Source organism: Aeromonas sp. S41-2, from assembly GCF_027705845.1.
GTDB classification, from domain to species: Bacteria; Pseudomonadota; Gammaproteobacteria; order Enterobacterales; family Aeromonadaceae; genus Aeromonas; species Aeromonas hydrophila.
This window is the reverse complement of sequence record NZ_JAPDCG010000014.1, coordinates 1-57671: the sequence shown is the minus strand read 5'-3', so window position 1 is coordinate 57671 and position 57671 is coordinate 1. Positions and strand designations below refer to the sequence as shown.

The 57671-nt window shown below is 61.2% G+C and carries 48 protein-coding genes and 2 tRNA genes (1 of these 50 running past the window's edge); 21 read left to right on the top strand and 29 right to left on the bottom strand.

From position 1 onward, the window contains the following. From OKC44_RS20775 to OKC44_RS20765, 3 genes are all read left to right on the top strand, one after another. On the top strand, positions 1 to 1982 hold the 3' portion of the coding sequence (locus OKC44_RS20775; RefSeq protein WP_236766453.1) for an immune inhibitor A domain-containing protein. The gene continues 232 nt to the left of window position 1, outside the view; 1982 of the gene's 2214 nt are visible here — the last part of the coding sequence; its start codon lies off the left edge, out of view; it ends in the stop codon at positions 1980 to 1982. 186 nt (positions 1983 to 2168) lie between these two features. Further along, positions 2169 to 2244 (top strand) — tRNA-Phe (locus tag OKC44_RS20770). 4 nt (positions 2245 to 2248) lie between these two features. Then, a tRNA-Asn gene (locus tag OKC44_RS20765) sits at positions 2249 to 2324 on the top strand. Between the two features lie 43 nt (positions 2325 to 2367). Here OKC44_RS20765 and OKC44_RS20760 read toward each other — a convergent pair. Further along, positions 2368 to 2502, bottom strand: a complete 135-nt coding sequence (locus OKC44_RS20760; RefSeq protein ID WP_011707223.1) for a hypothetical protein — start codon at positions 2500 to 2502, stop codon at positions 2368 to 2370. Between the two features lie 225 nt (positions 2503 to 2727). On the opposite strand from OKC44_RS20760, the gene OKC44_RS20755 reads away from it, so the two are divergent. After that, on the top strand, positions 2728 to 4005 hold the full coding sequence (locus OKC44_RS20755; RefSeq protein WP_270814872.1) for an alpha/beta hydrolase: 1278 nt from the start codon (positions 2728 to 2730) through the stop codon (positions 4003 to 4005). A 99-nt stretch (positions 4006 to 4104) separates the two neighbouring features. After that, positions 4105 to 7665, top strand: coding sequence for an ATP-binding cassette domain-containing protein (locus OKC44_RS20750; RefSeq protein ID WP_270814870.1), 3561 nt, complete (start codon positions 4105 to 4107; stop codon positions 7663 to 7665). A gap of 55 nt (positions 7666 to 7720) precedes the next feature. Here OKC44_RS20750 and OKC44_RS20745 read toward each other — a convergent pair whose 3' ends face one another. From OKC44_RS20745 to trmB, 5 genes are all read right to left on the bottom strand, one after another. Next, entirely contained in the window at positions 7721 to 7930 is a 210-nt protein-coding gene (locus tag OKC44_RS20745) for a YgdI/YgdR family lipoprotein (protein WP_016351843.1), read from the bottom strand. A gap of 204 nt (positions 7931 to 8134) precedes the next feature. Further along, positions 8135 to 9427, bottom strand: coding sequence for a sulfurtransferase (locus OKC44_RS20740; protein ID WP_043119369.1), 1293 nt, complete (start codon positions 9425 to 9427; stop codon positions 8135 to 8137). 28 nt (positions 9428 to 9455) lie between these two features. After that, positions 9456 to 10376 (bottom strand): glutaminase B, encoded by a 921-nt coding sequence (gene glsB, locus OKC44_RS20735; RefSeq protein ID WP_029299132.1) that lies wholly within the window; start codon positions 10374 to 10376, stop codon positions 9456 to 9458. Positions 10377 to 10500: 124 nt separating this feature from the next. Beyond that, on the bottom strand, positions 10501 to 10833 hold the full coding sequence (locus tag OKC44_RS20730) for a YggL family protein (protein ID WP_011707230.1): 333 nt from the start codon (positions 10831 to 10833) through the stop codon (positions 10501 to 10503). Between the two features lie 14 nt (positions 10834 to 10847). Beyond that, entirely contained in the window at positions 10848 to 11561 is a 714-nt protein-coding gene (trmB, locus tag OKC44_RS20725; protein WP_017410916.1) for a tRNA (guanosine(46)-N7)-methyltransferase TrmB, read from the bottom strand. Between the two features lie 347 nt (positions 11562 to 11908). Here trmB and OKC44_RS20720 point away from each other — a divergent pair, with 347 nt between their 5' ends. Both OKC44_RS20720 and OKC44_RS20715 read left to right on the top strand, forming a co-directional pair. After that, complete coding sequence (locus OKC44_RS20720; RefSeq protein ID WP_270814867.1) at positions 11909 to 12976, top strand: M28 family metallopeptidase; 1068 nt, start codon at positions 11909 to 11911, stop codon at positions 12974 to 12976. 182 nt (positions 12977 to 13158) lie between these two features. After that, a complete protein-coding gene (locus OKC44_RS20715; RefSeq protein WP_270814865.1) occupies positions 13159 to 14340 on the top strand; it encodes an aminotransferase-like domain-containing protein in 1182 nt (393 codons plus the stop codon). Between the two features lie 65 nt (positions 14341 to 14405). On the opposite strand, the gene OKC44_RS20710 is transcribed toward OKC44_RS20715, so the two are convergent. Further along, positions 14406 to 15938, bottom strand: a complete 1533-nt coding sequence (locus OKC44_RS20710) for an EAL domain-containing protein (RefSeq protein ID WP_029299126.1) — start codon at positions 15936 to 15938, stop codon at positions 14406 to 14408. A gap of 302 nt (positions 15939 to 16240) precedes the next feature. Between OKC44_RS20710 and OKC44_RS20705 the strand changes: the two genes are divergently transcribed. Next, on the top strand, positions 16241 to 17146 hold the full coding sequence (locus tag OKC44_RS20705; protein ID WP_270814862.1) for a TIGR01777 family oxidoreductase: 906 nt from the start codon (positions 16241 to 16243) through the stop codon (positions 17144 to 17146). A 93-nt stretch (positions 17147 to 17239) separates the two neighbouring features. On the opposite strand, the gene OKC44_RS20700 is transcribed toward OKC44_RS20705, so the two are convergent. Further along, positions 17240 to 19687 carry an ABC transporter permease gene (locus tag OKC44_RS20700; RefSeq protein WP_270814860.1) on the bottom strand — a complete coding sequence of 816 codons (2448 nt, stop codon included), beginning with the start codon at positions 19685 to 19687 and terminating at the stop codon, positions 17240 to 17242. A gap of 88 nt (positions 19688 to 19775) precedes the next feature. Next, a complete protein-coding gene (locus tag OKC44_RS20695) occupies positions 19776 to 20501 on the bottom strand; it encodes an ABC transporter ATP-binding protein (protein WP_045789088.1) in 726 nt (241 codons plus the stop codon). On the opposite strand from OKC44_RS20695, the gene OKC44_RS20690 reads away from it, so the two are divergent. Further along, positions 20500 to 21099: an arylesterase gene (locus OKC44_RS20690; RefSeq protein WP_011707238.1), complete on the top strand. Its 600-nt coding sequence runs from the start codon at positions 20500 to 20502 to the stop codon at positions 21097 to 21099. The genes OKC44_RS20695 and OKC44_RS20690 overlap by 2 nt on opposite strands. 83 nt (positions 21100 to 21182) lie before the next feature. Here the strand turns inward: OKC44_RS20690 and OKC44_RS20685 are convergent, their stop codons facing one another. From OKC44_RS20685 to trhA, 4 genes are all read right to left on the bottom strand, one after another. Next, complete coding sequence (locus OKC44_RS20685; RefSeq protein WP_017410908.1) at positions 21183 to 22127, bottom strand: chemotaxis protein CheV; 945 nt, start codon at positions 22125 to 22127, stop codon at positions 21183 to 21185. A gap of 294 nt (positions 22128 to 22421) precedes the next feature. After that, on the bottom strand, positions 22422 to 29990 hold the full coding sequence (locus tag OKC44_RS20680) for a retention module-containing protein (RefSeq protein ID WP_270814857.1): 7569 nt from the start codon (positions 29988 to 29990) through the stop codon (positions 22422 to 22424). 228 nt (positions 29991 to 30218) lie between these two features. Beyond that, positions 30219 to 31880, bottom strand: a complete 1662-nt coding sequence (locus tag OKC44_RS20675; RefSeq protein WP_011707241.1) for a putative transporter — start codon at positions 31878 to 31880, stop codon at positions 30219 to 30221. A 118-nt stretch (positions 31881 to 31998) separates the two neighbouring features. Then, positions 31999 to 32634, bottom strand: coding sequence for a PAQR family membrane homeostasis protein TrhA (gene trhA, locus OKC44_RS20670; protein ID WP_016351856.1), 636 nt, complete (start codon positions 32632 to 32634; stop codon positions 31999 to 32001). 224 nt (positions 32635 to 32858) lie between these two features. Here trhA and OKC44_RS20665 point away from each other — a divergent pair, with 224 nt between their 5' ends. The 3 genes from OKC44_RS20665 to OKC44_RS20655 all read left to right on the top strand — a co-directional run bounded on the left by OKC44_RS20665 (position 32859) and on the right by OKC44_RS20655 (position 35342). Then, positions 32859 to 34364, top strand: a complete 1506-nt coding sequence (locus OKC44_RS20665; protein WP_270814854.1) for an aminotransferase class I/II-fold pyridoxal phosphate-dependent enzyme — start codon at positions 32859 to 32861, stop codon at positions 34362 to 34364. 104 nt (positions 34365 to 34468) lie between these two features. Further along, a complete protein-coding gene (locus tag OKC44_RS20660; protein ID WP_024946223.1) occupies positions 34469 to 35020 on the top strand; it encodes a septation protein A in 552 nt (183 codons plus the stop codon). A gap of 25 nt (positions 35021 to 35045) precedes the next feature. Continuing rightward, on the top strand, positions 35046 to 35342 hold the full coding sequence (locus OKC44_RS20655) for a YciI family protein (protein WP_005309589.1): 297 nt from the start codon (positions 35046 to 35048) through the stop codon (positions 35340 to 35342). A gap of 80 nt (positions 35343 to 35422) precedes the next feature. On the opposite strand, the gene cysQ is transcribed toward OKC44_RS20655, so the two are convergent. Beyond that, positions 35423 to 36193 (bottom strand): 3'(2'),5'-bisphosphate nucleotidase CysQ, encoded by a 771-nt coding sequence (gene cysQ, locus OKC44_RS20650; protein ID WP_270814852.1) that lies wholly within the window; start codon positions 36191 to 36193, stop codon positions 35423 to 35425. Between the two features lie 168 nt (positions 36194 to 36361). Here cysQ and OKC44_RS20645 point away from each other — a divergent pair, with 168 nt between their 5' ends. The 3 genes from OKC44_RS20645 (at position 36362) to OKC44_RS20635 (ending at position 39299) form a co-directional block, all read left to right on the top strand. After that, the gene (locus OKC44_RS20645; RefSeq protein WP_270814850.1) at positions 36362 to 36682 is read left to right on the top strand and encodes a ComEA family DNA-binding protein; all 321 of its coding nucleotides are present in this window, start codon (positions 36362 to 36364) and stop codon (positions 36680 to 36682) included. A gap of 94 nt (positions 36683 to 36776) precedes the next feature. After that, positions 36777 to 37688 (top strand): UTP--glucose-1-phosphate uridylyltransferase GalU, encoded by a 912-nt coding sequence (gene galU, locus OKC44_RS20640; protein WP_017410998.1) that lies wholly within the window; start codon positions 36777 to 36779, stop codon positions 37686 to 37688. A gap of 213 nt (positions 37689 to 37901) precedes the next feature. Continuing rightward, positions 37902 to 39299 carry a peptide MFS transporter gene (locus tag OKC44_RS20635; protein ID WP_011707249.1) on the top strand — a complete coding sequence of 466 codons (1398 nt, stop codon included), beginning with the start codon at positions 37902 to 37904 and terminating at the stop codon, positions 39297 to 39299. Between the two features lie 74 nt (positions 39300 to 39373). On the opposite strand, the gene OKC44_RS20630 is transcribed toward OKC44_RS20635, so the two are convergent. Continuing rightward, positions 39374 to 40345 carry a response regulator gene (locus OKC44_RS20630; RefSeq protein WP_270814849.1) on the bottom strand — a complete coding sequence of 324 codons (972 nt, stop codon included), beginning with the start codon at positions 40343 to 40345 and terminating at the stop codon, positions 39374 to 39376. A gap of 340 nt (positions 40346 to 40685) precedes the next feature. On the opposite strand from OKC44_RS20630, the gene OKC44_RS20625 reads away from it, so the two are divergent. The 3 genes from OKC44_RS20625 (at position 40686) to OKC44_RS20615 (ending at position 43052) form a co-directional block, all read left to right on the top strand. Further along, entirely contained in the window at positions 40686 to 41363 is a 678-nt protein-coding gene (locus OKC44_RS20625; protein ID WP_201976579.1) for a DnaT-like ssDNA-binding domain-containing protein, read from the top strand. 69 nt (positions 41364 to 41432) lie between these two features. Then, positions 41433 to 42287, top strand: a complete 855-nt coding sequence (locus OKC44_RS20620) for a DnaA ATPase domain-containing protein (RefSeq protein WP_011707253.1) — start codon at positions 41433 to 41435, stop codon at positions 42285 to 42287. Between the two features lie 129 nt (positions 42288 to 42416). Next, a complete protein-coding gene (locus OKC44_RS20615) occupies positions 42417 to 43052 on the top strand; it encodes an SDR family oxidoreductase (protein ID WP_270814843.1) in 636 nt (211 codons plus the stop codon). 110 nt (positions 43053 to 43162) lie between these two features. Here OKC44_RS20615 and OKC44_RS20610 read toward each other — a convergent pair whose 3' ends face one another. The 4 genes from OKC44_RS20610 to OKC44_RS20595 form a co-directional block, all read right to left on the bottom strand. Further along, the gene (locus tag OKC44_RS20610; protein WP_060389816.1) at positions 43163 to 44359 is read right to left on the bottom strand and encodes an ABC transporter permease; all 1197 of its coding nucleotides are present in this window, start codon (positions 44357 to 44359) and stop codon (positions 43163 to 43165) included. Between the two features lie 103 nt (positions 44360 to 44462). After that, entirely contained in the window at positions 44463 to 45599 is a 1137-nt protein-coding gene (locus OKC44_RS20605) for an ABC transporter permease (protein ID WP_270814841.1), read from the bottom strand. Further along, positions 45599 to 46603: an HlyD family secretion protein gene (locus OKC44_RS20600; RefSeq protein ID WP_017410991.1), complete on the bottom strand. Its 1005-nt coding sequence runs from the start codon at positions 46601 to 46603 to the stop codon at positions 45599 to 45601. Before OKC44_RS20600 ends, OKC44_RS20605 begins: the two co-directional genes overlap by 1 nt. 73 nt (positions 46604 to 46676) lie before the next feature. Further along, the gene (locus tag OKC44_RS20595) at positions 46677 to 48083 is read right to left on the bottom strand and encodes a TolC family protein (protein WP_016351868.1); all 1407 of its coding nucleotides are present in this window, start codon (positions 48081 to 48083) and stop codon (positions 46677 to 46679) included. A gap of 290 nt (positions 48084 to 48373) precedes the next feature. On the opposite strand from OKC44_RS20595, the gene dusB reads away from it, so the two are divergent. The 3 genes from dusB to OKC44_RS22215 all read left to right on the top strand — a co-directional run bounded on the left by dusB (position 48374) and on the right by OKC44_RS22215 (position 50014). Continuing rightward, entirely contained in the window at positions 48374 to 49339 is a 966-nt protein-coding gene (gene dusB / locus OKC44_RS20590) for a tRNA dihydrouridine synthase DusB (protein WP_011707259.1), read from the top strand. A gap of 25 nt (positions 49340 to 49364) precedes the next feature. Continuing rightward, a complete protein-coding gene (gene fis / locus OKC44_RS20585; protein ID WP_005309538.1) occupies positions 49365 to 49661 on the top strand; it encodes a DNA-binding transcriptional regulator Fis in 297 nt (98 codons plus the stop codon). A 161-nt stretch (positions 49662 to 49822) separates the two neighbouring features. Then, positions 49823 to 50014: a superinfection immunity protein gene (locus OKC44_RS22215; protein WP_376887746.1), complete on the top strand. Its 192-nt coding sequence runs from the start codon at positions 49823 to 49825 to the stop codon at positions 50012 to 50014. A 45-nt stretch (positions 50015 to 50059) separates the two neighbouring features. Here OKC44_RS22215 and OKC44_RS20580 read toward each other — a convergent pair whose 3' ends face one another. The 10 genes from OKC44_RS20580 to OKC44_RS20535 form a co-directional block, all read right to left on the bottom strand. Beyond that, on the bottom strand, positions 50060 to 50365 hold the full coding sequence (locus OKC44_RS20580) for a hypothetical protein (protein ID WP_270814840.1): 306 nt from the start codon (positions 50363 to 50365) through the stop codon (positions 50060 to 50062). Positions 50366 to 50406: 41 nt separating this feature from the next. Further along, positions 50407 to 51030: a hypothetical protein gene (locus tag OKC44_RS20575; protein ID WP_270814839.1), complete on the bottom strand. Its 624-nt coding sequence runs from the start codon at positions 51028 to 51030 to the stop codon at positions 50407 to 50409. Between the two features lie 98 nt (positions 51031 to 51128). Then, entirely contained in the window at positions 51129 to 51341 is a 213-nt protein-coding gene (locus tag OKC44_RS20570) for a hypothetical protein (protein WP_270814837.1), read from the bottom strand. A gap of 88 nt (positions 51342 to 51429) precedes the next feature. Then, entirely contained in the window at positions 51430 to 51870 is a 441-nt protein-coding gene (locus tag OKC44_RS20565) for a hypothetical protein (protein ID WP_270814835.1), read from the bottom strand. Between the two features lie 5 nt (positions 51871 to 51875). Next, complete coding sequence (locus tag OKC44_RS20560; protein WP_227273062.1) at positions 51876 to 52013, bottom strand: hypothetical protein; 138 nt, start codon at positions 52011 to 52013, stop codon at positions 51876 to 51878. A 944-nt stretch (positions 52014 to 52957) separates the two neighbouring features. Beyond that, positions 52958 to 54280 carry a VapE domain-containing protein gene (locus OKC44_RS20555; RefSeq protein ID WP_270814833.1) on the bottom strand — a complete coding sequence of 441 codons (1323 nt, stop codon included), beginning with the start codon at positions 54278 to 54280 and terminating at the stop codon, positions 52958 to 52960. Continuing rightward, the gene (locus OKC44_RS20550) at positions 54277 to 54621 is read right to left on the bottom strand and encodes a hypothetical protein (protein WP_270814832.1); all 345 of its coding nucleotides are present in this window, start codon (positions 54619 to 54621) and stop codon (positions 54277 to 54279) included. The genes OKC44_RS20555 and OKC44_RS20550 overlap by 4 nt, the downstream gene beginning before the upstream one ends. 146 nt (positions 54622 to 54767) lie before the next feature. After that, entirely contained in the window at positions 54768 to 54935 is a 168-nt protein-coding gene (locus OKC44_RS20545; protein ID WP_270814831.1) for a helix-turn-helix transcriptional regulator, read from the bottom strand. Positions 54936 to 55172: 237 nt separating this feature from the next. Continuing rightward, on the bottom strand, positions 55173 to 56567 hold the full coding sequence (locus OKC44_RS20540; RefSeq protein ID WP_270814829.1) for a tyrosine-type recombinase/integrase: 1395 nt from the start codon (positions 56565 to 56567) through the stop codon (positions 55173 to 55175). A gap of 109 nt (positions 56568 to 56676) precedes the next feature. Next, positions 56677 to 57309, bottom strand: coding sequence for a LysE family translocator (locus tag OKC44_RS20535; RefSeq protein ID WP_270814828.1), 633 nt, complete (start codon positions 57307 to 57309; stop codon positions 56677 to 56679). Positions 57310 to 57671 lie beyond the last annotated feature (362 nt).

The window sequence follows — 57671 nt, the reverse complement described above, 5'->3', positions numbered from 1 at the left end:
ACGGCACCGCCCGTCCCGGCGATCGGGTGCCCACCCTGCTGCTCAAGGCCATCGAGCGGGAACACTACCAAGGCCAGATGCGCAAGGACAAGATCCTCGCCATCCTGGTGGACTTCCCCGACTACCCGAAGAACAGCGTGCGCCCCGAGCTCACCAAGATGTACTACCCGGATTACACCCCGGCGCACTACAACGATCTGCTGTTCTCGTCCAAGGGCTATGCCGGCCCGAACGGCGAGCGGTTCATCTCCATGCGCCAGTTCTACGAGCAGCAGTCCGGCCAGAGCTACAGCGTGCGCGGTCAGGTGGCGGGCTGGTATACCGCCGACAAGAACGCGGCCTACTACGGCGCCAACGCCACCCCGAACACCATCCGGGAGCTGGTGAAGGAGGCGCTGATCCAGGTAGCGAACGACCCTGCCATCGATCTGGCGCAGTTTGACCAGGAGGATCGCTACGATCTCAACGGCAACGGCAACCGCAACGAGCCGGACGGACTCATCGACCACCTGATGATCTTCCACTCCAGCGTCGGCGAGGAGGCCGGTGGCGGCGATCTCGGCGAAGACGCCATCTGGGCCCATCGCTGGAATCTGGGCGCCCCCTACCCCATCCCCGGCACCAGCAGCCCGAGCCAGAACTTCGGCGGCCAGTTTGCCGCCTACGACTACACCATCCAGCCCATCGATGCGGCGGCGGGGGTCTGTGCCCACGAATATGGCCACGATCTGGGGCTGCCGGACGAGTACGACACCAAGTACACCGGCAAGGGGGAACCGGTGGCGACCTGGTCCATCATGTCCTCCGGCTCCTGGGCCGGGGTCATCGGTGGCACCGAGCCGACCGGATTCTCCGCCTGGGCCAAGGAGTTCCTGCAGGCCTCCCTCGGTGGCAACTGGCTGCACGGCAGCAACGTGCAGCTCGCCGATCTCAGCCCCCGCGGCAACGTCTACATGCTGGATCAGGCCAACGACAAGGGGCGCAACGACGACGTGGTGCGCATCAACCTGCCGGCCAAGCAGATCCCGCTCAACCCGCCCTACGCTGGCCAGTACCAATACCACGGCGGCAAGGGCAACAACCTCGACAATCGCATGAGCCTCAAGCTGGATCTGAGCGGCAAACAGAGCGCCAGCCTCGGCTTCAAGGCCTGGTATCAGATTGAAGAGGGGTACGACTACGCCAGGGTGCTGGTCAATGGCCAGCCCATCGCGGGCAACCTGACCACCAGCGACGATCCCAACGGGGTGGGCTTCGGGATCGGCATCACTGGCAACTCCAACGGTTGGATCGATGCCGAGTTCGATCTCACCCCCTGGGCCGGTCAGCAGGTCACCCTCACTCTGCAATACCAGAGCGATGGCGGCGTGGCCGAAAACGGGTTGTTCGTGGACGAGCTGCAGATCCTCGCCGATGGCGACACCCTGCTGAGCGACGGGGCCGAGGGCAGCTCTGCCTTCACCCTGGCCGGCTTTGTGAAGAGCAACGGCAACGAGGCCAAGGATCACTACTACCTGGCCGAGTGGCGCAACCACGCCGGGGTGGACAAGGGGCTGGCCCACATCAACGTGGCCGATCAGCTGATGCGCTACGAACCGGGCATGCTGCTCTGGTACGTGGACAACAGCCAGGCCAACAACTGGGTGGGCGTCCACCCGGGTGAGGGCTTCCTCGGGGTGGTGGATGCGGATCAGCGCACCCTCAAGTGGAGCGACGGCGCCGTGGCCGGCACCCGCTACCAGATCCACGACGCCACCTTCAGCCTGGGCTTTCAGCAGCCGCTCAACCTGAAACACCCGAGCGGCTCCCTGCTGCGCGACTTCTGGATCACCCCGAACCGGGTGTTCAAGGATTCCCGCAGCTACCAGAGCAAGGAGATCCCGGATGCCGGTCGTCTGCTGCCCGAATACGGGCTCAAGATCAGCGTCACCGGCCAGGCCCGTGACATGAGCACCGGGCGGATCATCGTCAGCCGCCACTGAGGAGTACCACAGTTGTGACCAGGGGGCCTCAGGCCCCCTTTTTTATCTGCTGACCTGCCGCCCAGGATGAAAACGGGCCAAACCGCCCAACAAACGCCCTGATTGCTCACTTGTCGAGCGAACAGTCCGACTATCTGCGCCCTGCGGTTGACACATCCGTTCAGAAAGGGTTTAATGCGCGCCGTTGCCCAGATAGCTCAGTCGGTAGAGCAGGGGATTGAAAATCCCCGTGTCGGCGGTTCGATTCCGTCTCTGGGCACCACAATTCCTCCTTAGTTCAGTCGGTAGAACGGCGGACTGTTAATCCGTATGTCACTGGTTCAAGTCCAGTAGGAGGAGCCAAATTTGAAAAGCCCGCTCATCGAGCGGGCTTTTTTCATTTCGGTCAGCTGCCGTTGCAGGTTGCCAGCAGCAGGGTCGCTCCGCAGGTGGCACTGAACAGCAGCAAGCCGGTCTGCAGCACACCCTCCGGGTTTACCCGTTTCTCTTTTTTGCGAAATCGTATCCACTTAGGCTTCATCAAGCCCACCTCGTCCTGTTACGACCCCTGCCCCGTCGGCAGGCGAGCCATCTTTGTGCAGCCGCCCGGCGCCGTCAACTCCCTTGCCGACAATAAATTCATCACGCAGCCACCGTCCGTTTTCCCTTCGTGACAATGTTAACAATTTGGAAAACCGGCGTGACCCGTTCCCACGCCGGGGCTATGATGAGGCCGACGATTTTCCTACCCTCAGGGAGACCCCAGATGAGCAGCCCGTTGCGTTATGTGCTGGATGGCATCCATTGCGAGCCCCGCTTCTTCACCGTGCCCCTCGACCACCAGCGACCGGATGACGAGGAGACCCTCACCCTGTTCGGCCGCACCCTCTGTCGCCAGGACCGGCTGCACGACGATCTGCCCTGGCTGCTGTTCCTGCAGGGCGGGCCCGGCTTTGGTGCCCCGCGTCCGACCGCCGACAGCGGCTGGATCAAGCGGGCCCTGCAGGAGTTTCGGGTGCTGCTGCTCGATCAGCGCGGCACCGGCCACTCCAGCCCCATCAGCGCCGAGGCGCTGGCCCAGCTCACCGCCCCACAGCAGGCGGAGTACCTCGGCCATTTTCGCGCCGACAGCATAGTGCGCGACACCGAGTACATTCGCGAGGTGCTTAGCCCGGGGCGCCCCTGGAGCCTGCTCGGCCAGAGCTTCGGTGGTTTTTGCAGCCTCACCTACCTCTCCCTGTTCCCGGACAGTCTGCACGAGGTCTACCTCACCGGCGGGGTGGCCCCCATCGGCCGCCGTGCCGACGAGGTCTACCGCGCCACCTACCAGCGGGTGGCGGACAAGAACCGCGCCTTCTTCGCCCGTTTCCCCCACGCCCAGGCCATCGCCAACCGGCTGGCCAACCACCTGCACAGCCATGAGGTGCGCCTGCCCAACGGCCAGCGCCTGACGGTGGAGCAGTTGCAGCAGCAGGGGCTGGATCTGGGGGCCAGCGGCGCCTTCGAGGAGCTCTACTATCTGCTGGAAGACGCCTTCATCGGCGAGCGGCTCAACCCCGCCTTCCTCTACCAAGTGCAGGCGATGCAGCCGTTCAACACCAACCCGGTGTTCGCCATCCTGCACGAGTCCATCTATTGCGAAGAAAGCGCCAGCAACTGGGCGGCCGAGCGGGTAAGAAGCGAATACCCGGCCCTGGCCTGGGCACCGGGCAAGGATTTCGCCTTCACCGGCGAGATGATCTTCCCCTGGATGTTCGAGCAGTTCCGCGAGCTCATCCCGCTGAAGGAGGCCGCTCACCTGCTGGCCCAGAAAGCGGACTGGGGCCCCCTCTACGACCCGGCGCAGCTGGCCCGCAACACCGTGCCGGTGGCCTGCGCCGTCTACGCCGAGGACATGTACGTGGAGTTCGACTACTGCCGCGACACCCTCAAGGGGCTTGGCAACAGCCGCGCCTGGATCACCAACGAATACGAACACAACGGCCTGCGGGTCGATGGTGAGCAGATCCTGGATCGGCTCATCCGCATGAATCGGGATCGCTGATCCCGCCGGGCTCGCACCCGCAGCAAGACGACAATATCGAGGGCGACCCATGAGTCGCCCCGCCCCTCTGGAAGCAGCACAAAATAATAAGGACACCCATTGGATCATCCGGAAATCTCGGCCGGCTGGCTGAGCCGCCTCTTCTATCACTGGACCGGCCCGCTGCAGCGCAAGGGGCTGAGCGAGCCCCAGGTCAACCTCGACGATCTCTATCCTCTGCTGCCGGAAGACAGGCGCGATGGCCGTGCCGACGCCTTCCTCGCACTCACCGCCGCCCAGCCGGTGCGCCCCTGGCCCATCACCGCCTTCATCTGGCGCCATTACCGCGGGCGCATTGGCCTGCTCACCCTGCTGCAAATGCTCGGCATGCTGGCGACCCTGGCCAGCCCCTGGCTGCTCAACCACAGCATGACCCAGCTCGGTGCCGGCGCCCCCACCGAGCAAAAATTGCTGCTGGCGTTCGCCCTGTTTGCCTCGGTACTCGCCTCCGGCATGCTGGCGGAGCACTCGCTGCAGCTGGCACTCAAGATGCACGTGCCCATCCGCCGCCTGCTGGCCGAGTCCCTGCTCGCCAAGGTGATGAAGCTGGGTGGCAAGAGCTTCGACGACCGGGCCGGTGGCCGGGTGCAGAACCTCATCAACCGGGACGTGTGGGACATTACCTGGATTCTTGCGGACCCCGCCATGCCGCTCACCATGCTGCTGCAGCTGCTCGGCACCATCGCCCTGCTGGTGTGGCAGGTGGGCAGCGCCGGCCTGGTCGGCTTCGCCGTGCTCACTCTGCTGCTGCTCATCTCCACCCGGGTGGTGCGCCGCATGAACCAGCAGGAGCAGCAGCTCAAGCGTCAGCAGGACGAGCGCAACGGCATCCTGGCGGAGTACATCAAGAAGCTGCGGCTGGTGCGCCAGAACGGGCTCGGCGCCTTCTTCACCCGGGCCGCCGGCCACAAGCGCCAGCAGGAGCTGGGGGTGCTGGGGCGGGTGCTCAGGCTCGATGCCATCAACGAGAGCCTGATGCTGAGCACCCCGCTGCTGGTGACCCTGGCCACCTTCACCACCTATCTGGTCTCGGGCAGAGAGCTCACCCTGCCCCAGGTGTTCACCACCATCGCCCTGTTCACCGTGCTGCGCATCCCCATGATGCGGCTGCCCTACCTCATCCGCACCCTGATCAACTTCAACACCGGCTTCAACCGGCTGTGCGAGTTCCTCAACAGCCCCGAGCAGCACCGGGATCTCACCGACCCCAGCTTGCCGGTGGGCGGCCTGCGGCTCGACAACGTCACCGCCCTGCACCAGCAAAAACCGGTGCTGGAGGGGATCAGCCTGCACATCGAGCCGGGGGAACTGGTGGGGATCACCGGAGCTACCGGGGCGGGCAAGAGCTGCCTGCTGCACCTCATCGCCGGTTTCGACAACGGCTTCGAGGGCAGCATCCGTCGCCACGGCCGGGTCGCCCATCTGGGCCACAAGCCCTGGCTGATGAACGACACCGTCCGCAACAACATCCTGTTCGGTCAGCCCTGGCATGGCGAGCGCTATCGCTGGGTACTGGGGGCCTGTGCGCTGGGCGCCGACCTCACCCTGCTCAGCCACGGCGACCAGACCCTGGTGGGCGAGCTCGGCACCCGCCTCTCCGGCGGCCAGCAACAGCGGGTAGCGCTGGCTCGCGCCCTTTACGCCCAGGCCGACATCCTGCTGCTGGACAACCCGCTCTCGGCACTCGACCCCATCGTCTCGGCCCAGGTGCTGGAGCAGGGGCTCGCCTTCAAGCCAGGGCCGACCCGGCTGCTGGTGAGCCACGATCCGGACGTGCTGGCCCACTGCGATCGGGTGATCCGCATCGAGCAGGGCCGACTGGTGGAGCTCGATGCCCACCAGCTGGCGGATCTCATCCAGCATCCCCGCCCCACCCCGCCGGTGCCGCCTCAGGAGGCGGAGCAGTTCAGCGAGGAGAAGGTGGTGGAGGGCAAGGTGGATTGGGGGCTGTTCGGCTTCATGTGGCAGCGTCTGGCCGCCCCCGGCGCCATCCTGCTCGCCCTGTTGCTCACCCTGGGCCAGGAGGGGCTGCGCATCGCCTCGGATCTCTGGCTCGGCGGCAAGGCCGGGGTGACCGGAGTGAGCGAGCTGCTCGGCATCTATGTGCTGCTGGGGGCAGGCTCTCTCACCTGCATCATGGTGGTGCGGGTCATCAACTACAAACTCGGCCTCAAGCTGGCCTGGACCCTGTTCGACGGCATGCTGGGGCGCATCAGCCGTGCCCCCATGGCCTTCTTCGACAAGGTGCCGCAGGGGCGTATCCTCAACCGCTTCGATCGGGATCTGGGGGAAGCTCAGGAGATCCTGCTGTCGATGCTGATGGGGCTGTTCGGCATGCTGGTGTCGGTGGCGCTGCAGGTGGTGGTGATCGGCGTCAACATGCCGCTGTTGCTGCTCATCGCCCCCCTGGTAGGCTGGGCCCTCTACGTGCTGCAGCGCCGCTACCGGGCGGTGCAGCTCAAGCTGCGGCGACAGGCATCGGTGCTGCGCTCGCCGCTCTACATCAGCATCAGCGAGACCATCCGTGGCGCCCCCGCCCTGCGCCTGGCCGGGGCCGAGCGCTTCGCGCTGGATCAGGTGCTGCTGCACTATGACAACAACCTGCGCAGCTGGTACACCACCACCTCCATCAACCGCTGGCTCGGCATGCACCAGACCCTGCTCTCCGCCGCCCTGGTGGGCGCCGTGGCGCTGATGGTGGCCTTTGGCAACAGCTCGCTGCTGGGGGCCGTGGCCATCACCTACGCCTTTACCGCCTCCGCCATGCTCAACTCCCTCATCCGCACCTTCGCCGAGGTGGAGCAGGTGATGAACGCGGTGGAGCGGGTGCGCGAATACAGTGAAATAGAGAGCGAGCGTCAGGAGGGGGAGGCCCTCGCCACCCCTCACCCTGCTGTGCGCTTCGACAACCTGGGGCTGCGTTATCCGCAGGCCAGCCAGTGGGCGCTGCACAAGGTCAACTTCGAGCTGGCCCCCGGCGAGAAGGTCGGCGTGTGCGGCCGCACCGGCGCCGGCAAGAGTTCGCTGCTGGGGGTGCTGCAGGCCATGTATCCCGCCTCCCAGGGGGAGATCTACTACGGCGAGCAACCGCTGTCCCGGCTGGCCCCGGAGGCGGTGCGCGATCTCTACGACACCGTCTCCCAGATCCCGCTCACTTTCTTCGGTACCCTGCGTGCCAATCTGGCCCCCCTGACCGAGCACGACGATGCGGCACTGGAACAGGCGCTGGCCCGGGTCGGGCTGGCCGAGCGCTGCGCCGGCCGGCTGGACGAGGAGCTCGACAAGCTGCAGCTCTCCGCCGGTGAGACCCAGCTGCTGGTGATCGCCCGCATCCTGCTGTCACGCCGCCCGCTCATCGTGCTGGACGAGGCCACCTCGGATCTCGATCACATCGGTATGCGCAAGATGGCGGAGCTGCTCTATCGCTACCGGCCCGAGGCCAGCTATCTGGTGATCGCCCACCATCTGGAGCCGCTGCTGTCGGTGGACCGGGTGGTGGTGATGGAGGCCGGCACCGTGGTGGAACAGGGCTCGCCGGTGAGCCTGCTGGCCAACTCCCACTCCCGCTTCCACCAGCTGTTCGTGGGTCAGGTGAACCGCCAGGTGCCCCAGACGGTGTGAGGGCTGAAAATGACAAGGGCTGCCCGCGGGCAGCCCTTGTTGCTTGAGGAGAGCCTCAACGCTCCATGATCTGGGTGACGTCATCCTTCTTGATCATCACCTCCCGCCCTTCGGTATCGTAATAGCGGTACATGCCGGTGCTCTCGTCCAGCTTGGGTTTGCTGTCGGTGGTGATCATCTTGCCATCCTTGGTGCTCATGATGTACTGGGAGCTGCACGCCACCAGTGCCAGGGCACACACCAGGATCATCATCAGTTGCTTCATCGCCTGTTTTGCCTCCCGCGTCACCCTCACCACGAGGGTGGTGTCTGAAGCCTAGTTCAACCAGATGAGCACCGTTAACTCTGGTTACCGTAACAAGATCCACTTAAAGAATCAGTCAGTTAGCCACTGAGGATGGACTCTTCCCGACCAGTCTGGAAAAGAAAGGCCGGACATGGGTCCGGCCTGTTTTGTCATCGTCGTCGATTACTTGGCGGGCTTGCGCTCGCCGGTCACTATGGGGTTCTTGGGATCGGCGCTCCACTCGTACCAGCCGCCGTCGTAGACGCTGATCCGCTTCCAGTCCATCAGCCAGGCGTAGAAGAACGCCTCGGAGGCGCGCCAGCCGGTGCCGCAGTAGAAGGCGGCCTGCTGGGTCGGCTCGATATTCCACTCGTCCCACATGGCGAGGATCTCGCGGGCCGGCTTCATGGTGCCGTCCGGGTTGTGGAAGTCGCTCATGCTGTTGGCATCGACACCACCACGACCCCACTTGGCGCCGGGAATGTCGCCCTTCGGCTTGATATAGCTGTAGCCGGAGGTGTTGCCGACAAACTCGTCCCAGGTGCGCACGCTGACCAGGGCGCCGTCGGGCTGCTTGAGCAGCTCCTTGGCCTGACTCAGGGTGGTGTAGTACTCGGGATGGGCCGGGATGGCGACGCCGAACTCCTTGGCCGGAGTGAACTTGTTGGCCAGCCCGGTCTCGGTGCGCAGATGCTGCACGAACCAGGCATCCAGGCCGCCGTCCAGCAGCCGCACGTCCTGCACGCCGGCATACATCATCAGGTGGGCCGCACGGGCCGCCGCCATGGTGTTGCGGCCGTAGAGGATGACGGTGGTGTCATGGCGGATGCCGTTCTCCAGCAGCAGCGCCTTGAGCGCCTCGTCAGAGACCTTGTTCCACAGCGGTTCCTCTTCCAGCCGGTTGGTGTCGATATAGCCGGCACCCGGGATGTGGCTCAGCAGATAGGCCTTGGGTGAACCCCACGCTACCTCGAACAGCTTCCAGTCGCCCTTGGGCGCAGCCACCACCGGCTTGCCTTCCTGCAGGTCGGCCAGCCAGCGCGGATAGACCAGCTGCTGCCAGCGGGCCAGATGCTCGCGCGGCGCAGTTTTCCAGCCCTGCAGCTCGAACAGCTGCTTGATGCCCTGCTGGCGCAGCAGACGAGCCACTTCGGCCACCTCGCGCGGGGCACCGTAGAGCGCCACCGGCCGATCGGCCTTCAGCCCCTTGGTCGCCAGTGCCGCCGGCCACTCCTCATCGCTGTACTTCCACTCGGCGGAGAGGTTCTCGGCGCCGACCACGTGGCCGCCCTGCTGCTCGCCCTCCATCGGCCAGCCCTGATAGAAGTAACTGGCGCGGGTATCCAGAATGACCGCCTGCTTGGCGTTGGCATCCGCCAGCGAAAGCGGTGGCAGTTCGGCAGCCAGGGTCGGCAGGGCATGCCAGAGCAGCAAGGTTGCCAGGGTGGCCCGTAACAAGCTCATTATTCGTTTCATGGTGATCTCTCGATTCAGAGTGACAAGGTTAAAAAATGGAGCGGCCCAGACGCTCGGCCAGCAGTTCCAGCGCAGCCGTGCCCGCCAGCGAGTTGCCCGCCTTGTTGAGCTCGGGCGACCAGACACAGACACACAACTCCCCCGGGATCAGGGCGATGATACCGCCACCGACCCCGGATTTGCCCGGCATGCCGACCCGATAGGCAAAATCCCCCGCCTCGTCATAGAGGCCGCAGGTGGCGAGCAGGGCGTTGACCTGTTTGGTGGTGCGGGCCGGCAGCAAGGGGGTCGTCGCGCCCAGCGGCACCCCGCGATTGGCCAGATAGATGAATGCCCGCGCCAGATCGACGCAACTCATGCGGATCGCACAGGCATTGAAGTAGCTCTGCAGCACCTTGTCCACTTCGTTCTCGAAATTGCCATACGCCTTCATCAGATAGGCGATGGCCGCGTTGCGGGCAGAGTGCTGATATTCGGAGCGGGCCACCACTTGATCCGCCATGATGGCCGGGTTGCCCGAGAGGCGGCGCACCAGCTCCAGGGTACGCTGGCGCGGCGCGGTAAGGCGGGTCTCCAGCAGATCGCTCACCACCAGGGCACCGGCATTGATGAAGGGGTTGCGGGGAATACCCTGCTCGAATTCCAGCTGCACCAGGGAGTTGAAGGGCTGGCCGGAGGGCTCCTTGCCGACCCGGGCCCAGATCTCCTCCTCCTGATAGAGGGTGAGTGCCAGCGTCAGGCTGAGGGCCTTGGAGATACTCTGGATGGAGAAGGGCTCGCTGGCGTCACCGGCGGTGAACAGCTCCCCTTCCACGGTACAGACGGCGATCCCGAGCCGGTCGGCCGGCACCTGGGCCAGCGCCGGAATGTAGTCGGCCACCTTGCCCTGTCCGAGCAGCGGGCGCACCTCATCCAGGATGCTGGCCAGTAATTCGGATGACAACACCATAAGCGATTCCATAACTAACGTGGCGATCCCATCACCACCGACAAAAATCCCGCCAGCGGCGGGACTTGTCTATCTGCTGTCGCAGGCTGTCGACACCGGGGCGCCTGCCACAGCCAGCCTGTCATCAGGCCGGTTCACCGTACCAGAGGTCGAACAGCTCGGTGACCACCACGGCTTCCATCCCCTTGCCTTCCAGCCAGGCTTTGACGGCGGCGCGGTCTTCTTCGCTGCATTTGCCCAGCTGCTGGGTGCAGATCATCCCTTCCCAGGCCAGGTGACCGGAGCCGGCGAAGGCCAGCTTGCGGGGTTCGATCACTTCATCGATCATCGCGTCGACTACCGCATCGATGGTCTCTTCGGCGGTACCGACCGGGAAGTTGAAACTGATGTCGAAGCCCATTTCCTGGAATTCATCGACGCGCAGTTTCTTGCGCAGGCGGCGGCTACGATTGGCCATGATAGCTCCTTCAGTTAGTTGACACGTTTGAAAATCAGATCCCAAACCCCGTGGCCGAGACGGTGGCCACGTTGTTCGAATTTGGTCAGCGGGCGCCAGTCTGGACGCGGCACCCAGTTGCCGGTGGCAGAGGTGTTCTCATACCCCTCGGCGGCACTCATCACTTCCAGCATGTGCTCGGCGTAGTTTTCCCAGTCGGTGGCCATGTGGAACACGCCACCGATGGCCAGCTTCTGGCGGATGTCCTGAGCAAAGGCCGGCTGCACGATGCGGCGCTTGTGGTGACGGCTCTTGTGCCAGGGATCCGGGAAGAACAGCTGCAGGCAGGCGAGCGAGCCGTTCGGGATCATGTGCTCCAGCACCTCGACCGCGTCGTGGCAGATGACACGCAGGTTGGTGACTCCCGCCTCCTGGGCGGTACCGAGGCAGGCACCGACACCCGGCGAGTGCACTTCGATGCCGATGAAGTTCTTCTCGGGGGCATTCTTGGCCATCTCCACCAGGGAGGCGCCCATGCCGAAGCCGATTTCCAGCACCACCGGGGCCTCGCGGCCAAACAGGGCAACCAGATCGAGCGGCTCCGGTGCGAAATCGATACCCATGACCGGCCAGAGCTCTTCCAGGGCCTTCTCCTGCCCTTTGGTCAGGCGGCCTTCGCGACGGACAAAGCTGCGGATCTTGCGCATGAACTTGCCGTCTTCGTTAAACACATCTTGGGTCACTGGCATAATCAAATTGCTCGTTATTGCATCGGTCTGGGTCACAGACCACATAAATGGATTGCTCGTTATCTCGTCGTGCTGATCACAGACGACCGAGATGAATTGCTCGTTGTTTCATCGTTCCACCTCGCCGACGAACGCGAACTTGTTCGTCATTTCATCGCTCGGCGAAACAGGGTAGCGAATTATCCCAAGATAGGCTCAGGGCGCAAGTGTTTCGCGCAACAAATCCCCCGCCACTGACCAATTCCGCCACCGCGATTGACAAATGCCACCCCCTTCACAGAATCTGCCAGGCGCCGGGTGCATGCTGACCTGCGCAAATAAAACCATACACAACAAAGGATTGCAGTATGAAACACACCGCATTGGCGCTTGCCATCACAGCCCTGCTGGCCGGGTGCAACACCTCCAGCAACGATTCACAGGCCCCCTCCGCCGCCGAGCAGGCCTATGAATACCTGGTGCAGCTGAGTTCCACCGCCGAGGGGATCGGCGCCAGACCCACCGGCGGCGAGGCCGAGACCCGCGCCGCCGCCTGGATCCAGGACCACCTGGCCGGCTGGGGCTACGAGGTGCAGAACCAGCCCTTCACCTACACCAAGAGCGGGGCCAGCAAGACCTCCCAGAACCTGGTCGCCGAGCTCAAGGGCAGCAGCGACAAGGTGATCCTGATCGGTGCCCATTATGACAGCACCGGCGACAAGAAGGGCTCCGAGGGGGCCACCGACAACGGTGCTGGCGTCGCCGCCCTGCTGGCGGTGGCCGAAGCGCTCAAGGGGCAGACCCTGCCCTACACGGTACGCTTTGCATTCTTCGGCGCCGAGGAGAACGGCCTCAACGGCTCCAAAGCCTATGCCGCCAGCCTCGACAGCGCCGCCGTCGCCAAGCTGCTGGCGATGGTGAACTACGACACCATCGCCGGGGGCGACATCGTCTACGTCCACTCGGCCCACTCCGACGTGGCCGAGTACAACTGCGCCGATCCGAGCCGCTACAGCTTCGATCCCAAGGTGCGGGATCGCCTGCTGGCCATCTCCAAGCAGACCGCCACCCCGTTTGCCATTCACCCCAGCTACAGCGGCTACCCGGAAGGGGAGACCGGCAGCTGGTCCGATCATGCGCCGTTCGCCTGCCTCGGGGTGCCCATCGCCTACGTGGAGGCCACCAACTTCACCATCAACGGGGCGGATGGCTACGACGGCTACTCCCAGACCACCAATCCGGCGCTGTGGGACTGCTACGACGATGCCACCAAGAGCGCCTGCGATCGGGACAGCGAAACCCAGTGGGGCAAGATCTGGCATACCCAGTATGACCGCCTCGACAAGATGGCCGAACTGTTCCCGGGCCGGGTGCAACAGCAGCTCGGTGCCAACACCGAGCTGATGATCCGCTTCCTCAAGGAGCCGGGACTGTAACGGGTCACGCCGGGGCTTTTGCGCCCCATGGCCGTCCCCGACCGATAAAATTCGGGCAGGTGCCAAACCTGCCCTTTTTTATCGATTTTTGTTACAGCCATTGCCTCATTTTTTAAATCTGATACAAACGGATAACTTGGCGGTCGAATGGAGCGACCGCTCACCATGCCAGAGAGAATCCTATGCAGCCGTTTTTTGCCCAGCGCTTCGAGAAGGTAGAGCCTTCCTTCATCCGCGAGATCCTCAAGGTCGCCGCCAATCCGGAGATCATCTCCTTCGCCGGCGGCCTGCCCAATCCACACCTGTTCCCAGTCAAGGCCATCGACCAGGCCTGCCAGGATGTGCTGCGCGAGCAGGGCGCCGCAGCCCTGCAGTATGCCGCCACCGAGGGCTTCGCCCCGCTACGCCAGTACATCGCCGACCGCTATCTGGCCCGCCACGGCATGCAGGTCAATCCGGACAACATCCTCATCACCAGCGGTTCCCAGCAGGCGCTGGATCTGCTGGGCAAGGTGCTGATCGACGAGGGGCAGGATCTCATCATCGAGGAGCCGGGCTATCTTGGCGCCATCCAGGCCTTCTCCGTCTATCAACCGGCCTTCAAGCCCATCACCCTGGGTGAAGAGGGGCTGGATCTGGCGGCGCTGGATGCGCTGCTGGCGAGCGGCTCCAACGCCAAGCTGCTGTACGGCGTGCCCAACTTCCAGAATCCGAGCGGCGTCTCCTACAACCGTGCCAACCGCGAGGCGCTGGCCGAGCGACTGCTCAGCCACGAGCTGTTGATGGTGGAAGACGACCCCTATGGCGAGCTGCGCTTCGAGGGCGAACACCTGCCCCCCATCGCCAAGCTGGCGCCGAACAATACCGTGCTGCTCGGCTCCTTCTCCAAGACCGTCGTCCCGGCCTTCCGTCTCGGCTGGATGCTGGTGCCGGACTGGCTGCGCAAGAAGGTCACCATCGCCAAACAGGCCACCGACCTGCACAGCAACGCCTTCAGCCAGCAGGTGCTGCACCGCTTCCTGATCGACAACTCGCTGGATGCCCATCTGGAGAAGATCAAGGAGGTCTATGGCCGCCAGCGTGCCGCCATGGAGGCCGCCCTGGCCCGTCACTGCCCGCCCGGCGTCAGCTACACCCGGCCCGAGGGTGGTATGTTCCTCTGGCTGACCCTGCCCGCCAGTGTCAGCGCCATGGCGCTGTTTGACGAGGCGATCAAGGAGAAGGTGGCCTTCGTACCGGGCGCCCCCTTCTACGTGCGCCCCGAGATCCAGAACACCCTGCGCCTGAGCTTCTCCTGCGTGGATGAAGCCACCATCGAGGAGGGGGTCAAGCGTCTGTGCCGTGCCCTCGCCCGCATGCTCTGACCAGCCTCGGGGTGAAAAAAAACCAGCGACCTCGGTCGCTGGTTTTTTTATGCGCGAAATTTGGCTCAGCCCTGCGCCAGCAGGCCGGCAAACTCCTTCATCGGCATCGGCCTGCCATACAGATAGCCCTGCAGGAAATTCACCTGACGCGCCCGCAGATAGGCGGCCTGCACCTCGTTCTCCACCCCTTCGGCAACCAGCAGCAGACCGAGCCGGGTCGCCAGATCGATGACGTTCTCGACGATGTGGCTGGAGAGGGCATCGGAGCCGATCATGCCGACGAAGCTCTGATCGATCTTGAGAAAATCGACCTGAAACTGCTGCAGATAGGTGAGGCTGGAGTGGCCGGTACCGAAGTCGTCGATGGCGATGAAGACCCCCAGCTGATGCAGCTCGGCAAACAAGCGGTCGGTCGTCTCGTCCGCCACGATCAGCTCCCGCTCGGTCAGCTCCAGCACCAGCTTGATGGGGTTCTCCCGAAACGCGTTGATGAAGTCGCGGCAATCCTCCAGCAAGCTCATGTCCTTGCAGTGGCTGGCGCTGATGTTGAAGCCGAAGTGGAACCCTCTGGGCAAGCTGTGCACCCGGTCGGCGAACTGCTCGCGCACCTGCTCCATCAGCAGCCGGGTCATGGGCACGATGAGGCCGCTGTCCTCGGCCAGCGGAATGAAGCGATCCGGCGAGATGAGGCCCTGACGCGGATGCTGCCAGCGCATCAGCACCTCGCAGCCGCTCCAGTGGGCGTCATCACCGGTCACCACGGGTTGCAGGTAGGGGATGAACTCCCGTTGATCCAGCGCTCGCCGCAGCTCCTGGGAGGGCGAAGTCGAACGGCCGGCCAGCCAGTAGACCAGGCAGCCCGCCAGCAGACCGAGCAATGGGTAGATGATGAGACTGGCCCGAGAGTAGTTCCAGATATGGCTGCCGTACTCGTCGTGGGAGAGATCCGTGACCACCCGAAACGGATACTTGCCGGAGGTCTGCTCCAGCGACCCCAGCGCCACAGGCGGCACCTCGTCGTGGATCTGGCCGTCGGCCAGCATGCTCTGCGCCCCGATCACCAGAGTCAGCGGCGAGTTTCGGCTGAGCATGTCGAGAATATTGTGCAGGTAGTAGCCGTCGATGCCGACCAGCACGCTGTACTCCCCCACCGGTTGGCGATAGACCACCAGAGGCCGCCCCGGCGTCACCGGATTGCCCCGCATCAGATCCAGCTGGCCATTGGCATAATCGGCCAGCTTGAAGGGCCCCTGATAGGGGCCGTAGAGCGAAGAGCAGTAGACCACTTCCCCTTTGGCCAGGTTGACGGTGCGCACGTCCGGCACGGTCGCCACCTGATCCCGCAGCCCCTGCACCACCTCCTCGCAGGGACGCCCCACGCTGCCCTGCACCATGGCCGCCGCCTGATGGGCGTGATCCAGGGTACGCTCCAGCATCTCCCTGGCATGGAGCAGGCGCTCTTCGGCATCCTGCTTCATGCCGGCAAAGGTCTGCCAGGAGACGATCAATACCCCGAGCAGCAAGGGGAGCAGGCCGGCCAGCAACGCCGCCCCCAGCCTGGTATAAAACTGGCGCAACCTCAAACGACGAAACGGCATACCCACCCTCGCGGCAACGGTGAAAAAGCGGACGAGTCTACTCCTATCCCCTTCTCTGACAAGCCTTTCTGATAACTCTGACGGCAGAGCGGGGCGCTCTGACCAACACTATATCGCGTCTGCAGCGGGGCGACAGCGGCAGTCGCAGCCATCCCTTCGCATGCTCGCAGTGTTCGCTGCACGCCCCCTGGCGCGATGCGCCAGATACCTGCTGTGACGATTATAATCTTTGCAAAAACAGCTGCTTGTTCATCTGGTGCCAGCCCACTAGAGTAGAGCCAACAGCGTCAGGGAGTCTGCATATGAAAATATTGATCACGGGAGGGACAGGCTTCATCGGTCGCCGTCTGGTGGCCCATCTCAAGGTGGCTCACGAGGTGCTGGTGCTGACCCGCCAGGGCAGCCGCGCCTATGATCTGCTCGGCCACGACGTCAAGCTGCTCGACAGCCTGGATCGGCTCGACAACCTCAACGACGTGGACGCGGTCATCAACCTGGCGGGGGAGCCCATCGCCAACGGCCGCTGGAGCGAGCGGCGCAAGCAGTTGCTGTGTGACAGCCGCTGGCTGCTGACCGAACAGCTGGTCGACCTGGTCAAGCTCTCCGATACGCCGCCCAGGGTGCTGATCAACGCCTCCGCCATCGGCTGGTATGGCCGTCAGGGCGATGAACCGCTGGACGAGCAGTGCCAGACTCCTCACGACGAATTCACCCATCAGCTCTGTCAGCAATGGGAAACCCTGGCCCGCGAGGCCCGCAGCAAGCATACCCGGGTCTGTATCGTGCGCATCGGGCTGGTGCTCGGCACCGACGGCGGCGCCCTGCCCAAAATGTTGCCTCCCTATCACGTCGGCCTCGGTGGCCCCATGGGCACGGGGAACCAGATCATGAGCTGGATCCACATCCAGGATCTGGTGCGCGCCATCCTGTTCCTGCTGGAGCACGACGAGTGCGACGGCCTGTTCAACGGCACGGCGCCGCAACCGGTCAGCAACCGCGAGTTCAGCCAGACTCTGGCAAGCACCCTGCACCGGCCGCACCTCTTCTTCGTGCCGGCCCCCTTGCTGCAGTTGCTGATGGGCGAAGCGGCCGATCTGCTGCTCACCGGCCAGAGGGTGCTGCCGACCCGTCTGCAACAGGCCGGCTTCCACTTCACCTATCCGGCGCTGCCCCAGGCCCTTGCCAATCTGCTCAGCACTGCCCGCTGACCGAGTTCATCGGCCAACCGGATAACAATCAGCCCGGCCATTGACCGGGCTGATTGTTATTGCGCCTTGCGGCATCCGCACAGGATGCGGTGATCAGAGCAGGCCCTGTCCCAATCCACGCAGCCGATCGCTCAGGGTGCCCGCCAGCAGCTGGCGCTGCATACCCTGCCCCGCCAGCGTCACCAGCACGGCCCCCAGCAACGGCAGACCGGCCCAGATGGCCCAGTGGAACTGCCACTGCCCCTCGAACCACCACCACTGCAGGCCGAGGGAACAGAGCTCGACCACCATGGCGGCGCACAGCCCCGCCAGCAGGCCGCTGGCGACCAGCTCCCAGCGCAGCATCTTCCGAAGCAGCTCGCTGCCGGCCCCCAGGGTGCGCATCAGCAGCAGCTCCCGGCGTCGATGGGCCATGCTGGCCTGGGTCTGGGTCAGCAGCACCAGCAGCGCCGCTACCGTCACCAGCCCCAGCATCAGCCCCAGCGCCCGGCTCACCTGATCCGATACCGCCGTCAGCCGCACGATCAAATCGTCCACATCGATCAGGCTCACCGTGGGGTGCCGGCGGATCAGCTCAACTTCGGCCACCCGCCCCTGCTCCGGCAGACGATAGCTGCCGAGCCAGGTCTGGGAGAAGGGAGCCAGCACGTCCGGCGAGAAGATCATGTAGAAGTTGGGCCGCATGTTGTCCCACTTGATGGCCCGCAGGCTGGTCACCTGCGCCTTGAAGCTGCGCCCCTCGATGGTAAAGCCCAGGGTGTCGCCAAGGGCGATGTCGAGCCGTTTGGCCAGGTCCTTGTCTACCGATACCTGGCCGGGACCATCCAGCCAGCGTCCTGCGGTCAGGGTATTGTCCGGCGGCAGGGTAGCGGTGGTGGTGAAGTTGAGCTCGCGATTGACCCCTTCGCGGCCATCTTCATCCGTGTCGCGCACCGCCTCGCTGGCGATGCTGACCAGCCGGCCGCGCACCATGGGGTAGAAGTCCGAGGTCACGGCTCCCGCCTGGCGCAGATCGGCCAGGATCCCCTCCCGCTCTCCGTCTGCCACGTTGACCAGGAAGCGGTTGGGGGCATCCGCCGGCAGCCTAGCCGAGAACTCGCCGAGCAGGTCGACCCGCGCCGCCCACAGCAGACCGAACAGCATGAGTGCCAGCGCAAAGCCCGCCAGCTGGAACAGGCCGCTGCCCCGCTCGCGGGAAAGATGGCTGATGGCCAGCCGCAGCGCGTGGGGCCCCTGCACCCGGCGCCCCAGCCGCAGCAGCAAGGAGGCGATCAGCGCCAGCAGCCCCATCAGCAGGCCCATGCCGCCGATCAGCCCCAGCGCCAGGGTCGCATCGGCGGTGAAGCCCCACACCAGCCCAAACAGGCCAAGCAGTGCCACCGGCAACGCCAGCCAGGGCGGGATCCCCGCCTCCAGCTCGCGCCGCAGTACCCGCAGTGGCGGCACCCTGAGCAGGCGCAGGAAGGGCACGAAGGCCAGCAGCAGGGTGATGAAGAAGGCCACCGCCAACCCCAGCGCAAAGGGTCGCCACGACGGCGGTGGTAGATCAGCTGGCAGCAGGTTGCCCAGCAGGTGCAGGGTCAGCCACTGCATGGCGCTGCCCGCCACCAGACCGAGCAGGGCGCCGACCAGCGTCAGCGACAGCAGCAGGGTGCCCATCAACTGCCAGAGCGAGCGACGGGAGGCCCCCAGGGTCTTGAGCAGCGCCACCATGTTGGTCTGGCGCTCGGCGAAGTGACGCACCGCAATGCCCATGGCCAGCGCTCCCAGCAGCACTCCCGCCAGGGAGGCGAGCCGGAAGAAGCGCTCGGCATTGGCCAGCGAGCGGCCCACCTGGGAGCCCTGGTCGTCCGGCTTGATCAGCTTCTGTCCCGCCTTGAGTCTGGGTTTGAGCCAGCGTTCATAGTCGGCCACCTGCTCGCGAGTGCCTTTAAACAGGTAGCGCCACTGCTGGCGGCTACCCGGCAACAGGGCACCGGTCGCCTCCACATCGGCGCTGTGGATCAGCGCCCGCGGCGCCAGCAGGAAGGGGCTGAAGCCCTGATCCGGCTCCTGACCCAGTACTCCCCCCACCTTGAGCACCGTATTGCCCACTTCCAGCGCATCCCCCGGCTTGGCCGCCAGCAACTGCATCACCCGGGCGGAGAGCCAGATCTCGCCGGGCGCCGGCGCCCGCTGGGGGCTCAGCTCCAGCTTGCCGTAGAAGGGGAAATCCTCGGGCACGGCGCGGATGGAGGCCAGCTGCAGGACATCGCCATGAAACAGCATGCTGTTGAAGCTGACCGTGGTCTGCACCGCCAGACCCGCTTTTGCCGCCTGTTCGAGCCAGGCGGCCGGCGCCGGCGTGGCCGAGCGCAGTGCCCGGTCGGCACCGATAAAGTCGCGGCCGGAGGCTTTGAGCCCGGCATCCAGTCGATCCGCCACCAGGGCCACGCTCAGCACGCAGGCTACGCTCAGCGCCAACGCCAGCACGAACCAGCGCAGCTCGCCGTTGAATCCTTCCCGGCGCAATAACTTGAATCCCAGTCGCCACTGACTCATGACGTGCTCCTCACCTGCGCCAGTCCGGGCAGCCCCTTGTCATTGACGCCTTCCCCACACCATAACTTGAATCCCAATCGCCACTGACTCATGACAGCTCCCTGACTCTTGCTGCAGAGGCGGCTTCGGATGCTGACGCATCCGCCGCCAGCCGGCCCGCCGCCATCACCAGCTGCCGCTGGCAACGCTGAGCCAGCTCGTGATCATGGGTCACCACCACGAGCGTGGTGCCATGCTCGCGGTTGAGCTCGAACAATAGCTCGATCACCCGCTCCCCGGTCTTGCTGTCGAGGTTGCCGGTGGGCTCATCGGCCAGCAGCAGGCTGGGCCGGGTCATGAAGGCCCGGGCGATGGCAACCCGTTGCTGTTCACCGCCTGACAGGCGCGGCGGCAGATGGTGCAGCCGCTCGCCGAGGCCGACCGCCGCCAGCAGCTCGCGAGCCCGCGGCTCGCAGCGGGTCTCGCCACGCAGCTCGGCAGGCAGCATGACGTTTTCCAGCGCGCTCAGGGTGGGCAGCAACAGGAAGGACTGGAACACAAAGCCGACCTGCTCGGCCCGCAGCCGGGCACGCCCCTCTTCGTCCAGCTGCAGCAGCGACTGGCCGAGGATCTCGATATCCCCCTGGCTCGGCAGATCCAGCCCGGCCAGCAGTCCCAGCAGGGTGGACTTGCCGGAGCCGGAGGCGCCGACCAGCGCCACCGTTTCGCCGCTATTGACTTGCAGGTCGATCCCTTCAAGGATGGTGAGGCTTTCCTGGCCCAGGCGCACTGTCTTGCCCAGGCCCTTGACGTTGATAATGGGAGTTGAATTCATGACGCGTTTCCTGTTTGCCTTGTGCTGCCTAGTGTCATCGGTGCAGGCCCAGACCCTGCTGGTACTGGGCGACAGCCTGAGTGCGGGTTATCAGATGCCGGCGGAGCAGAGCTGGCCTGCGCTGCTCAATCAGAAATGGCAGCAGCAGGGGGGTAAACATCAGCTTATCAATGCCAGCATCAGTGGTGAAACTACGCAAGGGGCGCTGGCCAGATTGCCGGCCCTGCTCAAGGAACATCAACCAGACTGGGTGCTGATCGAGCTGGGTGGCAACGACGGGCTGCGCGGGTTCGCACCGGCCATCACCCGGGACAATCTCACCAGGATGGTGGCGCTGACCAAGGCACAACAGGTAAAAACCGTGCTGACCCAGATCCAGCTGCCGCGCAACTACGGCGCGCGCTACCTGCGCCAGTTCGAGCAGATCTTCCCGGAACTGGCCAGCGCCAATCAGCTGCCGCTGATGCCCTTCTTCATGGATGATATTGCGCTGCGCCCTGAACTCATGATGAACGATGGAATCCACCCCACCGCCGCCGCCCAGCCACAGATCCGCGACCGGGTTGCCAGCTTCATCGAGCCGCTGCTGACCCAGTGATCCCGGTGTCATGGCCTTGCCTATCTTCCGGGCTCCAACCCCAATAAAAATCCCGCCAAGGCGGGATGTTTATTGCTCCTGTCTCAGCGTTCCAGGATCTGGCGCAGTCGCTCCTGGGCCACCCCGACCAGCAGGTCTGGCTGGAACTTGGAGATGAAGCGATCACAGCCCACCTTCTTGACCATGGCCTCGTTGAAGTTGCCGCTCAGCGAGGTGTTGAGGGTGATGAAGAGATCGGACATGCGGGCATCGCTGCGAATTTCATGGGTCAACCGGTAGCCGTCCATCTCCGGCATCTCGGCATCGGTGATCATCAGCAGGATCTCGTCGGTCACCTTCTTGCCCGCATCGCACCACCCCTTGAGCAGATTGAGCGCCTGCAGGCCATCCTGGCATTCGATCACCTCCAGCCCCAGCTGGCCCAGGGTCTCGCGCACCAGATTGCGGGCTGTGCTGGAGTCATCGACGATGAGCACCTTGCGGCCATGCATTTCCGGCAAGATCTCCCGATCCAGCACCTCTTCCGAGATGCGGATGTCATAGGTGATGATCTCGGCCAGCACCTTCTCCACGTCGATGATCTCGACGATCTGATCGACACCGTCCTCGGGAATGCGGGTGATGGCGGTCAGGTAGTTCGCCCGCCCGGCGGAACGCGGCGGCGGCAGTATGTCCTTCCAGGTCATGTTGACGATGTTGGCCACTTGCCCCACCAGAAAGCCCTGAATGGTGCGATTGTATTCGGTAATGATGAGGTTGGACTCGGCATCGATGGGCATGGGGCGCATGCCGATGGCGCTGCGCAGGTTGATCACCGGGATCGAGGTGCCACGGATGTTGGCCACCCCGCTGATGTTGTGGTGCGCTCCCGGCATCTTGTTGAGATGGGGCAGCTTGACCACTTCCCGCACCTTGAACACGTTGATAGCAAACAACTGTTGGGATCCCAAACGGAACATCAACAGCTCCAGGCGGTTCTCCCCTACCAGCTGGGTACGTTGGTCCACTGAATCCAATATGCTCGCCATATAAAGCCCTTACGTCCGTTGCCCGAGTCTCGCCATAGTATAGAAGGGTCAGAATCCCAACACGACCCGTATTCTTATCCTATGTCGGCCAGATGATGCAGGAACTTGATAAAAAAAAGCGAGACCCGGCTCGCGGCCGGGCTCTCTTCAAGCTTGTCAGTAACCATTGGCTCACAATCCTCTGTCGACGGTGATACGGCCCTGATTACCCGATGAAAATCAGCGCCACCTTCAATCCCATTACATAAAAAAGCGGCAGATGAATCTGCCGCTTTTTGCCTGGGGTCGACCGGATTACTTGTCGATATCCAGCATGTTGTTGTTCAGCATGTAATCGATCACCTGGGACGAGGTGGCCGACGCGCTGCCGGTGAGGCTGTCGAACGTGTGGTTCATCAGTACTATCTCCTGGGTCACGGGGGCGGCGCTGCTCTCCTTGACCTGCAGGTGAACCCCTTCGCTGTCCTGGAAGACAGAGAGCAGGCTCTTCAGATCGTTCTGGTTGCGAGAACCATCGTGATCCAGCAGGTCGCTCAGATCCAGCTTGTCACCTTCCGCCTTGGAGAAGTCGACCACGTAATCCTTGGCCACGCTGCCCGCAGCGGTATCGCCCTGCAGCCAGGTGAAGGTATCGGCACCGCCATCCCCCTTGAGGATGTCATTGCCAAGCCCGCCGACCAGGATGTCATTGCCCAGACCACCGCTCAGTGTATCGTCACCGCTACCGCCAAACAGGGTGTCGTTGCCGCTGCCACCGTACAGGGTATCGTTGCCGCTCTCGCCGTACAGGGTGTCGTTGCCGGCACCACCGAACAGGATGTCGTTGCCGGCACCGCCGAACAGGAAGTCATCGCCACCCTGACCGAACAGGATGTCGTTGCCATCCCCGCCGATCAGCACGTCCGCCTTGTCGTTATTGGAGGACTGATCGAACTCGCTGGCATGATCCGTGATGTAATCATGGACCTGAGCATCGGTCACCGAGCCTGCGCTCAGCTTGCCGGCTACATACTGCTTGATGGCCGCGTAGCCTTCACCATTGATGCCGGCGAAGTGGATGGCATCACCGAACAGGATGTCGTCACCGGCACCGCCGTCGATCCGGTCGCTGCCCGGCAGGTTATTCACCGAGGTACCCAGGATGGCGTTGGCCAGATCGTTGGCTGACACGTTGGACTGCACAATCTGATCACTGTCGAACAGCTTCAGGGTATCGATGGAGACGTTGCTGCCGATGCCGATCGCTTCCAGCGTCACGTTATTGGCCAGCAGAAGCGGCAGCACAGCCAGCGCGTTTTGCAATGCCCAGTAGTTGCTGTCATAGGAGGTGGAGATCTCGAAGGTACCATCCCCCTGTGCCTTCAAGGTCCCGATGGAGGTCGAGATCCACTTGTTGTTATTGCCCTGCGACCACTTCTGAACATTGCCGTTAGCGTCGATCAGCACTCTGTTGGTGCCGCCGATGTTGGCGTAGAAGGCTTCACCCGGCACATAGTTGTTGACGTTGACAAACGAATCGAGACGCTCGTTGGTCTTAGTATTCACGATCGGGTTGGTCTCTTCATAGTCGTAATAGGTGTTTGGTGCCCCATCGGTAATGAAGTACGCCAGGTTCTTCGCATTGCCGTTGTTCTTGGCGGTGTCGCTGTTGAACCAATTGGAGGTCGTCTTGAGCGCATCCTCGTAGTTGGTCGCCCCACCATTCCAGTAACTGCCGTCCATGCTATCGAGCACGGCCTGCAACTTGGTCAGGACATTGGGATCCTTCAAGTCCACGCTGATGGACTTGTTGGCCTGACTGTCGAAGTCCACCAGGAAGATATTGACCTTGCCCGCCCCCTCACTACCAGCACTGGTCTTGAGGGTTGCAAACACCTGTGCCAGCTGGCTCTTGATGGTGTTCATGGCGCTGGTGCCGATACTGCCCGAGCTGTCGACCATAAAGGCAATATTGTAGTTCTGACCCGGCAGTACCACGCTGCCATCCAGATCGCCGACCACGATATTGTGCTCGTTGCCATAGGTGCGGTTCTGATCGCCCGGCTCCCCTTCCGTGGAAAGGAAGTAGCTCATGCGGATCGAGTCCTGATCCGATGCACTGCTGGTCTGGTCGGTCGCCACTTCCTTGGCGATGGCTTCTACTTTCAGGTCGAACTGGCCGGCACTGCTGCCCGGAACACGCAGGGTCAGACCGGTCAGCTTGACGTCCAGCGCGCTCTGGTTCCACAGACCGGTCAGTGTCAGTTTGCCATCGGCCCCCACGGTACCGAGCACGGTGGCTCCCTGGTAGAGGGTCGACCCCGTCGGCATGCCGGTCAGCACCAGGCTGTTGAACTGCTCGCTGCCATCCCGGTCGGTCAGGGAGGCGCTGATCTCGAGCGGATAATCCACCAAGCTGGGCGGTACCGCCGTCAGGGTGCCGTCGGTCTGGTTGAACTGGTAGATGCCGTCATCAAACTGCACCAGCTCGATGTCGTAGAGCGACTTGCTGATGGTGACGCCGTTCTCCTTCACCAGGAAGTTGAAACCACCGTCACTTCTGCGCTCGATGACATAGTTGGCACGCGAGCCCATCAGGACGGCCAGATCGGTACCGGCGCCACCATACAGGGTGTCGCCACCCAGCCCGGCCACCAGGATGTCATTGCCGGTGCCGCCGTCGAGGGTATCGCCGGAGACCGAGTTGCCGCCGACCAGTACATCATTGCCAGCACCGCCGACAAAATGATCGCCGCCGCCCTTGACGCTGACGATATAGTCATTGCCGTTGCCACCCACCACCTGATCCGGACTGGTGGTGCTGTCGGTCAGACTATTGGTGATGCCAAAGTTGCCCTGGTTGAAGTTGCCGCTCTGGAACGCCCCGGTAGAGATGCCGGACGACGGGTACTGGGTATAAAGCGGGACGCCGTTACCCGTCAGGCTGATATCGACCACCGGCTTGTCCGCGACCGCCGTGATATCGATCACCAGCTTGCCGCTGTTGCTCAGGTTGGCGCCATCGCTGATCTGGTAACCAAAGCTGGCGTAATCGCCCTGCAGGTTGCCGGTCACGAGGCCATTGCCGTTGCTGGCGTTGGTGCTCGACTCGTTGAGGCCTGGCACGAAGCGCAGGTGGCCGCTGTCGATATCGGCGTAGGAGACAAGATCCCCCACCTTCACCGCAATCCACTGGCCGGCTGCGTTCAGGTACTCCAGCTTGCCGTTCAGCGGCAGGGTGTTGATCTGCACGCTCAGGTCAGAAGCGGCCTGATCATCGCTGGCACCAAACTGGGCCCACTTCAGCACCAGTGGCGTGTCTTCCTTGCCGGCACTGTAGCCACCCGTGGTTACCGGCGCACGATCGTTGTCGATGATGGTACCGATGCCGTTCTGACCGCCCACGGTCACGGTCAAGGTCTCATTCGCTTCGACCAGACGATCGTCCACCGTCGGGATGGTCACGGTAAAGCCCGACACCCCGGCCGGCACGGTGATCTTGCCGGTGGCGCTGTTGTAGGTCACCCCGTTGCTGAACTGGGCAGTACCCCAGTCAAGGCTGGAAGCCGGGTTGGTACCGCTGCCCTTGATGCCGAAGTCATACTGGGTCGCTTCCTGGGTCGCATCAGAGAGCGTCACCGTGTGCAGCAGGTTGCCGCCTTCGGCCGCGCTCTCGCTGGAGACCGACTGTACGATGGGCGTAAACAGCGGCTTGGTTGCGAAAGAGCCCAGGCTGTAGTCGCCGTCGCCATCCACCACCTTGATCTGGAAGTCGATGTCGCCATCTCCCAGCGGCTTGGACATGTTCTGATACTGGAAGAACTCCCACTTGCCGGTGGCCGGGGTAAATTCCAGACGGAACACCAGGGTACCATCGCTGGCCTTGCCGACCAGGGTATTGGCCGATTCCATCGTGGTGGTGATCAGCTTGCCGGTCGCCGTGGTCAGCCCGGTCTCGGTAGAACCGACCAGCTGCATGTAGCCCTTGCCGTCGGCACCCCACTGCGGAGTGACCGTGCCGGAACCGTAGGCGATAGCCGGCGCCGTGGTGGCACCGAGGAACTCGATGCTCTTCACGGTGAAGTCGCTGTTGTCGGCATAGAGGCCGTTACCATTGTTGGTGGCCTTGATGACCATGGTATCGAAGCCGCCCTGCTGCACCTGGAAGTTGCCGGCATAGTCGCCACCTGCCGCGTTGGAGCTGAAGGTCTGGGTACCGATCAGCACGCCGCCGCGGTAGAACTCGACCACGCCGCTCTCCAGCTCGCCACCGAACATCTGGCTGAACTTGATGTTGGCGCCATAGGCTACCTTGCCCGCATCCAGCTTGACGATCAGCTGCTCGGAAGCAGAAGTACCGTTGGCAAAGTGGCGGAAGTCCACCTCGTTGGCGAGGTTGTGGTTCGGTGAACCGACGCTGGAAACCCCCAGACCGGAGCTGGAACCGTTGACATTGGCGGTGATCAGGGCCGAGTTGGTCGACGAGGTAAAGCCCAGCGCCGTGATGCTGAAACCGCTCACGTTCAGGGTCGTCTGGTTGCTGCCACTGTACTTGGTCAGATCAAACAGGCCGGTCAGAGTATCCGGGATGTTGGTCTTGATGACGGAGACGGCCGCCATGTCACCGGCCACCGGCGAGTCATCCTCGACCGAGATGGGCAGGCTGCCAGTGGTGGTGGTCTTGCCATCCGAGACGGTCACACCAATCTGGAAGTTGAGTACGTCTTCACTGCCCTTGACCGGGTGATCAAGCGGGGCCTTGAGCGTCACGTCATAACTCCAGTCGCCCTTGCCGTTGCCGGCGGGCGCGGTCAGCTTCACATCCATGACCGCCTTGTAGTCGGCGCCGCCCGGTGTACCGGTATAACCGGTCAACACCTTGGTGGCGGCATTCCAGCTCCACTGCACCGCGGCACCGCCAGCCGTCAGGCCAGCCGGCCCGTTCAGGCTGATAGTGAGCGTATCCTGGCTGTCGACATCGCCGACCGTGATCTTGCCGCTGGCGGCCACGCTGTCGGTGGTATCGCTGCTGCCTGCCGTATCGGCAATGCCGCCGGCCAGCCCCTCTTCGGAGACCACGGCCCCCTTGTCGATACTCAGGGTCGGTGCATCGTTGGTGCCGGTGATGGTGATGGTCAGGGTGCTGGTCCGGCTCTCAGTGCCATCGGTTGCGGTGTAGGTAAACACCCCCCCCGCGGTCTGGCCGGCCGCCAGTTTCTGCGCATCCGCGCCATTGGCATTGAAGCTGTAGCTGCCGTCAGCCCGGATGGTCAGCGTGCCGTAGCTGTTGGTCAGCACAGTGTCGCCACTGGCGTTCACGGCCGTGGCCGTCCCGCTGGTGCCGCTCAGAATACCAGTCACCTTGAGGGCGTTGCCGTCGACATCGCTGTCGTTGGCCAGCACGCCGTTGGCTGCATTGACCGTCAGGATCGCATCTTCGTTGACCGCGCCCACATCCGGTGTCAGTACCGGTGCGTCGTTGCTGCCCAGCACGTCAATCTTCACCGTCGCCTTGCCAGTCCCATCTTTGGAGACCACGTCAAAACCCAGTTCGACTTTCTGCCCTTCGGCCAGCGCCTGCACCGCCGGCTTGCTGTTGTCCAGCGTGAAGCTCCACGTCCCGTCCGCGTTCACCTTGAACGTGCCGTACTCGTTGCTCACCTCCTTGGCAACCAACACTGCTTCACCGCTGTCGGCATCGGTCACCGTCAGCTTGCCGCTGGCAATGGTCTGCTCAGCCGTGTCTTCCTTCACGGTACCGCTGCCCACGTCATCCTTGCCCTGGCCCACCGTCGCACCGTCGTTGCTGCCCAGCACGTCAATCTTCACCGTCGCCTTGCCAGTCCCATCTTTGGAGACCACGTCAAAACCCAGTTCGACTTTCTGCCCTTCGGCCAGCGCCTGCACCGCCGGCTTGCTGTTGTCCAGCGTGAAGCTCCACGTCCCGTCCGCGTTCACCTTGAACGTGCCGTACTCGTTGCTCACCTCCTTGGCAACCAACACTGCTTCACCGCTGTCGGCATCGGTCACCGTCAGCTTGCCGCTGGCAATGGTCTGCTCAGCCGTGTCTTCCTTCACGGTGCCGCTGCCCACGTCATCCTTGCCCTGGCCCACCGTCGCACCGTCGTTGATACCGGTGATGGTGATGGTCACGGTGTGCGGCGTGCCATCCATGCTCTGTACGGTAAAGGTCTCGACCTTGGTCTCACCTTCGCCCAGGTACTGCACCTTGCTGTTGTCGACGTTGTAGGTCCAGGCGCCACCTTCGGTGATGGTCAGGCTACCCAGCGCACCCGCGCTCGGGGTGCCGTTGCCGGCCAGGAACTTGGCCTCGTCGGCGCCGTCCACGTCGGTCACGCTCAGGGTACCGGTCTCGGTCAGAGTCGGGTTGGTTTCGTCTTCCACCACGCCGCCGGTATCGGTGCCGGTAATGACGGCCGCGTCGTTGACCGGCGTGACAGTCCCGGTTACGCCGCCTGTGGCGCTGTTCAGGCCATCGGTAATGGTGTATTCAAACGCGATGTTGCCATTGAAATCCGGAGCCGGCGTGAAGATCAGCTGGCCATTGCTCAGGGTGACGGAACCATTGCTGATCGCTACCGTGCCGCCTTCGGCGATGGTCTGGCCGTTGATGGCGGTAATGGTGAGACGATCGCCATCCACATCCGTGTCGTTGCCAAGCACATTGATGGTGACGGTGCCGTCCTCCGCCACGGTGAACTGGTCGTCGCCCGGCAGAGGCGCGGCATTCACCACGCTGTTGTCGGTCCCCTTAGGCGAGGTGTTGCCCACCGGGTCGGTCAGGGTGGCATCCACCGTGATGGGGCCGTTAACCGGCAGATCCGTGGTAGGGATGGTCAAGGTGACCTGGGTACGGCCGATGTCGTCGGTCGTCAGAATTCTGCTGGAATCGGGCACACCATCACCGTTCCAGTCCACATCGAGACGATCGCCAGCCTTGGCATCGCCCGGCAGCCGGATGATGACATCCACCCCGTTTTCGCGCTCGTTGGCGGAGATGACATTGTCCGCGCCGCCCTGGATTTCCACTTGCGGCGCCGAGGGCGCGGTACTGTCCACGCTGCCGTCATCGGTCGCGGTGCCGGTGTTGCCGGCCGGATCGGTGACGCTGGCCGTCACTGTGTAGGAGCCATCAACCAGCGGAGTGGTCACATCCACGCTGAAGGTGCCATCCGGATTGACGGTGGTGATCAGGGTTTGCTGGTTGCCATTGGCATCGGTCACCAGCAGGGTCACGGTACTGCCTGCGTTGGCATCCGTGGTTCCGGTGATGGTCGGGGTCGTGTCGTTGGTATTGTCAGGTGCGGAGACGGTGATCACCGGCGGGACGAGATCAATCAGGCGATTCTCTTCACCCGGCAATGCATCAGCGATCACGCCAGCATCGGTCTGGTTGGCAGTATCGAAACCGGCCGCTGCTATGGTGGCATCACCGGTACGATCGATGGTAACGAAACCACCGTTGCCACTGGCGCCAGCCACGCCACCAATGCCACCACCACCGGCGGCAGGCGCCCCACCTGCGGCAGATGCTTCAAATGCCTTGGTCGGGTCGGCGCCGCCCAGGATGGCCTGCTGCAGGGCCGCGATGTCATTGGGATTGCCGGACGGCACATTCTGGGCAAGCTGCGGCTCTTGAGACGTTTCATCCTCAACCTGCTGCTCGTGGGTCGGGCTCAGGGTGAAAGTCTGGTTGCCGCCTTTGAAGCTGGCGCCTTCCGGAGTGATCAGCACCGCATCCTTGGGCAGGATATCGCCTTCGGCGAGCTGCTTCTGGCTGCCATCAGCGGCCACCAGGTAAACCTTGCCTTTCAACTGGGTAACGACGACGTCCTGATCCAATGCGATATTGTGGCTGCTCATGTTCTCTCCTGAATCTCTATTGGCATGCAATATTCCACCGTCTAATGTGCCCGCGAATGGCGCCGGAAACCAGTTAGAAAATTCGAATGGATAGACTGATTTGAGGCTGGAACGGTCGGTTAAACAGAAGGGTCAACAACGGCGGGAATGGAAAATAAAACCAAGGTGATCAATGTGTTGCATTTTGATGACGGGAGCACTGCGAGTGCCCCCGTCAAGGGCTTCATATCAGGCGCCAGCCCACAGCAGGATGGCCAGCAACTGGGGTGAGATGATACGCAGGAACATCACCAGCGGATAGACTGTCGCGTACGACAGGGCACTGGCACCACTGGTGGGGTGCATGCCGTTGGCAAACGCCAGGGCGGGAGGATCCGTCATGGAACCGGCCAGCAAGCCGCACAGAGTGAGGTAGTTCATCTTGCCGTACAGACGGGCCAGCACACCGACCACCAGCAACGGGATCAGGGTGATCGCCACCCCATACATCATCCAGGCCGGACCATCACCGTTGATCAGGGTATCGATGAAGCCGGCGCCGGACTTGAAGCCCACCACCGCCAGAAACAGCACTATGCCGATCTCCCGCAGCGCCAGGTTGGCACTGGGGGGCATGAACCAGTAGAGCTTGCCGATGCTGCCGATGCGCGACAGGATCAACGCCACCACCAGCGGCCCGCCCGCCAGACCCAGCTTGAGTGCCGCCGGGAACCCGGGCAGATAGAAGGGGATGGAGCCGAGCAGCACGCCAAGGCCGATGCCGATGAACACCGGCAGCATCTGCACCTGCTGCAGTTTCTGCTGCACGTTGCCCACCACATTGGTGACCGCCTCGATGGCGTCGAGTCGCCCCACCAGGTTGAGGATGTCACCGAACTGCAGGCTGGTCTGGCTGGTCGGGACCAGCTCGATGCCGGCCCGGTTGAGGCGCGAGATCACCACGTCGTACTTCTGCTTGATGTCGAGATCGCGGATCTTCTTGCCGAGCACCTGCTCGTTGGTCACCACCACCCGCTCCACCCGCAGATCGGTGCCGCGAGTGGAGAGCGAGGTCTCCACCTCCTCCCCCAGTACCAGCAGCACCTTGCGCAGGGCGTGCCGCTCACCTACCAGGTGCAGCAGGTCGCCCAGTTCGATGCGCGAATCCGGCCGCGGCACCATCAGCTCATCACCACGCTTGAGGCGCGAGCAGATGACGTCTGCCTCGTCGAGACTCGGGATCTCGCTCAGCATCAGACCGTGGATGTTGGGGTTGCGCACCGCGATGTTGATGGTCTGCAGACTCTCCTTGGTCTTGCCGGCCTGTTGTTCAAACTGGGCTGCTTCTTCGTCGATCTTGATACGAAAGAACATACGGATCAGCCACATGGTCAGCAAGATGCCACAGATGCCGAACGGATAGGCGACCGCATAGCCCATCCCCATCAGGCCGGTGGAACCGGGCGCCGCGCCCAGCTCAGCCAGGATCTGCTGGCCGGCACCGAGAGAAGGGGTGTTGGTCACGGCACCGGAGAAGACCCCCAGGATCACCGGCAGCGGCACGTCGAACAGCTGGTGCAGGGCTGCCGCCACGGCGCAGCCAAGCAGTACCAGCAGAGCAGCGAAGCCGTTTAGCTTGAGGCCGGAGCTGCGCAGGGAGGAGAAGAAGCCGGGGCCGACCTGAATGCCGATGGTGTAGACAAACAGGATCAGGCCGAACTCCTGAATGAAGTGCAGGGTCTGCTCATCCAGCGCCAGCCCAGAGAGGCCGGCGAAGTGGCCCACTATGATGCCGCCGAACAGCACCCCTCCGATCCCGAGACCGACGCCATAGACCCGCCAGTTCCCCAGCCAGAGCCCCAGCACTGCCACCAGCGACAACATGCTGATGGAAAGCGCGATATCACTCATTTCGTGCATCCTTTGCGAATTGAACTGTCCCTAGCTTGTCAGCAAACGTCGCGACCAACTGTGTGATACCGCACGAATTTATCCTTTTGAGCAGCAAAAAATACCAATTAAGGGCTAGTTAGGCGACGTAGCCATAAATGGCCATAAAGTGACAAACGCTGCCCCCCAGCACGAACAGATGCCAGATGGCGTGGTTGTAAGGGATACGTTTGGCTACATAGAAGATCACTCCCAGGCTGTAGATGAGACCACCCAGCCCGAGCAGCAGCAAGCCTTCCCCCTCCAGATGGATATAAAGCTGATAGACCACCAGCAATGACAGCCAGCCCAGCATCAGGTAGGTAAACAGCGACAGCTTCTTGAAGCGGTTGATGAAGAGCAGCTTGAACACCACCCCCGCCAACGCCAGTCCCCAGATCACCACCATCAACCCCTGTGCCAGCGGCGTATCGAGCGCCACCAGCAGGAAGGGGGTATAGGTACCGGCGATCAGCAGATAGATGGCACAGTGGTCGAATACCTTGCACCAACGCCTGGCCGGCCCTTCCGCCATGCTGTGGTAGAGGGTCGAGGCCAAGTAAAGCAACACTAGGCTGCCACCATAGAGGCTGTAACTGACCAGCGCCTGAGGGCCCTGCGCCCAGCCTTTGTTCAACAACAACACCAACCCCAGGATCCCCAGCACCAGCCCCAGGCCGTGGCTGAGGCGGTTGGCCAGCTCCTCGCGGGGCGAATAATCCGTCACACTGCTCATTGCATACTCCTGCCCAAACTGCGCTCACTCTAGCTGCCGCCATTTCAGAGTACAAGTGTTAGCTTAAAGTGATTTTCATGCCATTTGCCGTGTGTTGAGGCGATGCGCATGGCTGTCACCCGCTGGCCTTTGGTGTATGCTCTGCGGCCGATGCCCACGTAGCTGTTGCCACCGCGCTTGCTCACCACCCAGTGACTCCCTGGCAACCCGGTCTGGAGAACCTGATGAAGTTGACTGAACTGTTTGCACTACCGGATCCGGCCTTCGGCCAGGCCATGACGGATCTGCTGGAGACCTTCCACCACTCGGATGACAGTCAGGCTCCCTACCAGCGCGAGCAGTTCACCCACCAGCTCGATCAATCCCGCATGCCGGCCACCGGTATCGCCATGGATGACTATCTGGCGCGCCTGGCCACCCTGGTGCCTGGCGCATCTCACCTCACCTCGCCACGCTACATGGGCCACATGACAGCCCCGTTACCGGCCTTCACTGCCGAATTGTCCCGCCTGGTGGTGATGCTCAACCAGAACCCGATGAAGATGGAGTCCTCCCGTCTGCTCAGCTTTCTGGAGCGGGAGGTGCTGGCCAAGCTGCACCGCCTCATCTATCGCGCCGACGATCTCTTTTATGACACCCAGATGCATGCCAAGGATGCTGCACTCGGCGTCATGACCAGCGGCGGCACCATCGCCAACGTCACCGCCCTCTGGCTGGCCCGCAACCGCGCCTGCGGCGACAACCTGTTCGCGCTCTATGAGCAGGGCTATCGCGGCACCGTCATCCTGGGCTCGCGGCTGATGCACTACTCCTTCGACAAGGGGATGGATCTGCTGGGGCTGGGGGCGCGCAGCGTCTGGCGCCTCCCCACCGACGACCAGAACCGGCTCGACATGGCGGCGCTGGAGCAGGCCCTTGCCCAGTGCAAGGAGCAGAAGCTCAAGGTGCTGGCACTGGTCGGCGTGGCCGGCAGCACTGATTTCGGCTCCATCGACTCGCTGCCTGAACTGGCGGACATCGCCGAGCGCGAGCAGATCCACTTCCACGTGGATGCCGCCTGGGGCGGCCCGACCCTGTTCTCCCCCCGCTATCAGGCGCTGCTGGCGGGGATCGAACGAGCCGATACCGTCACCCTGGATGGCCACAAGCAACTGCTGGTGCCGCTCGGTACCGGCATGCTGCTCTGCCGCCAGCCAGACCTGATGATGGCGGTCAAGCGGGAGGCCCCCTACGCCATCCGCGCCAGCTCCTTTGATCAGGGGCGCTTTACCCTGGAGGGCACCCGCCCGGCCAATGCGCTCTATCTGGATGCCGCCTTCCAGCTGTTCGGCCAGCAGGGCTATGCTGAGCTCATCGAGGCCAACTACGACCGGGCCCGCCTGATGGCCGGCCTTATCGACCAGGATCCCGCCTTCGAGCTGATGTCGGCCCCGGTGATGAACCTGCTCTCCTATCGCTGCATCCCCCCTCATCTGCAGGGCAAGGTACTGGACGAGGCCGCCAACGAGCAGGTCAATGCCTTCAACGTCGCCCTGCAGAAGGCTCAGCGCGCCGAGGGGCACAGTTTTGTCTCCCGCACCCAGCGCGCCGTGGGTCGCTACGGCCCCCAGCCGCTCACCCTGCTGCGGGCCGTGCTGCTCAATCCACTCATCGAAGAGCGCCACATCCGCGATCTGCTGGCGGATCAGCAGCGGCTGGGCGCCGAGATCGCAAGGCAGCTATTTGGCTGAGGAACTGGCTGGCGAATGAGCGGTCTTATTCATTTGCCGTTGCCCATCGGGCAGGTACACTGAATCAAATTTTGCGGTCCACTTTTGAGGGCGACGAGCCAGACATGAAGCAATTTATTGAATTTATTCCTCTTATCGTTTTCTTTGCAGTCTACAAATTCTACGACATCTACATGGCGACCGGCGCCCTGGTGGTGGTGACCGGTCTGCAGCTCGCCTACAGCTGGATCCGCTATCGCAAGGTCGAGAAGATGCAGCTGTTCACCTTCCTGCTGGTCGGCTTCTTCGGCGGTCTCACCGTCTTCTTCCACGACGACACCTTCATCAAGTGGAAAGTCACCGTCATCAACGTACTGTTTGCACTGGGCCTGCTCATCAGCCGTTACGGCTTTGGCAAGAATTTGATCAAGCAGATGCTGGGCAAGGAGCTGCAGGCACCGGATCCCGTCTGGGATCGGGTCAATCTCGGCTGGGTCGGCTTCTTTACCGTCTGCGGCCTGCTCAACCTCTATGTGGCCTTCAACCTGCCGCAGGAGATGTGGGTCAACTTCAAGGTGTTCGGTCTACTTGGCATGACCCTGGTATTCACTCTGCTAAGCGGTGTCTATCTCTATCGCCACCTGCCCGCCGAGCAGAAAAATGAAATGAAAAAATAACTGCCATCAAGAAAAGGATCCTCTCATGTGGTATCTCATCTATTCCGAAGATGTCCAGGGCAGCCTGCCGCTGCGCAAGCAGGCGCGCCCGGCCCATCTGGCCAGGCTACAGGCGCTGCAGGATGAAGGGCGGCTGCTCACCGCCGGCCCCAACCCGGCCATCGATGCCGAGGATCCGGCCGATGCCGGCTTTACCGGCAGCACCGTCATCGCCGAGTTCGCTTCACAGGCGGATGCCAAGGCCTGGGCTGATGCCGATCCCTATGTGGCGGCCGGTGTCTATGCCAAGGTGACCATCAAGCCGTTCAAGAAGGTCTTCTGACCCAACGCGAATAGAGAAATAAAAAAGGCCGGACTGGCAGTTCATGCCAGTCCGGCCTTTTTCTATCCCGATATCCCGTTTTATGCCTTGGCCACGAACCAGGGGTTGAGGATATCCGGCTTGTTGTAGCGCAGCGGCGAACCATCGAGCTGGGTGACGCTGCCGCCCGCCCCCTCCAGCACCGCCTGCGCCGCACCGGTATCCCACTCGCAGGTGGGGGCGAGGCGCGGGTAAAGCTCGGCGCCCCCTTCGGCGATGATGCAGAACTTGAGCGAACTGCCCATGGAAACCAGCTCAATCTCGCCCCGCGCCATGTCACCAAAGCCCGCCAGGTACTCCAGGGTGGCCTGGGAGAGGTGATTGCGGCTGCCCACCACCCGCCAGGGCGTACCTTCCTGATGAGGTTGGCTCTGGATGGCCTCACGCTTGCCATCAGCCACCCGCCAGGCTCCCAGCCCCTTGCCGCCATACCAGAGCTGGTCCAATACCGGGGCATAGACCAGTCCCCAGCGCGGTGCTCCCTCTTCAATCAGGGCGATATTGACGGTGAACTCGCCGTTGCGGGAGACGAACTCCTTGGTGCCGTCCAGCGGGTCCACCAGCCAGTAGCGGGACCAGCCGTGGCGCGCCGCCATCAGTTCAGGGCCGGACTCCTCGGACAATACGGGGATGTCGGGCGTCAGCCGGGCCAACGCCTGCACGATCACCTCGTGCGCGCCCTTGTCGGCGGCAGTCAAGGGGCTTTCGTCCTGCTTGTACTCCACCGCAAAGGGCTGACTGTAGATGGCCATGATGGCGTCACCGGCGGCACGGGCGATGGGCTCCAGCTCGGAAATCGCGGGAAAAAACATAAGAAAAGACATCCTGGTCAAATGGTTAGCACAGTGTACCTATTTTGGAATGGCGGGGGTTATAGCCGATTCAGCTGAGTTATAACCCTGTCACTTCTGACAGACAAAAAGTGGCGCGACTCGGCTAATTCTCAATAGGCATACCAAACCACACAAGGACGTGCCGCCATGAACTACAAGACCCTGACCGCCACCCTGCTGCTGAGCTGCCTGCCCCTGCTCAGCCAGCCTCTGCTGGCCGCCGACAAGCCTGCTGCCAAGCCGGCAACCACAGTCATCGCCGCCAAGGAGAGCGGCAAGGTGAACCTGAACACCGCCAGTATCAATGAGTTGACTGCGCTCAAGGGCATTGGCGAGAAGAAGGCCCAGGCCATCGTCGATTACCGCGAGAAGCAGGGCAAGTTCACTACCGTGGATCAGCTGGCCGATGTGAGCGGCATCGGGCCAGCCACGCTGGAAGCAAATCGGGACATGATTATCGTCAAGTAACCGATCCATACCCCTTTCATCATAAGGGCAGCCTGTGGCTGCCCTATTTTTCTTCGGGTATCATGGGCCCACTTTGTATCTCTGGACTCTCTCCATGAAAAAGACACCGCTCGTTGTACGCAAAGCCGTTCTCCCCGTCGCCGGTCTGGGCACCCGTATGCTGCCAGCCACCAAGGCCATCCCCAAGGAGATGCTGCCCGTCGTCGACAAACCGCTGATCCAGTATGTAGTGCGCGAAGCCATCGCCGCCGGCATCAAGGAGATCATCCTGGTTACCCACTCGAGCAAGAACTCCATCGAGAACCACTTCGACAAGAGCTTCGAGCTGGAAGCGACCCTCGAGAAGCGGGTCAAGCGGCAACTGCTGGAAGAGGTACAACACATCTGCCCGAAAGACGTCACCATCATGCACGTCCGCCAGGGGGAAGCCAAAGGTCTGGGACACGCGGTGCTTTGCGCCCGTCCGCTGATCGGCGACAACCCGTTTGCGGTGCTGCTGCCGGACGTGCTGATCGACGAGGTGGCCAGCGACCTCAAGCAGGACAACCTGGCCGAGATGGTGCACATGTTCGAAGAGGATCACATCAGCCAGATCATGGTGGAAGCCGTCCCCGAGAGTGAAGTGGACAAATACGGTATCGCCGACATCAAGGGAGAAGCGTTGAGCGAGGGCATGTCTCTGCCTATGCAGGCTATCGTCGAAAAACCGCCCCGTGACGAGGCCCCCTCCAATCTGGCCGTGGTCGGCCGTTACGTGCTCTCTTCCAACATCTGGCCGTTGCTGGAGAAGACCCCCGCCGGTGCCGGCGACGAGATCCAGCTGACCGATGCCATCGCCATGCTGATGGAGCAGGAGCAGGTGAATGCCTACTTCATGAAAGGGCGCAGCCACGACTGCGGCAGCAAGTTCGGTTACATGAAAGCCAACGTGGAATATGCAGTGCGCCATCCGGAACTGAACGGCGAATTTATCACTTGGTTGAAACAGTTTGCCAAGCAGCTGTAATAGCTGAATATTTAACCTATTAATGGAATAAAACACTGGGCATCATTCGATGCCCTTTTTCATTTTATAAACATATATTCAACCATTGATAGATAAAATATCGCTAAATCATAATATTGTAATTTAATCACGCTTGTTCTATAAGGATTATGGCTTGTTCCTAGCCCTTGCATAAAATTTCTAAAAAAATATAAGACACAGGTGGAAGTTCCAATGAATAATCCGTCCAAAGGGACCTTTTTAGGTCACCCTAAAGGGCTTTTTTTGCTCTTTAGTACCGAACTGTGGGAGAGATTCTCCTATTACGGCATGCGTGCCGTGCTCGTGCTCTATCTGACTGACATGACTGCCAACGGCGGGATGGGCTGGACTCAGGCCGATGCCCTCAAGCTGTACGGCATCTATACCGGTCTGGTCTACATCACCCCGATCATCGGCGGCTGGCTGGCAGATACCTTCCTCGGCCAACGCCGCGCCATTCTGTTTGGTGCCGTGCTGATGGCCGCCGGCCAATTTACCCTGGCGCTGCCGCACGCCATGTTCCCGGACATGGTCAACACCGTCTTCTATTCGGGTCTCGGCTTGCTGATCGTGGGTAACGGTCTGTTCAAACCGAACATCTCCACCATGGTGGGTGACCTGTATCAAGAAGGTGACCACCGTCGTGACGGTGCCTTCACCATCTTCTACATGGGTATCAACCTGGGCTCCCTGCTGGCCGGCGTGATCTGTGGCGCCGCCGCAACCGCCTATGGCTGGCAAGCCGCCTTCGTCAGCGCCGGTATCGGCATGCTGCTCTCCCTGGTAGTGCAGGCCACCATGGCTCAGCGTTTCCTGGGTGACATCGGCCGCGTGCCGGCCGCCCAGCGCGCCGCCGAGCAGCGCTCCAAGGAGCAGAAGGCTCCGCTGACCAAGCAAGAAGTGGATCGCATCAAGGTCATCCTGGTGCTGGGTCTGTTCACCATCATCTTCTGGGCCGGCTTCGAGCAGGCCGGTGGTCTGATGAACCTGTACGCGCAGGAGTATACCGACCGCATGATCGGCAGCTTCGAAGTGCCAACCGCCTGGTTCCAGTCCCTGAACCCCTTCTTCATCATCACGCTGGCACCCATCGTGGCCGCCATCTGGATCAAGCTCGGCAAGAAAGAGCCGAACTCCCCGGTGAAGTTCGCCATGGGTCTGCTGTTCCTGGCCGTAGGCTTCCTGTTCATGATCGGTGCCGTACTGGAGCAAGGTGGTGATCAGGCCGTCAAGACCTCCATGTTCTGGCTGGTCGGTGCCTACCTGTTCCACACCCTGGGCGAGCTCTGCCTCTCCCCGATCGGCCTCTCCATGGTGACCAAGCTGGCTCCGCTGCGCCTGGCCTCCCTGATGATGGGTGCCTGGTTCGGCTTCGTGGCCCTGGCCAACTATGCCGCCGGTTTCATCGGCTCCTTCGTCGGCGAATCCGGTGCCATGGCCATCTTCGGTGGCATCGCACTGGCCGCCGTGATCAGCGCGCTGATCCTGCTGACCATGGCCAATCGCCTGGTCTACTGGATGCACGGTGCAGAAGGTCCGGCCAAAGAGCCGCAGGAACACGACAAGAAGCTGCAATCTGCCGCCGTCTAAGCGGTCCGGATTGTCTAGCAACAAAGAGGGCGCCCATTGGGCGCCCTCTTTGTATGTGGCCGTCTGACACAGCCTCAATGATGTCGAACCTGCACATGCAGGGCACTGCCGCTGTCACTGCGAAACTGCAGATCAAAGGGTTCATGCCAGCTGCGCCTGTGCAAGGCGTAGTGGCTGGTACGCAGCAGACCGAGCGGTAGGCCGCTGGAGCGCACCAGCCAGTGGGGCGAAGTCAGCCCGGCATTGGCAAAGACCAGCCCGTCCTCCTGATCAAACAACAGGGCGGCCATGGCGAAGGAGTGGCGCAGACCGGATTCGACCAGCTGCAGATTGAGGTAATCGAGCAACCGGTGGGGCTGGGTCAGCAGCAGACTCTCGCCACGCTGAAACTGGCGATACGGGGCATTCATCAGGGAGCGCACCAGGGCGCCGCAGAAAGCGGCATCCACCCCGAGGATCGGCAGCTCCATCACCAGCACCAGCAGCTTGTCATCCACCTTGAAGGTATCGGGAATGAACAGATTGCCCATCCCTTCAAAGGTGACCTGCCAGGGCCCCCACTCCTGCAAGCCCGGCGGCTTCAACCAGGCCAGCAGCCGGGTCGCCGCCTGGTCGTGTTCGCGAAAGAAGTCGATGTGCTCCATCAACTCCAGCTGTTGTCCATAACCGTGATTGGCGCTCAGGCACTGCTCTATGCTGCGACGCACCTGACCGAAGTCCGAGATGGGCTTGAGCAGAAAATCGCGGGCACCGGCGCGCAGCGCTCGCTCGACCGCTTCCATCTTGCTCTGGGCCGAGATGACGATGACAGGAATATGAGGGTAGCGGGCTGTGAGGCAGGCGATCACCTCATGCCCATCCATATTGGGCATGTTCAAATCACATAACACCACATCGGGGTGATAGAGAGCGGCGGCAGAGAGACCTTCAATGCCGTCTTCGGCCTGGAAAACGCAGGCACCATCGTGAGCAAGATAATTGACCAGCGAGTGGCGAAAAACCGCTTCGTCCTCCACCACCAGGATCCGTAGTCCGGCTTTTGACATCTTGATAAAGCTCTTATTAGTCAACCAGTTATTTAGCCTCAAGCCTAGACCATAACCAACTGCATTGACCAATCAGATGATTGAATAATCGCCGAAAAATCCATGCCCGCTAGCTATTCTGGCGGCCAACTGCTTGAAATAAAGCAGCTAATGATGCTCATCGAAGCTCAGCTTTTTCTCCGCTTTGCAGCTTGGCAGCCAAAGAAACAGCGTCATACGAAAACACCCACCCCCGATTGCGGGCAAACCGGCCACCCGCCGGCGGTGCCGGGCATGCCATCAATTGTATGAGGCTGCGCCATGGGGGATAATACCGCCACGTCCGTCAATGAAGCATGCCATGACCCCTGCCGAATACAGCGCCCTCGCCCATCCCAGATTGTCCCACCCGGCCCGCAGCCTCTATACCCTGCAGCTGCGCCGACTGGTGCTGGAAAATCAGCTGGCCAGGCTCAACTACCCCGAACTCGGCCGGGCGCTGGCGGTGGTCGACCCGGGCGATCCCAGCGGTTTTTCCTTTCAGGTCAATGCTCGCCAGCTGACCGAGCTGTTCGATGAGCTGATGGAGGCGGGTTTGCTGCAAGTCGAGGCGCAAAACGACAGTGAGCACTACCATCAGTGCCCGTTCCAGCTGCCACTGCTGACCCAGCGGGTGCGCAGCCCGCTGCCGGAGCGCCCGTTCCAGATGCACCTGCAATGGCGCCCGGATACAGAGCTGCCGGCCCTCGCCCGCCTGTGCGGGGTGATCGATGCCAGCTACAGCGAAGAGGATCTCGGCGAGTTCATCGCCTACTGGCTCGGGCGGCCCGAGGTGTTCGACTCCCAGCACCAGTGGATGCTCAAGTTCATCCGCGCCCTCAAGACCCGCCGCTATACCCGCCGCAAGCCGATGGAGGCGCAGGGCTACCAGCAGGTAACCCCGGCACAGGTCGAGGCGGGCCCAAGCAAGCGGGCGCAGGAGATGATCGAAGAGGCCAAGCGGCTGGCCGGCCAGCCGCAGGAGCCGGATAATGATTAATAGCAGGCACCGCCAGCAGGCAAAATCAGAGACCTGTCCCCACCCCAGACCGAGCAGAAGGAGCATTCCATGACTGACCCGCACGATCCCCTGCGCCAGGAGCTGGAAGAGATCGAAGCCAAGCGCCAGAAGATCGCCAAGGCCAAGCAGGATCATCGCGTTCACGACCCGGAATTGAGCCGCCACGTAGGAGGCCTGCTGGAGCGCATTCGTCGTCTTCAGCAAGAAACCGGCGGCAGCCAGTACGACTACGAGACCCTGCGCAAGGAGTACGACGCCAAGGCCAATGCCGAGGTGCGCGAGCTGCAGAAGGCGGCACGCCAGGAGCGGATCCAGAAGCTGATCGCCCAGGCCGACCTCAACCCCGACTGGGTGTTTGAACGGATGGATGCCGGCGATCCGGCGCTGCAATATCCCATCGAGACCGCCCGCTACTTCATCAGCGGTTTCGAGCACTGGGAGAAGAGCGGTGGTGGCTGCATGCTGATCTACGGTGACTACGGCACCGGCAAGTCGACCCTGGCGGGTGCAGTGGCGCACGAGTTGATCGCACGCCACCAGAAGTCGGTGATCTTCCAGCAGTGGGCCTCCATCGTGGACAGGTTGTTCTTCAACGTGATCCAGGATCAGGAAGAGCGCAACCAGTACCGGCGTGCCCTGGAAGAGGTGGATCTGCTGATCATCGACGAGGTCTCGGCCAACCGTGCCAAGATGGCGGAGAGCCAGTCCAGCTTCCTCGGCCACCTGCTGCGCCGCCGTCGCAACCTGTCGAAAAGCGTCATCCTCATCACCAACCACAATCCCCAGAGCCTGCATCAGGCGATAGGTGATTTCGCTTTCGAAGCGATCAAGGCGTTCAATCCGGTGGATATCCACCTGAGCGGCCCCAGCCGTCGCCCCCATATCGGCCACTACAACGGCTGATCCCTGTGCGAGCCAGGCTCCGCCCCTGGCTCGCCGCTTCCCTCTTTTTCTAGACAAATAAAAACAACTCTCATTTACAGCTTCCCCACAACCCTCTAGGCTAGCCCTTTCGTCAAAGGGAACAGCAGCATGCCAACCACACTCTTCTTCGGAGCCAGCCGCGGGCTGGGCCGCGCCTTCACCGAACAAGCCCTGCAGCAGGGCCACCGGGTCATCGCCCTGATCCGCAGTCCCGAGGTAGCCACCGAGCTGCGCGCTCTGGGAGTCGAGGTCGTCAACGGCGATGCCCTCGACCCGCAAGCGGTAGCGGCGGCCTGCCAGTTGGCCGGTGACGGGGCACAGGCCATCTCCACCCTCGGCAGTTTTCGCCAGACAGAGCCTGTCGACTATCTAGGCAATCGTCAGGTGATCGATCAGATGGAGCTGGCCGGGCTCAAGCGCCTGCTGCTGGTAACCTCCCTCGGTTGCGGCGACAGCTGGCAATATCTGCCACAGCGGGCGCGGGCAGCCTTCGGTCACGAGGTCAGATTGAAGAGCCTGGCGGAGAGCTGGCTGCAGACCAGTGCGCTCGAGTGGACCATACTGCGTCCGGCAGGTTTGCAGGATGGCGAGGCCACCGGTCAGGCCGTGCTGAGCCAGGGTGAGGAGGTGCACGGCCTGGTGCGTCGTGCCGACGTCGCCGCCTGCGGACTGCGTCTGCTCGGCGACAAGGCGGCACACAGCCAGATCTATGCCATCGGCGATCCCGAGCTCCAGCGCGGCTAAACCAGCGCCAGCGTCACTGAGTCCAGCGCATACAAAAGCGGTCAGCCCAAGGGCTGACCGCTTTTCGCTTTAGTGCACACACCCTATCACGCGCGCTGGTACCATCCCGCTCAACCGGCGGTGGTTTCACTCTGCAAGGCAGGCTGGCTGGCAACCGGCAACGACTGCTGCCGCCAACGCAGCAGCAGGCAGGCCAGCGCACCGTAGAGCAATGCCAGCCCCCACAACTGCCACCAGTAGTGGGAGACCTGAGCAAACTCGGCCCCCATCTGGTTGAGCCGCAGAAAACCTTCGATGGCCGGGGTGCTCGGCACCCACTGGGCCAGCCAGTTGAGCGGGGTCGGGATCAGCTCCAGCGGCCAGATGAAACCGGCCAGAAAGACCAGTGGCAGCGAGGAGACAAGCACCACCTGGGTCGGCAAATCCCGGCGGGTAAACAGTGCCCCCAGCACCACTCCCAGCCAGGTGGTGGCCAGCAGGAACGGCAGGGTGAACAGCCAGAGTGCCGCCGGCTCGGCGGTGCGCACTATGTTGTAGTGATCGAAACAGAAGCCGAAGAAGTAGCTCACCGGCAGCACGAACAGCCCTCCCACCACCAGGGTGCGGGCCAGCAGCAGTGGCAGGATGGGGGCATGCTGCCAGTAGCCCGCCTCGCCGCGCTGGCTGCGCTGGTTCTGGGTCGCCCCCAGGATGCCGGTGCCCATCAGCAGCACCTGGTGCAGGATCAGCACGAACACCGCCGGCACCACGTAGTTCACATAGCCCATGGTGGGGTTGAACACCGGCAGCACGTTGAGCGCCACCGCATTCCAGCCCATGGCGGCCTGCGGCAAGGCTTCACCGTGGCTCAACAATCTGGCGACCTTCACCTGAGCGGCCAGCGTGCCGCCCGCCTGGGCCAGCCCCTCGGCAATGGTGCCGTAAACCAGGAAGTAGGAGGCATCGCCGGCATAGCCCAGGGTGACGCTCTTGCCCTGCATCAGATCCCGATAGAAGTGGCGGGGGATGTGCAAAATGCCGCTGCCCTGCCCCGCCAGCAGCAACGTGCGAGCCTCATCCAGACTGCCCGCCCGCGCCACCAGTTTTACCTGCGGCGTGGCATCGGCCATGAACTCCAGCTGGCGCGACAGCTGACTGCCATCCTCGTTGACCACCACCACCGCCTCTTCCCGCGGCAGCTGGTGCAGATAGGGCTGCGGATAGAGGAAGGAGTAGAAGAAGACGCCGCCGAACAGGGTGAGCATGATGGCCCTGTCCGCCAGCAGGGTGCGCAGCTCGAGGCGCAGCAGATCCCAGAAACCTAGCATGTCATTGGCTCCTTCCACCGCCAGGAGGCAGCGATTTGTGGCGCCAGCAAGAGGCACACATCAAGCAGCCACCACTCGAGGCGTGGCACATTCCAACATCCCATCATGACCTGGGCTCCTCATTAACGGGGGCCGCGCTCGCCTGGGCCTGATAGCGGCGAACCACCAGCAGCAGAGGCAGCAGAAACAGCAGCAGGGCACCAAATTGCGGCAGGGCCGCCGCCAGCGGTTGGCCGTAGTTGGTCTGGCCTATCTGCAGCTCGACGTAGTGGGAGATGGGCAGCAGGCTGCGCCAGAACTGGGCGAAATCCCCCATGGCGCTGACCGGAAAGGTAACCCCCATGAAGGCAAAGCCCGGCGCCGTGTAGGCACCGGCCAGCGACAGGGCGCGAGCCGGATCCCGGATGATGCCGTAGAAGAAGGCCCCCATGCTGACGCAGGCGGCCGATGCCAGCCCTAGTCCTGCCGTCAGCACCAGCCAGCTGCCCTGCATCGGGTAACCAAACACCTTGAACAGCAGCAGGCTCCACCCCAGCCCCCAGCCCCAGCCAATCAGCACGTGGGGCAGCAGGGTGCGCCATAGACCGAACCAGACCCCTTTGGTGGTCCAGTCCAGCCCCAGCCGATCGGTGCGAGCCAGCGCATTGATGCCGTAGAGCACCACCAAGATCTGCCACACCGCCGGTAACAGGGCACTCAGCAAAAACTGGGCATAGCTGGAGTTGATGTTGTAGAGCGCCGTCACCTGGCTGGCGATAGGCACCGCCTGCCCCAGTGCACCGGGCAACGCCTTGCCGCCCGCCATGGCCGAGAGCACGCCCACCTGACCGTTGAGCGTCCCGACCACCTGGGCCAACGCCGAGTTGATCAGCTTGGCGATCAGGATGAACTGGCCGTTGTTGAACACGGTGACCTGAGGCTGGGTGCCTTGCCGGGCATCCCGCTCCAGGTGGTTCGGCAACACGACCAGGGCGTAGATATCGCCCCCTCGCAGTGCGCTGGCCCCTGCCTCGATGGAATCAAACTGCTGGGCGACCTTGAGTCCGGCGGAGGCATCCAGCGAGAAGGCCAGCTCACGTGACAGCAGGCTCTGATCCAGATCCACCAGACCTATCTTGAGATCCCGCGCCAGCCCGGCCGAAAAGACCCAGCAGAGGATCCCTATCAGCAACAGGGGTAGCCAGCTTGCCAGTGCCCGACCGAACGGATCCTGCCACAGCAACCGCCATTCACGTCCCATCAGAGTTCGACCAGCACGCTCATGCCGACCCGCAGCCCCTCAACCGGTTGCAGCGGGCGCGCCTCTACCTGGAAGCTCTTCATGTCAAAGCCCTGACGGGTATCGGTGGCACGCCAGGTGGCGAAATCCCCCATCACGGCCACATGGGTCACCTTGAAGCGCACCGTCTGCTCGCCAAGTCCGGGAATACGGGCATCGAACTCGGTCCCCAGCGCAAAGCGGGGCAACAGATCTTCGCGCACGTGGAACTGGGCCCAGGCATCGCTCATGTCGAGCAGGGTCACCACCGGGAAGCCCTGCGGGGCCAGCTCGCCGCTGCGCAACAGCACCTGGGAGACTTCCCCGGTGTGCGGGCTGGCGATGCGGGTATCGGCCAGGTAGGCCTCCACTTCGGCCACGCCGCCGGCGGCCATCTTGGCCTGCTCGCGCGCAGCAATCTTGGTCTCTTCCCGCGCCCCTTCTAGGGTCATCTGGTATTGCTGCCAGGCCATGCCCTCGCTGTACTTGGCCGCCTGCCAGGCAGTCCAGGCCTCATCGCGCTTTTGCAGCGGCATCACGCCATCCCGATGCAGGCTGGCGATGCGCTCGTAGGTCTTGCCACGCAGCAACGCGGCCGCCTTGGCCTTTTGCCACTGATCCTTGGCGGCGGCAATCTGCTGCGCGCGCGCGCCTTTCTCGGCCTCTTCGGCCATGGCGCCAGCCGCCGCCTGGCCAGCCTTGGCCTGGCTCAGCTTGGCTTCGATTTCCGGGCTGGCCAGGGTAAACACCAGCTGATCTTTGGCCAGCTGATCACCCTTTTTAACCAGCACCTCGTCGATGCGGCCCGCTACCTTGGAGGAGACGGAGTACTGCTGCGCCTCGATCTGCCCCTGCAGGCGCACCGGCTCCGGCTGATAGGCCAGCCAGAAACGCCAGCCCAGCCAGATGACCAGCAGCACCAGCGCCAGTGGCAGCAGCAGCGGCTTGGCCTGGCTCATCTTCTTCTTGATGGGGGGATGACTCATGCATTCACCTCGGCAAACGGGCGACCCTTGGCGGTCGAAACAGACATGGAAAAAGGAGCAGAGTGGCGCGCGATCATGAATTTACCTCGATCACTTGCCCATGCTGATATTGATTGAAACTGTTCATCTGACCGGAGAGTGCCAACAGGCGGGCCAGCGAGATCACGTATTGATAGGCGGCAGCGGCGCGCTGGGTCTTGACCCCGGCCAGCTGGTTGCGGGCATCCACCACGTCGAGGGAGGTAGAGAGACCCTGCCCGAACGCCTTGTCCCGCAGCAGCACGTTCTCCTCGGCCAGCGCCTGGGTGGAAGAGAGCGACTGGAACTCCTCCAGCCCCTGCGCCGCCTCGCGCCAGGTCTTCTCGACCAGCAACTCCAGATCCTGGCGGGTCTTGGCCTGCAGCAGATTGACCTGCAGCTCGGCGCTCTTGGCCGCCTGTACCGTCTCGGAGCGGCCGTCACGGCTCACCAGCGGCATGCTGACGCCCACCCCGACCAGCCAGTCGGGCGTGGTCTTGGAGGCCAGCGAGTCATCCTCATAGAGGTTGTAGTTGCCGAACAGGAACAGCTCGGGAGCGTACTTGCCCTTCTCCAGCTTGATCATCCCCTGCGCCTGCTCCTTCTTGGCCGTCAGCAGCTTGAGACCGGGATGCACCGCCAGCGTCTCCTGCACCAGGGCGTCGAGCTCGGGCATCTGCTGATTGATGAAGAGCTGGGTATTGGGCTCGGCCTGCTTGAGCTTGAGCATGTGGCCAAGGGCCAGCTGGGCGATCTCCAGGCTGCGCCTTGCCTTCTGGGTATCGATGCGCGCTCGGTCATAGGCCGACTGGGCGGAGAGGCGTTCGACCCGGGCAATCTGGCCCTGGGCCTCCAGCTTCTTGGCATGCTCCAGATGGTGGGACAGCCCCTGCTCGATCTCCTGCTTGGTCTGCACCACCTGGGCCGCCAGCACCACGCCGAAGTAGGTCTGGGAGAGGCTCTCGAAGGTGGACTGCTGCTTGAGCACCAGCAACTGCTGCGCCTCGCTCACCTGGGCCTGGCGAATGTCCTGCGCCGCATCGATGCGGCCACCGGTAAACAGCGGCCACAGCATCTTGACCGAGCTGGTCACCACGTTCTGTTTGGTGAGAGGGGTGACGAAGTCGTTGGGCGTCAGCTTGAGCGCCTGCATGATGGGCGCCAGCACCTTGCCGAATTCCGGATGGTTGGCGATAGGGTTGAGATCCATCATGTCCAGTTCCATCGGCTGATCGAGGTGGGTATAGCTGGCCCCCACGTCCACCTTGGGCAGATACATGGCCTTGGCCGCCTCGCGCAGTTGCTGCGCCCGCTCCACCCCTGCCTGCTCGGCCGCCAGCCCGTCATCCTGACGGATGACCCGACTCCAGGCCTCGCTGAAACTGACCGTCTGGGCCTGGGCCGAACCCAGCACGGCACCAAGCAGACACGGGTAGAGAGATTTGATGAACCTTGCCGTCATACATCCCCAATCTGTTTGTAATGAAATTGTTTGGAGCCTTTGCTCGATACAAGCTCGCTATCATAACGCAAACCGGTCCGGGATGGGGACAGGCAAATCGCCTCTCCCCTCATCCATTTGGCCCCGCCAGTCCGGCTCGACAATATGTCTGATTTTCAAGCACTCCTGAATTTGCAAGCCTTGGCGCGACGTTTTTTTCAGAAAAAAATGGCTGACGCTCAAATACTAACCTTTTCTCCTGACTAAAAAATGCGTAATATACGCCGCCCTAAGCCGATGGTAACCGTGGAATGCAGATAGGTCCCCACACGCTTGAAACTCCCCTGATTGTGGCTCCCATGGCCGGTGTAACAGACCGACCATTTCGTGAACTTTGTTTGCGATTGGGCGCCGGCATGGCCGTTTCCGAGATGCTGCTGGCCAACCCGGATGTCTGGGATACCCAGAAAACCAGGATGAGAATGGATCACTCTGCAGAAGGTGGCTTGCGATCGGTCCAGATTGCCGGAGCCGACCCCGAGATGATGGCGTTTGCTGCCCGCTACAACGTGGAGCAGGGCGCTCAGATCGTCGACATCAACATGGGATGTCCGGCAAAAAAAGTGAATAAGAAGCTGGCAGGTTCCGCCCTGCTGCGCCAACCAGACCTGGTCAGAACCATCTGCCGGGCCGTGGTGGACGCAGTGGAGGTACCTGTCACCTTGAAGATCCGCACAGGATGGGATCCGGATAACCGCAATGGCGAGGAGATCGCCCGAATCGCCGAAGATTGCGGTATCGCGGCCCTTGCCGTGCATGGTCGTACCCGTACCGACCTCTATCGGGGCGAAGCGGAGTACGACACTATCAGGGCGATTAAGCAGGCCGTATCGATTCCTGTTGTCGCCAATGGCGACATAGACAGCCCGGAGAAGGCCCGGTATGTCCTCGACTATACCGGCGTTGATGCCGTGATGATCGGCCGTGCTGCGCAAGGACGACCCTGGATTTTCCGGGAAATCCGTCATTTTCTTGAGACGGGCACCAAGCTGCCGCCTCCCGAAAGGGAAGAGGTTCGCACCCTGATGAACGAGCATGTAACCAACCTGCACCAGTTTTATGGTGCATATCTGGGAGCGCGCATTGCCCGTAAACACGTGGGTTGGTATCTGGATGAAGAAGAGACGGGCCGAGAATTCCGTAAGCACTTCAATGCCCTGGATTGTGCAGATGCACAACTCGAGGCACTCGAAGCGTATTTCGATGGATTAGGTTAACGCATAACTAAAGAGCCGACCGAATATGTTCGAACAAACCCTGACTTCTGATGCATTGGTAACAACTACTCACAATCACGCTGCCGAGCCGACCCAGCGCCCCCTGCGTGACTCTGTGCAACAGGCCCTGCGTAACTACCTGGCCCAGTTGAACGGTCAGGAAGTGATTGATCTGTACGATATGGTTCTCTCCGAAGTCGAAGCTCCCATGCTGGACGTGATCATGCAGTACACCCGTGGTAACCAGACTCGCGCCGCCGTGATGATGGGCATCAACCGCGGTACTCTGCGCAAGAAACTCAAGCGCTACGGCATGAACTAAAGACATGTGATGTAACCAATTGATTTTAAAGGCATCCTAACCAACGTTAGGGTGCCTTTTTTCATTTAACCCCCAGCTAAACACCCAACCAGGAATTAGCACCCAACGATTAGCCAGTGGGTTAAGATGAAGCCCATTCAATCGGCTAAGGTGGTGGCGAAATGGAATCTATCGGTGTGTTACTGGTGGCTGTGCTGCTGTACTTCATCCCGCTATTTGTTGCGGTAGTCAGGGGGCACCGAAACGCAACGGCAATAGCAGCCCTCAATCTCTTGTTGGGCTGGACGGTCTTAGGCTGGATCGGCTCTCTTGTCTGGTCACTGACGGCTAACACGGAACCCGCCACAAAATAGAAAGCCCCATCGCGGGGCTTATGTCTGCTTGCCAAGGGGAAGAGCTTAGAGGGTGATATAGCCCCACTGTTGCCATGTATCCTCTGGCGAGTAGGGCACCGCTTCCGGCTTAGTGTGCTTTTGCAGGGCATAGAACTTCAGCTTAACGTCTAGCAGCGGCCCTTTGAGGTTGTCCGGCAAGCACTGGAGACTGCCGTAGCGGCTATTCCAATTGCGAGGGCGCGGGTTTACCTGCCACTGGATGAGTGCATTGAAAGCGAGCTGCATATCCGCTATCTGGTAGCAGTCCAGCCGCTTGTGTTCTGCTAGTGCGGCCTCGAACTGTCTACGGCTTGGAAGTGTGAGATTCATGATACCTCTGGCCAGCAAGCCCCCTCTCGGGGGCTGTTCTCTTAGCGAATGGCATTCATCTTCGCGATCGCGGCTGCCTGCACAAGGTGCGGGGCATGAGCACGGCCAATGCTCTGGACAAGGCTCTCCTGCATCCCTTCGGCAAAGCTAATGATCCCTCGCCGTTCGCTCTCCAGCTTGGCGAGCCGCTCGGTGGCGTCATAGCCAACCAGTAAGGCCGTCAACTTGCCCTGCACAGCGCCCGCCCAATGCTCGTCGCCCCCCTTAACAACCTCTAACAGTGCCAGCAGCGCCCCTTGGTCGTCGCCGCACTCGCTTAGTAGATCGCTGGCGTGAACCTTGCCAATGCGCTTGGCAAAATCGACCAGCTTTCCCATGTCGGGGCCGCATGCTGGGCGCTTCACCTTATCGCTTTGCACCTTGAGGATTTCCATATCAAGGCGTTCGAGCTCCTTGGTCAGCTCGGGGAACTCGGTCGGCACTGTGGCTAATGCTCTTAGGAGCTCTTTGTTTCCCTGAGCCTGTGCCTTGGTGGCGATGGCGATGGCTTCGTCTCGGATGGCTTCCATGACGGCCTTGCTGCCTGCGGGCATGGCGGGAACGTGCAAGGGCTGCGGGGTGCATTGCTGCTTGTAGTATTCAAAAATAAAGCTGTTAATCATCATGATGTATAATTCCGCTGTAGTTAGTCATTTTAATTGGGGCCTATTGCTGGCCCCTTTTAATTTGCCGCCAGTGATTCCGGCAAAGACGGCAATCGCCATTATTCCGGCATCGGTTCGCTGTGATAAGAGCCACCGCCAAAGCCACCGCCGAAACTGTTAGATACGCCGTGAGACTCTCCGGCTATTTTGGCTCGAAGGTCGGTTAGCTGCTTGATCGCGTCATCAATCTCATTAAGAGCATCTTGGCGGCTCCGCTCGTTTGCGATAATGCCTGCTACGCGATTCAAACTATTAACGATAGTGTTACTCATAGTAAATCTCTCTATTTAGGTTTGTGTGTGGCTTGTGCCAAGGTGCTGCGCGATTTCGTTAAAAAGAAATAAAGGCGGCGTCTCTTATTCACTTCGCCTCCATTTCTCGAATTTTGGCTTTCATTGCATCCGCGATTTCGATGAAGTGCCCGCCTGCCTGTGGATAGCTATTCAGCAAGCCAACCAGCGGCCCGAGCAGCTTGGTAACGCCCTCTGGGGTGATTACGCCGTCCCGCCCTGCATTAATCATCTGGTCGGGCAAGCCAAGGTAATGGCCGCCCTCTCCCTTAATCAGGGTGAAGGATTGCAGCTTAACGAGCTCTTTCAAATTCTTGGTTAGATGAATTACAAACTCCCCCAAGAACTCAGCGGTTCTGTTATCGGTCTTGCTTCGCTCTGCCATGCTGCGCCAGTAATTAGCCTCGCTCCCATATGCAGCCACAAGGGCATCGACCACGAGGCGTTTATTACTGCGGCGTCCAAGCGGGCGACCGTGCGGATTACCAGATTTACCCTTTCGGAACGTCATATTTATTAGCCTCGTGTCATTATCGCGGCGATCAGGACTTCAAAACTTCTTGCTGTGTCATTCGATAGCCAGCCGATAAGAAACATCGCCAGCCAATCCAAATTAATGATGAAGTCGCCGCCTTGATCGTCATTGTGATTCATAAGGGCGCTTGTTTATTTGCTTGATAACGCATTATAACCCCGCTGATTGCCGCGCCAAAGCAAAAATCGTGCCAACTAGGCGAAATAATTTGTAAGAGGGCGGAACTTCTCAAAACTTAAGGGGGGAACCTAATAAAACCTGAGGTTCAATTTCGGCTTACAGGTGTACGCTGGGTTTTCGGATGTCACTAGGCCAACGTGCCGTGGTCGATATGCCGGAATGCGCGCTCACGGAAAGCCAATGGGACAGCACAGCTCTGGACTCTCCACATGGCCAGCCAGAGAAAGGGGCGCTGGTGAATGTGCCGGACGTGGTGGCCTCATTGGGCTATGAGGTGCAATCGGTCACGCCTCCGGTTTTGCATGGCTCAATTCTGAGCCACACCAACGCAATTTTGCGGCGGTTGAAGTTGACACGTTGGGGGCTATGCTGGGGGTTATCGCCGTCTTGGCGCTATGGATTTGCCAGAAAGCCAGCAGCCGCAAGGGCTAACCAGAAGGTGGGCAGGTTCATTACCTATGAACTAATGGGGTGAGTGGTGAATGAGGTGAATGAGTGGTGGAAGAGATTTAGAGTTCATTCACCACGCTACAACCCGCGCCATTACTGGGTTTTCGGTGTTTTGGTGAATGAGGTGAATGAGATTCTCTATAAATTTATTTTTGATAGTTAGTAGTGGTATATGCGCTATTGGTATGATTTCCAAAGTTTTGGTGAAAGTTCTTTCATCTCATTCACCACGCGCGTAAGTTTCTGTTTTTAAAGGCGTTTCAACCAAAAGGCTCTTTCACCACTCTATCACCACTCATGCACCACTCACCACTCACCACTTAAGCCATGACAGCAAACATTCTAGCCTTCCGGCACATCTCCTTTCTGGCTAGCGTGGTGAGCGGGCACAAAAAAAAGCCCCCGTGCTGGGGGCTGTTGCTGCTTATGCTGCTTATGCTGCTTCATCTAGTTCAATGTCCGATTGCTTGGGCATTGGTAGTAGATACTCGGTGCGGCGACATCTCCCTTTACGCATCTCGATCACCCCTTCCTTGGCTAGCAGGGCCAAGGCTTTACCCCACATTCTAACCATGCTGGACTTCTCGCCCCGCAAGTTAACAACGTCACTTGCTGCCACCCACCGCTTGCCGTAGTGAGGCTTTGCAATGTGCTCCTCTACCAGACACTGATACTGTGCAGTCTTCTCGGCAAACTCATCATTCACGGCACATGCTCTTTCTTGCTCTTGCTCGGTCAGTGCCCAGCCCGCGCCACCGTTATACAGGGCCTCAACCTCCAGCCAGAACTGGCGCAGCAGCTCCGGCTTGTCGTGGCGCAATCTGCCACCGCTCCAGCTCCACCCCAGCAGCTCATTGACCGAATCAAGTTGCACAGGGGCTGTCATCTCGACCACGGCAAATCGAGTTGAGCCCGATTCGTCTCTCAGGAAATGGTCATCGTTCACAGTACCGATAAAGCAGGTCTGGCGGCGCTTGATGGTCTCGGCTCGGTCATACGGCAACCGGATCTTATCTTGGCTCATTGTCAGAAACGCCTTGAGGGCGTCATTACCCTTGCGGGTTGTCTGGGCAATCTCGCCCAGCTCACAAATCCAACTCTTGATGGTGGCGCTCACAGAATCCTTGCTAGTCGGATCGAGAGACAGACCCTCAAGGAATGCCCCATCGACCACGCTGGCCAATCTCGACACAAAGGCTGTTTTCTTGAATGACTGATCACCTTTAAGGACGGGCGTTAGCTTTGTGCTGAATCTCTGCTCATACAGGGCCGCTATGCAGCTCACCAGCCACTTGGTCATCACTGTGCGGGTGAATGCTGGGTCTGCACTCGGAATGCAGTCAATTACCCGCTCCATGCGCTTAACACCGTCCCATTTGCCGCCATCTAGCCACTGCTTCACTGGGTGGTATGCGTTCTTGGCTGCCACGTTCGCGGCATGGTCATCAATGGCTACCTTTGGCAAGCCGTTGAGAGCAGCAGCAGAAAGCAGGTCAGAGCGGGTTACGTTCCAGTCCGAACCAATCAACGCGCCATTGCTGTCAACAACCTCTAGGGCGAGGTTCATCTGGTTAACGCGCAACCCCATGCCGCAATGGGCTAGCAGGTCGGACAGGTTAGTATTTGTCGCCAGCGGCTTGGGCTTCTCACCGCCCGACCAGTCTGTGAAGTTGCAACCGCCCTTTGGTTTCGGCTGTTCGTGGTAGGCCGGAAGCTCTACGCCAATCTCTGCCATCAAATCCTTCAGTTGGTTCATGCTGCCACCCCCTCAAAAGCCATGCGGGCGGCTTGTTCGGTTGCTACAAGCATTGCTCCGGCCAATGCTGCTGGATAGTCAGCAGGGCGGGTAAAACCTTGCGCCTTGCACTGCTCACCAACCCATTTGCTTGTGTAGCTTCCGCGAGGATCGAGCGGGTATTCACAGCGCCCGACGGTGTAGGTAAAGAATGCCACTCCATCCTCGGCAAATCGGGTAGAGCAACCCGCATCTTTGAGGATTTCGTGCATCTGCTCGGGGTTTACTGGGTGGAGTGAGCGGCGAACCTGAATCACTCGTTTGTAGTTGACAGTACCCTGATTTCTGCTAGTATCGATCATGTATATATACCTTTTAGTTTTGACAGGGCAACCGCCAAGAAGACCTGTCGAGACTGAAGAATTGCTGTAAGAACTCCCTGCATATGCGGGGATTTTTTTTTGCCTGTTGTTTGTCTTTCTGTTGTTTTCCTGCTTGTTTACCCCCCTCATTGCTGACCATTAATAAACCCTTCAACGTCTGACACTCGCCAGCGGTTGAGGCTCCCCATTTTGACTGGTGCCGGAAACTTGCCGCCCTTTCGCCATGCCCACAAGGTTGCTCGGCAAACCTGCAACATCTCACAAATTTGTTTCTCGGTCATCATCTTGATCATATTGGCCTCGTTCTTGCTTGGTTGTTTCAATAGTTGTGATTATAAAGCCACAATTTCATAGGTCAACGCAACTAAGCACCAATAATCAAGGTGTCAACTATTCACATTCACCCCAAAATATAGCGTTTTGAGGTCATTCTCTTCACCCATAATGATCAAGCATCCTGTCAACTAGCCCCCGTTGCGTAACAAAACTTGCCATTTATTGTTATTTTCAGTGCCCATAAAAAAACCCGCCTAAGCGGGTCTAGTTGTCGGGAGAATCGTTACATTGTCAGCCCGTAGCGCATCAAGGCGAGCCAGCCATAGGGTTAGCGCGGCCGCCTTTTCATCGAGATAGTGGGCACGATTGTAGATCCCAGCAACCCCGCCCAGAGTGTGCCCCAGTTCGCTCTCAATGACGTGCGGGGCAATCCCTAGATTTGCCCAACCAGTGGCAACCGTCCGCCGTATATCGTGCGCGGTAAATGGCTCGGCAATGCCTGCTCGTTTATAGACACCTCGGCACCATGCGCTAACCGCCTCAGGTTGCTTAAGCTCATTCAGCGCATAACCTGACGGCTTGTTATGGTCTATGACGGCCTTCAGCCAGTCTTTCAACTCTGCGGGAATTGGCCTGACAATCTCCTTCCCCGTTTTGCTTCCCTCCTTCGGCACAGTCCAGACCATTGTTTTAAAGTTGAAGTGCTTCGGCTCTGCCTGTCGAATCTCCCCGCTCCTGCAACCGAATATAAGATTGATCGCCACAAAAAGCCGATAGTAGTCGTTGGCGTGTATCTCCCTAAAGTCACCCAGCCAGCGCACCAGACTTTGCAGCTCCCCCCAATCCCTGCCGTCATGGCTAATCAGAGTCCGTTCGCGCTTCTCTGCTCTCTTGCCTCCAACATCTTCAACGGTCAGGTGTTCGATCTCGGCATAGTCAAAATCATATTTAAGGCGGCGGCAACGCTGCAAAGCCTGCTTGACCATCTGAAGCGTATAGGCGGCAGCAACTGGCGCGGGGCGGCTTAAACTCTTGTTTGTGTTCCTGAAACATTCCAGCCAGTGCGCTTGCTTCATACCAGACAGGGGCGAATCTCCATGCCACGGGTAAATCCACTTGTTGAACTGCTGTCGATGCTTGATGGCGTTCTTGCGCTTCTCTAATGCGTAGTCGTCAAGCCATTGATCAAGCGCCTGCTTAACGGTGATGGGGGCAAGTGTCTGCGCCCGCTGCATCTTCAATTCATTGGCGGGATCTAGCCCCTGCTCTAGCCACGCGCTGCACTGGTCGCGTTTCTCATTGGCCTGTTTGAGCGTCAGCCCTGCCTTGCCATAGGCACCAAGTTTCAGATCTCGCTGCTTACCCATCACGCTATATCGGAAGATGAAAGTCACCTTTCCGGTGGGATAGTGGTAGGCATAGAGCCCGCCATCCCCTGCGTATTTCTTCGGCCTCTTCCCCTCGAACGGCTTTAGCCCTTTGAGTTTTGTATCGGTCAGCGCCATCATCAACCCCCAGCATAACACCCAGAAAATTTCTGAATACAAGCCTACGGGGATGAACAAGATTAAGCAAGCAGCACCAAAAACCACCACTAAAAACAGCAACTTACAAGACAACAACAAACACACCCACACCACAACAAACACAAACCAAGTTCCTACGGCATGAACTGATTTCAGTCAGCCTGCTGCAATGCAGACGAAGGCGTATCCCAGCGATGGGATACGCCTTTTTCTATGCCCGGCGTTTACCCTCTCACTCCACCGCCAGCTTGATGCCAAGCCCCACGAACAAGCCTCCCATCAAGCAGTTGAGCCAGCGGCCCAACCAGCCAGGCAAGGTCACCTTGCGACTCGCATAGGCGGTCGAGAAGGCCAGCAGATGGCACCAGATCATGCCGTTGAAATTGAAGATGCAGCCCAGCACGATGAAGGCCAGCGCCTTCTGCGGTGCATCGGGAGCGATGAACTGGGGCACAAAGGCGAGGAAGAACAGGGCTACCTTGGGATTGAGCACATTGGTCAGCAACCCTTGCCGGAAGATCCGGCCGTAGGAGAGCGCAGGCAGCCGCACGGCAGGCTCGCGCACAGCCGGTGAGCCAGCCCCTTGCCACAGGAGCGAGCCTCCCAGATAGACCAGGTAGAGCGCCCCCATCAACTTGATGACGGTGAACAGCTCGGCCGAGGCACTCAGCAGAGCCGACAGTCCCAGCGCCGCCGCCAGCACATGCACCATGGTGCCCGTCCCGATTCCCAGCGCCGCCACCGAACCGGCCCGCCAACCTTGTGACCCGCTGCGCAGCATGATGAGCAGGGAGTCCGGTCCCGGCATCATGTTCAACAGCAGACCGGATACGACAAACAACGCCAGATCGTGGATCCCCAACATACACAGCTCCTTATGCCTGAAAGAAACAGTCTATGGATTCAGCCTTCCTTGTCATCCCCCGCAGCAGCAATAGTGATCATCGACGAATGGAATAGCTGGACAGTTCAAGCGCTACAAGCGATCAGATCCGATGGACGGAGGGAATGGTGAGATTTGAAAATGAGGAGATAAACATCGAGATATCGAGAGTTCAACAACACCAATCTAGCGGTACTGAAGCATTCACGACAAAGGGGGAGCAATAATTAGAGCTGGCACCAAGACCACAACACGCTGAATTTCAGACAATAAAAAACCCCGCTCATCTGAGCGGGGTTTCTCGTGTTGGGTGCCTGGCAGTGTCCTACTCTCGCATGGCGAAT

Bases quoted from the DNA above. Each gene is read 5' to 3' on its own strand.
- OKC44_RS20745 (WP_016351843.1), bottom strand. From the start codon at position 7,930: ATGAAGCAACTGATGATGATCCTGGTGTGTGCCCTGGCACTGGTGGCG.
- OKC44_RS20620 (WP_011707253.1), top strand. From the start codon at position 41,433: ATGACTGACCCGCACGATCCCCTGCGCCAGGAGCTGGAAGAGATCGAA.
- OKC44_RS20630 (WP_270814849.1), bottom strand. From the start codon at position 40,345: ATGTCAAAAGCCGGACTACGGATCCTGGTGGTGGAGGACGAAGCGGTT.
- OKC44_RS20665 (WP_270814854.1), top strand. From the start codon at position 32,859: ATGAAGTTGACTGAACTGTTTGCACTACCGGATCCGGCCTTCGGCCAG.
- OKC44_RS20610 (WP_060389816.1), bottom strand. From the start codon at position 44,359: ATGCTAGGTTTCTGGGATCTGCTGCGCCTCGAGCTGCGCACCCTGCTG.
- OKC44_RS20605 (WP_270814841.1), bottom strand. From the start codon at position 45,599: ATGGGACGTGAATGGCGGTTGCTGTGGCAGGATCCGTTCGGTCGGGCA.
- OKC44_RS20570 (WP_270814837.1), bottom strand. From the start codon at position 51,341: ATGAGTAACACTATCGTTAATAGTTTGAATCGCGTAGCAGGCATTATC.
- OKC44_RS20555 (WP_270814833.1), bottom strand. From the start codon at position 54,280: ATGAACCAACTGAAGGATTTGATGGCAGAGATTGGCGTAGAGCTTCCG.
- OKC44_RS20715 (WP_270814865.1), top strand. From the start codon at position 13,159: ATGCAGCCGTTTTTTGCCCAGCGCTTCGAGAAGGTAGAGCCTTCCTTC.
- trhA (WP_016351856.1), bottom strand. From the start codon at position 32,634: ATGAGCAGTGTGACGGATTATTCGCCCCGCGAGGAGCTGGCCAACCGC.
- dusB (WP_011707259.1), top strand. From the start codon at position 48,374: ATGCAGATAGGTCCCCACACGCTTGAAACTCCCCTGATTGTGGCTCCC.
- OKC44_RS20675 (WP_011707241.1), bottom strand. From the start codon at position 31,880: ATGAGTGATATCGCGCTTTCCATCAGCATGTTGTCGCTGGTGGCAGTG.
- OKC44_RS20700 (WP_270814860.1), bottom strand. From the start codon at position 19,687: ATGAGTCAGTGGCGACTGGGATTCAAGTTATTGCGCCGGGAAGGATTC.
- OKC44_RS20690 (WP_011707238.1), top strand. From the start codon at position 20,500: ATGACGCGTTTCCTGTTTGCCTTGTGCTGCCTAGTGTCATCGGTGCAG.
- trmB (WP_017410916.1), bottom strand. From the start codon at position 11,561: ATGCCAGTGACCCAAGATGTGTTTAACGAAGACGGCAAGTTCATGCGC.
- OKC44_RS20560 (WP_227273062.1), bottom strand. From the start codon at position 52,013: ATGAATCACAATGACGATCAAGGCGGCGACTTCATCATTAATTTGGAT.
- OKC44_RS20740 (WP_043119369.1), bottom strand. From the start codon at position 9,427: ATGAAACGAATAATGAGCTTGTTACGGGCCACCCTGGCAACCTTGCTG.
- OKC44_RS22215 (WP_376887746.1), top strand. From the start codon at position 49,823: ATGGAATCTATCGGTGTGTTACTGGTGGCTGTGCTGCTGTACTTCATC.
- OKC44_RS20685 (WP_017410908.1), bottom strand. From the start codon at position 22,127: ATGGCGAGCATATTGGATTCAGTGGACCAACGTACCCAGCTGGTAGGG.
- OKC44_RS20545 (WP_270814831.1), bottom strand. From the start codon at position 54,935: ATGATCAAGATGATGACCGAGAAACAAATTTGTGAGATGTTGCAGGTT.
- OKC44_RS20680 (WP_270814857.1), bottom strand. From the start codon at position 29,990: ATGAGCAGCCACAATATCGCATTGGATCAGGACGTCGTCGTTACCCAG.
- OKC44_RS20565 (WP_270814835.1), bottom strand. From the start codon at position 51,870: ATGACGTTCCGAAAGGGTAAATCTGGTAATCCGCACGGTCGCCCGCTT.
- OKC44_RS20580 (WP_270814840.1), bottom strand. From the start codon at position 50,365: ATGAATCTCACACTTCCAAGCCGTAGACAGTTCGAGGCCGCACTAGCA.
- OKC44_RS20720 (WP_270814867.1), top strand. From the start codon at position 11,909: ATGAAACACACCGCATTGGCGCTTGCCATCACAGCCCTGCTGGCCGGG.
- OKC44_RS20660 (WP_024946223.1), top strand. From the start codon at position 34,469: ATGAAGCAATTTATTGAATTTATTCCTCTTATCGTTTTCTTTGCAGTC.
- OKC44_RS20755 (WP_270814872.1), top strand. From the start codon at position 2,728: ATGAGCAGCCCGTTGCGTTATGTGCTGGATGGCATCCATTGCGAGCCC.
- OKC44_RS20615 (WP_270814843.1), top strand. From the start codon at position 42,417: ATGCCAACCACACTCTTCTTCGGAGCCAGCCGCGGGCTGGGCCGCGCC.
- OKC44_RS20550 (WP_270814832.1), bottom strand. From the start codon at position 54,621: ATGATCGATACTAGCAGAAATCAGGGTACTGTCAACTACAAACGAGTG.
- glsB (WP_029299132.1), bottom strand. From the start codon at position 10,376: ATGGTGTTGTCATCCGAATTACTGGCCAGCATCCTGGATGAGGTGCGC.
- OKC44_RS20645 (WP_270814850.1), top strand. From the start codon at position 36,362: ATGAACTACAAGACCCTGACCGCCACCCTGCTGCTGAGCTGCCTGCCC.
- OKC44_RS20595 (WP_016351868.1), bottom strand. From the start codon at position 48,083: ATGACGGCAAGGTTCATCAAATCTCTCTACCCGTGTCTGCTTGGTGCC.
- fis (WP_005309538.1), top strand. From the start codon at position 49,365: ATGTTCGAACAAACCCTGACTTCTGATGCATTGGTAACAACTACTCAC.
- OKC44_RS20575 (WP_270814839.1), bottom strand. From the start codon at position 51,030: ATGATGATTAACAGCTTTATTTTTGAATACTACAAGCAGCAATGCACC.
- OKC44_RS20655 (WP_005309589.1), top strand. From the start codon at position 35,046: ATGTGGTATCTCATCTATTCCGAAGATGTCCAGGGCAGCCTGCCGCTG.
- OKC44_RS20760 (WP_011707223.1), bottom strand. From the start codon at position 2,502: ATGAAGCCTAAGTGGATACGATTTCGCAAAAAAGAGAAACGGGTAAAC.
- OKC44_RS20535 (WP_270814828.1), bottom strand. From the start codon at position 57,309: ATGTTGGGGATCCACGATCTGGCGTTGTTTGTCGTATCCGGTCTGCTG.
- OKC44_RS20695 (WP_045789088.1), bottom strand. From the start codon at position 20,501: ATGAATTCAACTCCCATTATCAACGTCAAGGGCCTGGGCAAGACAGTG.
- OKC44_RS20730 (WP_011707230.1), bottom strand. From the start codon at position 10,833: ATGGCCAATCGTAGCCGCCGCCTGCGCAAGAAACTGCGCGTCGATGAA.
- OKC44_RS20710 (WP_029299126.1), bottom strand. From the start codon at position 15,938: ATGCCGTTTCGTCGTTTGAGGTTGCGCCAGTTTTATACCAGGCTGGGG.
- OKC44_RS20600 (WP_017410991.1), bottom strand. From the start codon at position 46,603: ATGAGTCATCCCCCCATCAAGAAGAAGATGAGCCAGGCCAAGCCGCTG.
- OKC44_RS20705 (WP_270814862.1), top strand. From the start codon at position 16,241: ATGAAAATATTGATCACGGGAGGGACAGGCTTCATCGGTCGCCGTCTG.
- OKC44_RS20625 (WP_201976579.1), top strand. From the start codon at position 40,686: ATGACCCCTGCCGAATACAGCGCCCTCGCCCATCCCAGATTGTCCCAC.
- OKC44_RS20635 (WP_011707249.1), top strand. From the start codon at position 37,902: ATGAATAATCCGTCCAAAGGGACCTTTTTAGGTCACCCTAAAGGGCTT.
- galU (WP_017410998.1), top strand. From the start codon at position 36,777: ATGAAAAAGACACCGCTCGTTGTACGCAAAGCCGTTCTCCCCGTCGCC.
- cysQ (WP_270814852.1), bottom strand. From the start codon at position 36,193: ATGTTTTTTCCCGCGATTTCCGAGCTGGAGCCCATCGCCCGTGCCGCC.